Origin of the sequence: Pseudacidobacterium ailaaui (assembly GCF_000688455.1) — a bacterium.
Lineage (GTDB): Bacteria > Acidobacteriota > Terriglobia > Terriglobales > Acidobacteriaceae > Pseudacidobacterium > Pseudacidobacterium ailaaui.
Genome location: NZ_JIAL01000001.1, coordinates 1,121,029 through 1,178,699 on the forward strand (window position 1 = coordinate 1,121,029; position 57,671 = coordinate 1,178,699).

At 55.3% G+C, this 57,671-nt stretch carries 45 protein-coding genes, 1 tRNA gene and 1 pseudogene (2 of these 47 only partly in view); 18 read left to right on the plus strand and 29 right to left on the minus strand.

Annotation, left to right across the window (positions count from 1 at the left end; all coding sequences use genetic code 11):
* From N655_RS17390 to N655_RS19705, 7 genes are all read left to right on the plus strand, one after another.
* Positions 1-8, plus strand: partial view of a glycosyltransferase family 2 protein gene (locus tag N655_RS17390; RefSeq protein ID WP_049961258.1) — the end only. The gene continues 880 nt to the left of window position 1, outside the view; 8 of the gene's 888 nt are visible here — the last part of the coding sequence; the start codon falls outside the window, past its left edge; it ends in the stop codon at positions 6-8.
* The gene (gene asnB / locus N655_RS17395; RefSeq protein ID WP_044934008.1) at positions 8-1,915 is read left to right on the plus strand and encodes an asparagine synthase (glutamine-hydrolyzing); all 1,908 of its coding nucleotides are present in this window, start codon (positions 8-10) and stop codon (positions 1,913-1,915) included. Before N655_RS17390 ends, asnB begins: the two co-directional genes overlap by 1 nt.
* 8 nt (positions 1,916-1,923) lie before the next feature.
* The gene (locus tag N655_RS17400) at positions 1,924-2,904 is read left to right on the plus strand and encodes a glycosyltransferase family 2 protein (RefSeq protein WP_049961259.1); all 981 of its coding nucleotides are present in this window, start codon (positions 1,924-1,926) and stop codon (positions 2,902-2,904) included.
* Positions 2,905-2,936: 32 nt separating this feature from the next.
* Positions 2,937-4,253, plus strand: coding sequence for a hypothetical protein (locus tag N655_RS20675; protein ID WP_162173493.1), 1,317 nt, complete (start codon positions 2,937-2,939; stop codon positions 4,251-4,253).
* Entirely contained in the window at positions 4,250-4,909 is a 660-nt protein-coding gene (locus N655_RS19700; RefSeq protein ID WP_026442102.1) for a class I SAM-dependent methyltransferase, read from the plus strand. The genes N655_RS20675 and N655_RS19700 overlap by 4 nt, the downstream gene beginning before the upstream one ends.
* On the plus strand, positions 4,906-6,111 hold the full coding sequence (locus tag N655_RS0105010) for a glycosyltransferase family 4 protein (RefSeq protein ID WP_026442103.1): 1,206 nt from the start codon (positions 4,906-4,908) through the stop codon (positions 6,109-6,111). Before N655_RS19700 ends, N655_RS0105010 begins: the two co-directional genes overlap by 4 nt.
* Positions 6,112-6,200: 89 nt before the next feature.
* On the plus strand, positions 6,201-6,818 hold the full coding sequence (locus N655_RS19705; RefSeq protein WP_162173494.1) for an acyltransferase: 618 nt from the start codon (positions 6,201-6,203) through the stop codon (positions 6,816-6,818).
* 12 nt (positions 6,819-6,830) lie between these two features.
* Here the strand turns inward: N655_RS19705 and N655_RS0105020 are convergent, their stop codons facing one another.
* The 7 genes from N655_RS0105020 to ligA all read right to left on the minus strand — a co-directional run bounded on the left by N655_RS0105020 (position 6,831) and on the right by ligA (position 15,758).
* Positions 6,831-8,249, minus strand: a complete 1,419-nt coding sequence (locus N655_RS0105020; protein WP_026442104.1) for a hypothetical protein — start codon at positions 8,247-8,249, stop codon at positions 6,831-6,833.
* Positions 8,246-9,088: a CpsD/CapB family tyrosine-protein kinase gene (locus tag N655_RS17415; protein WP_081823577.1), complete on the minus strand. Its 843-nt coding sequence runs from the start codon at positions 9,086-9,088 to the stop codon at positions 8,246-8,248. The genes N655_RS0105020 and N655_RS17415 overlap by 4 nt, the downstream gene beginning before the upstream one ends.
* An 18-nt stretch (positions 9,089-9,106) precedes the next feature.
* Positions 9,107-9,895 carry an ExeA family protein gene (locus N655_RS17420; protein ID WP_162173495.1) on the minus strand — a complete coding sequence of 263 codons (789 nt, stop codon included), beginning with the start codon at positions 9,893-9,895 and terminating at the stop codon, positions 9,107-9,109.
* 65 nt (positions 9,896-9,960) lie between these two features.
* Positions 9,961-11,406: a GumC family protein gene (locus N655_RS17425; RefSeq protein WP_049961263.1), complete on the minus strand. Its 1,446-nt coding sequence runs from the start codon at positions 11,404-11,406 to the stop codon at positions 9,961-9,963.
* A 14-nt stretch (positions 11,407-11,420) separates the two neighbouring features.
* Complete coding sequence (locus N655_RS0105040) at positions 11,421-12,833, minus strand: hypothetical protein (protein ID WP_026442105.1); 1,413 nt, start codon at positions 12,831-12,833, stop codon at positions 11,421-11,423.
* A 7-nt stretch (positions 12,834-12,840) separates the two neighbouring features.
* Positions 12,841-13,446, minus strand: coding sequence for a polysaccharide biosynthesis/export family protein (locus N655_RS0105045; protein ID WP_026442106.1), 606 nt, complete (start codon positions 13,444-13,446; stop codon positions 12,841-12,843).
* A gap of 275 nt (positions 13,447-13,721) precedes the next feature.
* A complete protein-coding gene (gene ligA / locus N655_RS0105050) occupies positions 13,722-15,758 on the minus strand; it encodes an NAD-dependent DNA ligase LigA (protein ID WP_026442107.1) in 2,037 nt (678 codons plus the stop codon).
* A 45-nt stretch (positions 15,759-15,803) separates the two neighbouring features.
* Here ligA and N655_RS17430 point away from each other — a divergent pair, with 45 nt between their 5' ends.
* Entirely contained in the window at positions 15,804-16,880 is a 1,077-nt protein-coding gene (locus N655_RS17430; RefSeq protein ID WP_238324498.1) for a metal-dependent hydrolase, read from the plus strand.
* A 93-nt stretch (positions 16,881-16,973) separates the two neighbouring features.
* On the opposite strand, the gene N655_RS17435 is transcribed toward N655_RS17430, so the two are convergent.
* From N655_RS17435 to folK, 3 genes are all read right to left on the minus strand, one after another.
* A complete protein-coding gene (locus tag N655_RS17435) occupies positions 16,974-18,473 on the minus strand; it encodes an aldehyde dehydrogenase family protein (protein ID WP_044934014.1) in 1,500 nt (499 codons plus the stop codon).
* Between the two features lie 122 nt (positions 18,474-18,595).
* Positions 18,596-20,776 carry a TonB-dependent receptor gene (locus N655_RS0105065; protein WP_162173496.1) on the minus strand — a complete coding sequence of 727 codons (2,181 nt, stop codon included), beginning with the start codon at positions 20,774-20,776 and terminating at the stop codon, positions 18,596-18,598.
* A gap of 34 nt (positions 20,777-20,810) precedes the next feature.
* Complete coding sequence (folK, locus tag N655_RS0105070) at positions 20,811-21,308, minus strand: 2-amino-4-hydroxy-6-hydroxymethyldihydropteridine diphosphokinase (RefSeq protein WP_026442109.1); 498 nt, start codon at positions 21,306-21,308, stop codon at positions 20,811-20,813.
* A gap of 30 nt (positions 21,309-21,338) precedes the next feature.
* On the opposite strand from folK, the gene nadD reads away from it, so the two are divergent.
* The gene (nadD, locus tag N655_RS0105075; protein WP_026442110.1) at positions 21,339-22,010 is read left to right on the plus strand and encodes a nicotinate-nucleotide adenylyltransferase; all 672 of its coding nucleotides are present in this window, start codon (positions 21,339-21,341) and stop codon (positions 22,008-22,010) included.
* Between the two features lie 74 nt (positions 22,011-22,084).
* A complete protein-coding gene (rsfS, locus tag N655_RS0105080) occupies positions 22,085-22,612 on the plus strand; it encodes a ribosome silencing factor (RefSeq protein ID WP_026442111.1) in 528 nt (175 codons plus the stop codon).
* 68 nt (positions 22,613-22,680) lie between these two features.
* Here the strand turns inward: rsfS and N655_RS0105090 are convergent.
* Positions 22,681-26,154: pseudogene (locus N655_RS0105090) on the minus strand (TonB-dependent receptor).
* A gap of 261 nt (positions 26,155-26,415) precedes the next feature.
* On the opposite strand from N655_RS0105090, the gene N655_RS0105095 reads away from it, so the two are divergent.
* The 4 genes from N655_RS0105095 to N655_RS0105110 all read left to right on the plus strand — a co-directional run bounded on the left by N655_RS0105095 (position 26,416) and on the right by N655_RS0105110 (position 29,783).
* Positions 26,416-26,853, plus strand: a complete 438-nt coding sequence (locus N655_RS0105095; RefSeq protein WP_026442114.1) for a 23S rRNA (pseudouridine(1915)-N(3))-methyltransferase RlmH — start codon at positions 26,416-26,418, stop codon at positions 26,851-26,853.
* A 5-nt stretch (positions 26,854-26,858) separates the two neighbouring features.
* Positions 26,859-27,395, plus strand: a complete 537-nt coding sequence (gene cobO, locus N655_RS0105100; RefSeq protein WP_081823788.1) for a cob(I)yrinic acid a,c-diamide adenosyltransferase — start codon at positions 26,859-26,861, stop codon at positions 27,393-27,395.
* Between the two features lie 73 nt (positions 27,396-27,468).
* A complete protein-coding gene (gene accD, locus N655_RS0105105) occupies positions 27,469-28,329 on the plus strand; it encodes an acetyl-CoA carboxylase, carboxyltransferase subunit beta (protein WP_026442116.1) in 861 nt (286 codons plus the stop codon).
* A 386-nt stretch (positions 28,330-28,715) separates the two neighbouring features.
* Positions 28,716-29,783, plus strand: a complete 1,068-nt coding sequence (locus N655_RS0105110) for a UDP-glucose--hexose-1-phosphate uridylyltransferase (protein WP_026442117.1) — start codon at positions 28,716-28,718, stop codon at positions 29,781-29,783.
* A gap of 165 nt (positions 29,784-29,948) precedes the next feature.
* On the opposite strand, the gene N655_RS0105115 is transcribed toward N655_RS0105110, so the two are convergent.
* The 3 genes from N655_RS0105115 to N655_RS0105125 form a co-directional block, all read right to left on the minus strand.
* Positions 29,949-30,024 (minus strand) — tRNA-Lys (locus tag N655_RS0105115).
* Between the two features lie 137 nt (positions 30,025-30,161).
* Positions 30,162-31,247 carry a universal stress protein gene (locus N655_RS17440; protein WP_044934015.1) on the minus strand — a complete coding sequence of 362 codons (1,086 nt, stop codon included), beginning with the start codon at positions 31,245-31,247 and terminating at the stop codon, positions 30,162-30,164.
* Between the two features lie 2 nt (positions 31,248-31,249).
* A complete protein-coding gene (locus N655_RS0105125; protein WP_202900318.1) occupies positions 31,250-33,067 on the minus strand; it encodes a sensor histidine kinase in 1,818 nt (605 codons plus the stop codon).
* Positions 33,068-33,251: 184 nt separating this feature from the next.
* Here N655_RS0105125 and N655_RS0105130 point away from each other — a divergent pair, with 184 nt between their 5' ends.
* Both N655_RS0105130 and N655_RS0105135 read left to right on the plus strand, forming a co-directional pair.
* A complete protein-coding gene (locus N655_RS0105130; protein ID WP_026442119.1) occupies positions 33,252-33,680 on the plus strand; it encodes a gamma-butyrobetaine hydroxylase family protein in 429 nt (142 codons plus the stop codon).
* Between the two features lie 58 nt (positions 33,681-33,738).
* On the plus strand, positions 33,739-35,016 hold the full coding sequence (locus tag N655_RS0105135; RefSeq protein ID WP_026442120.1) for an ABC transporter permease: 1,278 nt from the start codon (positions 33,739-33,741) through the stop codon (positions 35,014-35,016).
* 52 nt (positions 35,017-35,068) lie between these two features.
* Here N655_RS0105135 and N655_RS0105140 read toward each other — a convergent pair whose 3' ends face one another.
* The 3 genes from N655_RS0105140 to N655_RS0105150 all read right to left on the minus strand — a co-directional run bounded on the left by N655_RS0105140 (position 35,069) and on the right by N655_RS0105150 (position 41,939).
* Positions 35,069-35,767, minus strand: a complete 699-nt coding sequence (locus N655_RS0105140) for a hypothetical protein (RefSeq protein WP_026442121.1) — start codon at positions 35,765-35,767, stop codon at positions 35,069-35,071.
* A 69-nt stretch (positions 35,768-35,836) separates the two neighbouring features.
* Positions 35,837-40,288, minus strand: coding sequence for a choice-of-anchor D domain-containing protein (locus tag N655_RS0105145; RefSeq protein ID WP_049961265.1), 4,452 nt, complete (start codon positions 40,286-40,288; stop codon positions 35,837-35,839).
* Between the two features lie 232 nt (positions 40,289-40,520).
* Positions 40,521-41,939: a deoxyribodipyrimidine photo-lyase gene (locus tag N655_RS0105150; protein WP_026442123.1), complete on the minus strand. Its 1,419-nt coding sequence runs from the start codon at positions 41,937-41,939 to the stop codon at positions 40,521-40,523.
* A 15-nt stretch (positions 41,940-41,954) separates the two neighbouring features.
* On the opposite strand from N655_RS0105150, the gene N655_RS0105155 reads away from it, so the two are divergent.
* Positions 41,955-42,539, plus strand: a complete 585-nt coding sequence (locus tag N655_RS0105155; RefSeq protein ID WP_238324503.1) for a DinB family protein — start codon at positions 41,955-41,957, stop codon at positions 42,537-42,539.
* 53 nt (positions 42,540-42,592) lie between these two features.
* Here the strand turns inward: N655_RS0105155 and N655_RS0105160 are convergent, their stop codons facing one another.
* The 12 genes from N655_RS0105160 to N655_RS0105215 are packed head-to-tail and all read right to left on the minus strand — an operon-like array spanning position 42,593 to position 56,141.
* Complete coding sequence (locus N655_RS0105160; protein ID WP_026442125.1) at positions 42,593-42,931, minus strand: cytochrome C oxidase subunit IV family protein; 339 nt, start codon at positions 42,929-42,931, stop codon at positions 42,593-42,595.
* A 10-nt stretch (positions 42,932-42,941) separates the two neighbouring features.
* The gene (locus N655_RS0105165) at positions 42,942-43,694 is read right to left on the minus strand and encodes a cytochrome c oxidase subunit 3 family protein (protein WP_026442126.1); all 753 of its coding nucleotides are present in this window, start codon (positions 43,692-43,694) and stop codon (positions 42,942-42,944) included.
* On the minus strand, positions 43,687-45,351 hold the full coding sequence (locus N655_RS0105170) for a cytochrome c oxidase subunit I (protein ID WP_026442127.1): 1,665 nt from the start codon (positions 45,349-45,351) through the stop codon (positions 43,687-43,689). The genes N655_RS0105165 and N655_RS0105170 overlap by 8 nt, the downstream gene beginning before the upstream one ends.
* Complete coding sequence (gene coxB / locus N655_RS17445; protein WP_349509467.1) at positions 45,348-46,406, minus strand: cytochrome c oxidase subunit II; 1,059 nt, start codon at positions 46,404-46,406, stop codon at positions 45,348-45,350. Before coxB ends, N655_RS0105170 begins: the two co-directional genes overlap by 4 nt.
* A 6-nt stretch (positions 46,407-46,412) precedes the next feature.
* On the minus strand, positions 46,413-47,327 hold the full coding sequence (locus N655_RS17450; RefSeq protein WP_044934017.1) for an SCO family protein: 915 nt from the start codon (positions 47,325-47,327) through the stop codon (positions 46,413-46,415).
* A 49-nt stretch (positions 47,328-47,376) separates the two neighbouring features.
* A complete protein-coding gene (locus tag N655_RS0105185; RefSeq protein WP_044934019.1) occupies positions 47,377-48,057 on the minus strand; it encodes a hypothetical protein in 681 nt (226 codons plus the stop codon).
* Positions 48,044-49,327 carry a hypothetical protein gene (locus N655_RS0105190; protein ID WP_044934021.1) on the minus strand — a complete coding sequence of 428 codons (1,284 nt, stop codon included), beginning with the start codon at positions 49,325-49,327 and terminating at the stop codon, positions 48,044-48,046. The genes N655_RS0105185 and N655_RS0105190 overlap by 14 nt, the downstream gene beginning before the upstream one ends.
* Positions 49,328-49,336: 9 nt before the next feature.
* Positions 49,337-50,143 (minus strand): c-type cytochrome, encoded by an 807-nt coding sequence (locus N655_RS17455; RefSeq protein ID WP_238324505.1) that lies wholly within the window; start codon positions 50,141-50,143, stop codon positions 49,337-49,339.
* A 4-nt stretch (positions 50,144-50,147) separates the two neighbouring features.
* Positions 50,148-50,693 carry a DUF3341 domain-containing protein gene (locus N655_RS0105200; RefSeq protein WP_044934023.1) on the minus strand — a complete coding sequence of 182 codons (546 nt, stop codon included), beginning with the start codon at positions 50,691-50,693 and terminating at the stop codon, positions 50,148-50,150.
* Entirely contained in the window at positions 50,693-52,114 is a 1,422-nt protein-coding gene (gene nrfD / locus N655_RS0105205; protein ID WP_044934025.1) for an NrfD/PsrC family molybdoenzyme membrane anchor subunit, read from the minus strand. Before nrfD ends, N655_RS0105200 begins: the two co-directional genes overlap by 1 nt.
* 14 nt (positions 52,115-52,128) lie before the next feature.
* Positions 52,129-55,272 carry a TAT-variant-translocated molybdopterin oxidoreductase gene (locus N655_RS0105210; protein ID WP_081823582.1) on the minus strand — a complete coding sequence of 1,048 codons (3,144 nt, stop codon included), beginning with the start codon at positions 55,270-55,272 and terminating at the stop codon, positions 52,129-52,131.
* Positions 55,269-56,141 (minus strand): cytochrome c3 family protein, encoded by an 873-nt coding sequence (locus N655_RS0105215; RefSeq protein ID WP_026442133.1) that lies wholly within the window; start codon positions 56,139-56,141, stop codon positions 55,269-55,271. The genes N655_RS0105210 and N655_RS0105215 overlap by 4 nt, the downstream gene beginning before the upstream one ends.
* A 282-nt stretch (positions 56,142-56,423) precedes the next feature.
* Between N655_RS0105215 and N655_RS17460 the strand changes: the two genes are divergently transcribed.
* Positions 56,424-57,671 carry the 5' portion of an ArnT family glycosyltransferase gene (locus N655_RS17460; protein ID WP_044934027.1) on the plus strand. It continues 462 nt past the right edge of the window, so the window shows 1,248 of its 1,710 coding nt (coding positions 1-1,248); its start codon is at positions 56,424-56,426; its stop codon lies beyond the right edge, outside the window.

A 57,671-nucleotide genomic window follows, 5' to 3' on the forward strand; every position in this document is an offset into this window, starting at 1 on the left:
CATACTGATGTGCGGAATCTGCGGAACGATGGAGATGTCTGGAAGACCCGTCCTCAAAAAGGACATTTCTGCCATGATGTCGGCCCTTGCGCATCGCGGACCGGATGGCGCAGGCAGCTATGTACAGGGAGAAGTAGGACTCGGTCATCGCCGTTTAAGCATCATCGATTTGAATGGAGGATCTCAGCCCATCTCAAATGAAGATGGGACCCTGCACATTATCTTCAATGGAGAAATTTATAACTACATCGAACTGAGAGAGGAACTTCTGACTTATGGTCATGTGTTCATTACTCAGTCGGATACAGAAGTGATCGTTCATGCATACGAACAGTGGGGCCCGGATTGCGTGACGCGCCTGAACGGCATTTTTGCTTTTGCAATCTGGGACCAGCGGGATCGCGAACTATTTCTGGCGCGCGATCATCTGGGCGTAAAACCACTCTACTTTACCCAGCGGGGCTCTCGCTTTTCTTTTGCCTCCGAGATCAAGGCCTTGCTTGTGGATTGCGATTGCGAGCGCGACGTGGACCTGACGGCACTGGCACAGCTTTTTACGCTGCGTTATGTTCCATCTCCCAGAACGCTGTTTCATGGCATCAGCAAATTGCCTCCTGCCTGCTGGATGCGCGTTTCTCATCTTGGCATTGAGCAGAAACATTACTGGAAGCCTGTTCCTGTAGTAAACCATGGGGCTTCCCCTGATACGTTGCTGGAACAATACCAGTCACTGGTTGAAAGCGCTGTGCGTCTGCAAATGCGTAGCGATGTTCCGGTTGGATTATTTTTAAGTTCCGGAGTGGATTCAAGCGCATTGCTCTCGCTGATGCATCAGCTCACCAATCATCCCGTGAAGACCTTCACCATCGGATTTGAGGAGGGCGAAAGCACCAATGAGACAAGCGAGGCCAGAGAAGTAGCCAGAATGTTTGGCGCTACGCACTCGGAAATGATGGTAAGTGCGCGCGATTACGAAGACTACTACGAACGTTATTTATGGGACATTGAGGAGCCAGTTGGAAATGAAAGCGCCGCTGCATTTTATTTTGTCAGCCTGATTGCAGGCCGCTCGGTCAAAGTAGCACTCACGGGCCAGGGAGCAGATGAGCCTTGGGGTGGTTATCACCGCTATATTGGTGTGCAGCTCTCAAAAACATACAGCCATCTGCCGCAAAACATTACGAACGGGATTGTCCGACCACTCGTCCTGTCTTTCGTCAGACAGGAAAGACTGCGTCGTGGAGTCATTTCCCTAACTGAGCCCGACATCTTAAAGCGCTTTACAAATATCTACTCTTTCTACGATTCGCACATGAAGGAGCATCTCTTTCAGCCTTGGCTGCGCGAAGCGATTGGGACCGACGGGGCACAGGCGCTGGGACCACTCGGGCTGCTACAAAAACAAGTTGCCCATCTCGATCCTGTTGCGCAGATGATGTATATCGATACCCGCACCAATCTGCCTGATGACCTTCTTATGGTTGGTGACAAAACGTCTATGGCCAATTCGCTTGAAGCACGAGTGCCTTTTTTGGATCCGCGCATCATTGAGTTCGTAGAATCACTGCCGCACAACCTGAAGCTACGTCGTTTTGAACGCAAATACCTCCATAAAAGAGCGATGGAAAAGTATCTTCCCCGCGAAATTGTGTACCGCAAAAAAAAGGGTTTTGCCAATCCTGTGGATAAATGGCTTCGTCACAGTCTTAAAAAATATATCGGAGACTGTCTGCTGTCTGAGACATCTTCCATCAATCAATACTTCAACCGCTCTTATGTAAAACAGCTAATTGCAGATCATGAAGCTGGCCGCCGTGAGCATCTGCGTCACATTTATCTTTTGATCTCCTTTGAGCTTTGGCATCGCACCTTTATGCGCACCGCCGCTCCAGTCTGTAGCGAGGCAGCATCATGAGATCAGGCATGGATTTATCGATCATTATCGTTAATTGGAAATCATCTGCTTTCGTCCGAAAGTGCATCCAGAGCATCTATGCCGATTCCGCTTGTCTGCGTTGCGAAATCCTTGTGGTGGATAATGCTTCCGGAGATGACTGCGGAAAAATGCTGGCTTCGGAATTTCCCGATGTGGTCTTTATTCCAAGCCGAAAAAATCTGGGCTTTGCAGGGGCCAACAATCTTGCTTTTGAGCGGTCCATCGCCAGAAATGTGCTTTTCCTCAACCCTGACACTGAACTCCTTCCCGGTGCAATACAGGAAATGCTAAAAGCACTCTATTCCGCTCCCGAGGTTGCTTTAGTTGGTGCGCAACTGCTGAACACAGACCTTAGCCTGCAAGACAGTTGTATTCAGCGCTTTCCTACGATACTGAACCAGTTGTTCGACTTTGATTACTTGCGAAAACGGTGCCCTCCATCTGACTTTTTTGCCACGCGCCCATTTCACGATCCACAGGCCGTGGTTACAGAGGTCGATTGCGTCTCTGGAGCGTGCATGCTGGTCAAGCGAGATATCTTCTCCGCAGTTGGCATGTTCAGCAACCGTTATTTCATGTACACAGAAGATGTAGATCTTTGTTACAAGATCAGGCTCGCCGGGAACAAAGTGTGCTATGCCTCGCTTGCCCGCGTGATACACCACGGAGGCCGTAGCAGCGCCCTCGAACCGCAAAGCCACTTTGCCACCATCGTCATGCGCGAGTCGCGCTGGCGGTTCATGACAGCATGGTACGGCGGCTCGTATGCGATGGCCTATCGCCTCACAACTGCTCTGAGTGCTATTGCAAGAATCCTGATGCTTGGCACGGCTATCGCTGTTGCCAGGAACACTGAGCGCCGCTCGCGCTTATTCGCCGCTGCCGGTAAATGGTTCAAGGTCCTGCGCTGGTCTCTTGGTATGGAAGCTTGGGCAGGGCAACTGGAAGCAAAGGTGCAAAACATATGAACCCGAACCAGTTTGCATGGGTCACAGATAACATGACTTTCGTCAGCCCTCTGGGACTTGGCTTTACGCTGGTGCTATGTCTTGCCCTGCTATTTCTTCCTCGCCGCTATGCCATCGTGCCAGTGCTGGCACTTACCTGTTTTATGACGATGGGGCAACGGGTCGTTCTGGGTGGCTTGAATTTCACCATGATCCGTATCCTGCTCCTTTTTGGTTGGGCGCGCCTTGCCTTTCATGGAGAGTTTCGCAGGCTGAAATGGAATGCGATTGACATTTGCCTGATTGCCTGGGCAATCTCCGGCTTTGTTGCCCATACGATTCTGGAGCCAAGTGACGCGGCATACAGACTTGGCGTGGCCTACAACTGCGTGGGCACATATTTTCTTTTGCGCTTTCTTCTGCGCGAGCGTCATGACGTCATCCATGTTATGCGCATGCTCGCCTGGTTTGTCGTCCCTTTGTCCATCCTGATGCTGTGGGAACACTTGAGTGGGCACAATCTCTTTGCCTTTCTTGGTGGAGTTCCTGCTATCAGTGAAATCCGTGAAGGCAGAATTCGCTCTCAGGGACCATTTGGACATTCCATTCTGGGGGGAACCTTTGGCGCTACCGTCTTTCCCTTCTTCTATGCTCTGCATTTTCGCAGCGGTACAGATCGAATCCTTGGCTATGCGGGCATGATGGCTTCTCTCATCATTGTTTTCAGTTCTGGATCCAGCGGTCCTGCCTTTGCATGGATCTTCAGTGTCCTCGCATTTTGCCTGTGGCCCCTGCGGCAGCATATGCGCGCACTGCGCTGGGGACTGCTGGGATTGACCGTTCTCCTCCACCTTGTGATGAAAGCACCCGTGTGGTTTCTGATTGGGCGTATTACTGTCTTTCAGGCGTCCACCGGATTCCATCGCGCAATGTTAATTGATGCGGCCATTCATAATTTTTCCGAGTGGTGGCTTGTCGGTACTCCTTCAACCGCGCATTGGGGCTACGAGTTGATGGATGTAACAAACTACTACATTCGGCAGGGCGTTGAAGGCGGATTTCTTACGCTGGTCCTGTTTCTGGCTGTTGTTTCCTATGCTTTTGGAGCAGTGGGACGTGCGCGGAAAGCCGCATCTCGGCAGCCCAAATGGGAACAAATGATGATCTGGTCTCTTGGCGCCGCTTTGCTCGCACACGCAGTATCTTTTATTTCTGTCTCCTATTTCGATCAAAACTTTGTTTCCTGGTATCTGTTGCTCGCCATGATTTCTCATGTATCCACAATGAAACCGTCAGAGCAGTTCCTCTCCGTACCGGTGAGAATTCGTCGCTCCTGGCGCGATCTGCAATGGGAAGGAGTTGCTCAATGATTGCCCATACCCTGATGACCGTGCCTGCACGTGCATTCCATGCTGTTCTCAAACGGTGGGGCGCGTCCGCAACGAAGCAGAAGATCTGGAATGCCGAATATCAATCCGGGAAATGGACAGCCATTGATCCGCAGGAAACAGAAGCCGTACCCCGAGATCTGATTTATCCCGTACTGGAGAAGTGGGGAGCAAAAGGTGACATCCTCGACCTGGGATGCGGCACAGGATCTACTGCGGTACAAATTGCGGACGTCTACCGCTCCTATCTGGGAATCGACATTTCACCGGTGGCAATTGAACGGGCAGAGAAAAACCTCGATCCAATAGTCGCAAAGAGGGATAAAACAGAGTTTGCCGTGGCGCCAATTGAATCATTCACTACACAGCGCCGATTTCACATCGTGCTGTATCGTGAATGTCTTTACTATTTTTCTCTTGGCCAAATTAAAACCATCCTGAACCGTCATGCGCTCTTTCTCCGGCCTGATGGAGTTTTTGTTGTTCGCCTATACGATCGCAACCGCTACGAAAAGATTGTGGATCACATTTTCGAGACTTATGAAGTAAAAGAAACTGTTGCTCCTGCTGACAACCCGACCATCATCCTTATCTTCAAACCACGAAATTTACCTTCCCGTTCAGAGGCCACCAAATGAAAGTCTGCATGATTACATATTCGTTTTATGAAGCAGACAACCGCGTCATGCGCTACGCAGAAACGCTGGCCGCACGTGGAGATACGGTCGACGTAATCTCCCTGCGTGTCCCCCAGCAAGAAAAAACAACCTGCTTGAATGGCGTGAATGTGTATCGTCTGCAAGAGCGCATCCGCAACGAGCGCGGAAAACTGTCTTATCTGATTCGCATCCTGCAATTCTTCTTACGGGCTGTGGCATGGTTGACATTTCGAAACCTGAAATACAGGTATGATGTTGTCCACGTTCATTCCGTTCCGGATTTTCTAGTGTTTGCCGCAGTGGTGCCGCGAATCACAGGAGCCAGGATTGTCCTCGATATTCACGATATCCTGCCTGAGCTTTATGCAAGCAAATTCAAACTCTCGGACAAAAGCCTCCTATTTCGTGTGCTGTTATGGATTGAACGTATTTCAACGGCATTCGCCGATCAGGTCATTATCGCAAACCATTTATGGCGCGAGCGCATCGTTGCGCGGTCTGTATCGGCACATAAGTGCACAGCATTGATGAATTATCCAGATCCGTCCATCTTTTTTCCACGAGAACGTACCCGCAATGATGGAAAGTTCCTGATTCTTTACCCGGGAACATTGCAAATCCATCAAGGCGTGGACCTGATGATTCGTGCGCTGTATCTCATTCAAGATGATTTACCGTCTGCTGAGCTCCATATCTATGGAGAAGGCGATGCCAAGCGGTCGCAGCAAGACCTTGTGTCGACTCTTGGGCTTCAGGGCCGAGTCATCTTTCACGCCGCCCGCCCTATTCGAGAAATTGCTGAGATCATGGCTGAAGCAGACCTGGGGATCGTTGCCAAACGGCAGGACTCCTTTGGCAATGAGGCGCAGAGCACGAAGATTCTTGAGTTTATGTCCGTTGGAATCCCCATGATTGTCGCAGAAACAAAAATTGACCGCTGCTATTACGACGACTCTCTCGTGGAATTCTTTAAAAGTGGTGACGAGCATGATCTGGCACGTGCCATTCTCCGCATGGCGACTGATCCAGAACTGCGCAATACTCGCGTTAGGAATGCTTTACAGTTTGCGTCGGAAAATTCCTGGGCACATGCAAAGCATACATACCTGGACATGCTTGACAATCTCGTCTGCAAAACACCGCCACAGAAGATTTTGCCGCAAGCAGCTCCCCAATCATGAGGCTGGAAATGAACCCTTCGATTTCGACCATTTCGCAAGACCTGCCCCTAGAGACGCAAGAGAGTCCGAACGTGTTAGCTCCGGAAACCATGGACGATCCACTGTATCTCTTTGAGAGAGTCGTTTCAAAGCTGTATACCTTGTGGGCCAGGACCACTTATCCTTTTGCCTCAATCGGGCACGATGTGGCATTTCATTACTCCGTAGATGTTCGTCGCAGCAAAGCGAATCGTATCGCGATTGGAAATGGCGTTTATCTCGGCAAGGACGTCTGGTTAAATGTGACTTTGACCAATAACAGCGATGACCATGTCATCGCGCTGGGAGACCGCTGTGTCCTCGGGCGGCGTACGATGCTTTCGGCCAAAAATCAGATTCTTCTGGAAAACGATGTCACGACCGGCCCAGGAGTACTGATTATGGACCACAATCATGCCTATGAGGACATTACCAGGCCGGTTGAGCAACAGGGCGTTACCGAAGGTGGGACCGTCCGGATTGGCGAAGGCTCATTTCTCGGCTTTGGCTGCGCGATTGTGTGTTCGAAAGGCGATTTGACCCTTGGCAAACACTGCGTTGTAGCAGCCAATTCAGTAGTCACGCGGAGCTTCCCTGATTACTGTGTAATTAGCGGGAACCCAGCACGGGTCATCAGTCAATTTGACCATGACAAAAAGATGTGGGTGCTGGGAGGAATCGCCAGATAAGCCGGCGTGGCTTTACTTGTTCGGGGCCTCAAACGCTCCGATGGTCCAGGGCCCGTCCTGCGGACGCGGTGCTCCTGTAAAGTCTGCGGTGAAATAAGCACTTAAATTGACGCCATGGCCTATTAAAGAAGATCCGGGCCGAGGAACAAACTCCTGATTTATCTTCGGGTCCCCTGTAATTTTGTGCGGATCATTTCCTGGTACTGTATGCCAATACGCGTTGTAATCCACCATGCCATAAGAGGAACCGTCATTTTCTGCCAACGGCACACCAACCCCATCAAAAAGATTGTTTTCTACGTCGATATATCGGGATGAAGTCGACCTGTCTCCAAACGTACTTCCTTCAAGATGAATTGCATTTCCAGGGCACGCAAACACGTTATTGAAAATACGCACATGCTCTGCAAACTTGAGGGCGATGGCTCCATTTGTAAATCCAGATCGAGTTGAAACAATGTTGTTAAAGATGAAGGCCGGGCAATCATTTTCGGGTCCCCGGCATTCCAGGTAAATTGCGCCCGTTGTATTATCTCCCCAGTCTCCCGTAATGCGATTGTTGTAGATTTTCAGCTCTACAAAACGTGTGTTACTGCTTGTCGTCCAAATATGAAAAGGATCATTGTGAAAATGTCCGTCGCCGGTGGAAATGTGCCCCGACCAGACATATCCATCCGAAAGATTGTTGCCATAAAACTGCAAGCGCACGTCGCCCCCGCCCCCGAAAGCAAAACCCCAGGACACGCGGCTCATAGAATTATTGCGGATAATTAGAGTGCCTCCCAGCGTGCTATCGGTATTCCACTGCACACCACAGTTCGCGTCTTCGATGACGTTATTTTCAAAAACATTGGTTCCGGTCATGGAACTGCCCCACGTCCCACACCCATATTTGTTTGCATCCTGTGAGTTAGGGACCCGCCGATACATGCCTCGGATAGTCAGATTACGAACTACAATATCGCCTGCGTGGTCTGTATGGATTCCGGAAATGTCCTCGCTATGTTGGTAGCTACCAGGAGTTCCATTGCTCGTAGCTTCGATGGTGCCATTTTCTCCGCCATCCACAATATAGAAGTGTCTTCCTTCAAGGTTGATTCCTGCTCCGAAATGCCTGGCTTCTATCCAGAACGTTGGAGCAGAGATCTTCGCATTCTTTTCAAAGATGATGCGTATGGGGTCGTCAGGGGAGCCATCACCTTTTGGTTCCAGCATCGAGGTAATGACATCGCAAATGTGGATTTTATCTCCGCCAACAAGCGTGGTTGACTCTTGATTCAGCCACATGACTGGTTGTGCGTTTGCACAAGATGATCCGTCCTGCAATCCGCTCCCGGATTGGGAGAGATAGACCTCTTTTGCTTCTGCGGGGCAGACTACGGAAAATACCAGCAGAACAACAAAAATATGCATCAGGCGGGACACGATCATTCCTGCGCTTCCGCACTTGCATAAGCATAATAGGAAGCATCCTGAAGCACATCTGCAGACTGGTTCAGAACAACACCGAGCAGGCTCTTCTTTTTGAACTCCAGGCTCGCGATTTTTGCCTGACGAATAGGCGTGGCCCCTGATTTCACTACAAAAAGCACGCCATCACAAAGATCTGCCAGCACACTTGCATCGGAAAATAAGGCGGCTGGTGGGGTGTCCACAATGATCCAGTCAAAGCGCGCACGCAGCTGCTCAAGAAGCCTCCCCATGCGCGAGCTGGAGATCAATTCGCCCGGCTGCTGGATCCGGGTTCCGCAAGGAATGAAAAAGAAGTTCTCAGGACCGCCGGACTGCAGAATCTCTTCGTGAGAAACTTCACCGTTGAGATATTCAGAAAGTCCCGGAGTATGCGGAGCACCAAAAAACGATGCCAAAGTCCCTCTGCGAAGGTCGCAGTCGACAAGCACAACACGACGCTCACGCTGCAAGGCAAAGACATGGGCCAGATTTGCGGCCGTGAAACTCTTTCCTTCTCCGGCCATCGCACTGGAGATGAGCAGCGCCGACAGTCTGCGCTGCTCTCGTAGCTGATATAAACGCGAGCGGAGCGTTCGTAATTGTTCCTTCCCAAGGGAATCCGCAGTGTCAAAAAACGGCATCTTTGCCTTATCAGGTGACCACACATGCTGCACAGGAACTGCAAGTGCAGCCGGTGGTTCTACAGGTTCTTCGGCCCGGCGAGGACCGACCATCTCTTCCAGCATCGATATGCCTGTTCGCCCACTGCTCTGCTTTTCCTTCTGCGCCTTCTGTAGTGCTTCATATATCCGGCTCATTTCAGATCCTCTTCCCTCTCATACACTGGCCAGGTTCTGGGCAGCATAGTGATACTCCCGTGCAATGACTTCGATTGTTTCCGGAGCAATGGTCGTCTTGTTTTCACAAAACGCGTGAATCAGCGCCTGTTCACAGAGCACATTGATGACTCGCGCAATGCCTCCCGAGATTTCGTGAATGCAGGCAATGGCCTCCGCAGAGAAGATATCTCGACGTTCGGCCCCGGCAATATGAAGCCGTTGTTCAATGTATTCCTTCGTCTGCTCCGCAGAAAACGCTCCTGTCCGGCAACGCAGGGTAATCCGCTGCCGAAGCTGGCGCAACGAGGGTTGTGCTAGCAAAGCATCGAGCTCCGGTTGCCCACTGAGAACAATCTGCAACAACTTTTCGGTGGGAGTTTCCAGGTTTGTAAGCAGACGAAGTTCTTCAAGCACATCCGCGGAAAGCTGTTGTGCTTCGTCAACAACAAGCACTACAGGTTGTCCTTCGCGGTGCTTCTCCAGCAGCCAATCAGTCAGCCGCAACAGACGACGGCTCTTGATCGTCGACGGGCAGCGCACGTGAAAATCCGCAAGAATAAAATCCAAAAGCTCTTCCGGGCGCAGGCGCGGGTTATAGACAAAAGCTGTCGCAGCATTCTGTGCTCGCAGCCATTGCATGAAAATGTTCAGAATCGTGGTCTTCCCTGTTCCCACGTCTCCAGTGAGGACAATGAAACCTTTGCGATGGTTGACACCATACGACAGTGTCGCGAGAGCCTCAAGAACCTGGTTCGTTGTATACAGAAAGCTTGGATCGGGGCTCACGCTGAAAGGCGCCGTCTTCAACTTGAAATGTTTTTCATACATAAATATTCAGTCGCCTTTGTCTGCTACCTTTCAGAAAAGTCCGGCAAGCTTACAAGAGTCATCAGATCAAGGTGCTTGTGGATGTCCTCTTCTGTCCGGAGAAAGCGCTCTTTCATTTCCAGCATCGCCGCCAACGCCGCCCCCAAGAAGAACCCGGCTGCAAGACCTGCCAGAGAGCACTTCAAACGATTGGGCGAACTCGGACTGGCCGGGAGATCCGGGGGATCCATCACGCGGAATTGTTCTCCTTCTCTGCGAAGCTCCAGATCTGTTGCCATTTCAGCCTGTGTCTTTTTGTTCAGTAGTTCGTTGTAAAACTGCAATGCGCTTTCATAATCACGTGTAAGTGATTTGTATTGCTCTTCCACCACAGGACTCAACTGCACGCGCGACTGCATATTGCGGATCTCGCTTTCCAACCTGGCCTGTTCGGCCCGCTTCAATCGCACAGCTTCATCCATTCCCCGCAGCGCGACGCGCATCTGTGCCACTTCGGGCGTATCCGGGACACTAGGCGCCTTGGTGGAATCATTGCCTGCATTTTTCCGTGCCGCAGCCAGTTGCTGCGTCAACGTCTGGATCTGCGCTTTGGTCCGGACCACGTCGGGATATTCCGGCGTATAACGCGCTTCAAGAGTGGCGAGCTGCATCCGCAGATTACTCAGCTCCCGCTCTAGATCCACTGGGCTGTCGGCACCTTTCTGGGACGCCTGCAAACTCGTCAAAGCCTGCGAGAGCAATGCTTCCTGAGACGCTTTTTGCTGCTGCGCCTGAGCCAGCTCCTGATTGACCGCATCCAGTTGTGAGCTCAAGGTGGAAAGCATCTGAAGGTTCCGGTCTTCGTCCGTGGGCAGCTGTCCTAGATATCTGCTTTTGAATGCGGCCAGCTTTGCATCATAGTCGTCCAGCTTGTGTTTTGCGTCATCAAGCTGGCCGGCAAGAAATGTGGTCGTATCCTCAGCACGCTGTGCGCGCACTTTCAGGTTTTCCGCCATAAACATAGAGAGAATTTCAGCACAGACTGCGCGTGCCACTGCTGGATGATCTGCACTGACGTCAATATAGAACCCTCGCAACACACTCGACCCATCCGGACGAAGCGGTGTAACGCTGATGGCTTTCCGCAGACGTTCTACCAGCTCTTCCATGGGGACGCGGCTCTCATCTGCCTTATACAGACCAAAACGACGGATAATCGGCTCCAGATTCGAGCGGCTCAGAATCTGGTCGCGCATCGTCATCAGCCGCATCTCAAGCTGGTCTGTCACCACAGGAGCCACAATGGTATCTGGTACCTTCTGCTGCTCAACCAGAACAAAAGTCTGAGAGGTATAAACAGGCTTGATGCCAAAGGAAACCAGAAATCCGATGATGGGACCAAACACCAGAGGGACCAGCACCCACCACAGCCTTCGTTTTAAAATGGCCAGAACGTCCTGAAAAGTAAACTGTGCGCCTTGTTCTTCCATTTCCTTGTCCTGCCTTAATAAATTCCAATCGGATCGTGGCTCCAGACAAACCCAATTCCAAAAACATGCCGAATACCGCTTACGGCGCAGGTTGTGGCCGCGCATCCGGACGAGGTCTGGTTCTGAAGGTTATAGCTGAAGAAGATATCCCGGTTGCGGCCCGCATGTCGCGTTGCAGTCACACCAAGATACTGCGCGTCGTAGCGCTGCGCAGAGATGATCGCGGTGTTCCGCGCGTAGCCAAAGATCATGTTCGCATCCCAGTTACGCCAGAAACCATAATCCAACCCGCCCTGCACACTGTTGGTATAGGCCCCAAAGAGCACTCCCGACCCACCCGTCAGGCTACGGATGACCGAAGCATGGAGTCCAACCTGCTTCATCTGCCAATCCAGGGTTCCCCGTGCCTGCCATCCCAGCTGGTTATTGTTGTCCGCAGGCCGTCCATCAGAAATGTATTGAGGTCCCGCCCCAACCGAGGCTGCAATCCGTCCTGTAATCCTGCGGCCATACAACACTCCGAAGTAGTTGTTCGTTAGCGATTGGCTGGTCCCGGAAAAGGTGAAGTTGGAATAGCCATACTCCAGTGCGATCGAGTCATAAGGCGTGAGCGCCCGGTTTACACCAAAAACAAGTCCTTCCTGTGCCGTGTCAATCAGCCCGCTTTGCGTAAAATGAAGCAGTCCATAAAAGCCGGTCATGGTGAAGGTGTAAAGCCCATCCGGCCGGTAATCTGCCTCGCCTAAGATCGTATTGCTGATGCGACCAGAGCGCAGTGTGAGAATGCTTTGATTGGGCACCAGGTCTGGCTGCAATGCTGTCGACTCAAGCTGAATATTGCCAATTCCGCCCCACGCGCTCGTGGTTGTAATCACTGAGCCGAGCCCTTCCATTCCGGTTGCGCCAAAATTGGCCCCCTGCGAATATTGCGTCTCATTGTCCATCAGCAGGTCCCACGCGTGCGACCGGAACTGCTTGGAAATCGAAAGTGCATGAGCATTGGTAAACTGCTGCAGCCCTTGGATCTGTGCCTGTGTATCAAAACGCACGGCTCCCGCGTAACGAATGCTTGCATCTCTGCCCAGATACTGAATCAATTGCAGGTCGCCATTCAGGCTTGTGTATCCGCGGTAATGACTTTGCGGTGTCATGTATGGATTGGAATCGAGAATCTGTGCGACACGAAAATCGGGGACCCAGAAGCTATGTTGCGGACCACGCACTCCGATCCCCATGACCTGTCCACTGGTCAAAGGATGATCATCGGGAGTCATGTCCGCAGGCTCTTCATCTGCGTTTTGCTGCACCGTCAGCACGCTGCCGTCCTCCTGCCCTGACGTCGGCTCTTCCTGCACCTGGGCCACCAGAGCAGTCGCAATCAGGAACAACCAAAGCACGAAAGGAACCCTGTAAAGAAAGTTCTTCATAGTAGCCTCACGGAACGACGACTGTGTCCCCCGGCTTCAGCAATACATTCTGTTCCACATTCTTGCCTTTGATGACCGAGTCGTAGTTGAATGGCAGTTTCTGCTCCTGTCCGTTTTCGCTGCGCAGGACATAGATTTTTTTGCGATTGGCAAATGGCGCCAGCCCACCCGCGGCGGAAAGGGCCTGAAGCACTGTCATGTTGGCCTGAAGGCGAACCATGCCTTGGTGATTGACCAGACCCATAATGTAGGCCTTACGGCTGTTCATTTGTGTAACAATGACGGTAACACTTGGATCTGTAATAAACTTCTTGACCTTTTCACTTACATCCGCAGCTAACTGGGACGGAGTCAACCCCGCCGCCTGAACATCATTCAACAGGGGCAGCGATATTTTTCCGTCCGAGCGCACCGGGACTGTCGCGGAGAGTTCAGGCTCCTTCCACACCGTCACGGCAAGTACATCATCGGCACCAATGACATAGGCCGGATCTGCAGCATCGTTCACAACCTTGTGTGCGCCAGCCTGCACATCCGGCGCGGCTTTGTTTACAAACGTCTGTGCTGGCGCCGTCCCTATCAAAATCAACAAAAGCGCAGCATATGGTTTCATGATGACCTCCCCCGACAACCGTACAGACACGCGGGCCCGCACACCATAGACCTTGCAAAAGGCGTGCCATCTTGTGCTGCGCTCATCAAAACCTTTACTTTTTAAGGTTTTGCGACCAAATTTCCATCCTTAGAACAAGATAGGAGCGTTTTCTCACCGGGTGCGGGGCCGGCACCTGCACGCACATTGTGGCCTTTGTGCGCTTACAAAGACAAGCTGCCTCTTGCGGAAAGCAGAAAAGGAAATCTTTTTCCCACCTTCCGGCAGGACATTTCCTATCCCAGCATCTCCAGCAGTTTTAGCTCATCAATCACAGGGACTTTCAACTCATGGGCTTTGTCCAGTTTTGATCCCGCATCCTCACCAGCGACGACATAGCTCGTTTTTTTGCTGACTGAGCCGGAGACACGCCCACCCGCAGCTTCGATCTTCGCTTTTGCTTCTTCCCGGGTCAGATGAGGAAGTGTCCCGGTCAAAACAAAGGTCAGGCCTTCCAGTTGGGAGGTCTTTTTGCGTTTTTCAGCGGTAAGCGTGAGTCCTGCCTGACGCAGGTGCTCCACCAGTTCACGGTTCTTTTCCTCACGAAAAAACTCGTGGATGGCTTGGGACACCTTCGGCCCCACTTCATTCACGCGCTCCAGGTCCTCCTGTGATGCGGACAAAATCGCATCCATAGAACCAAACTCTTCAGCCAGCAGTTGCGCGGTCCGTTCCCCAACAAAGCGAATCCCAAGTCCGTAGAGCACGCGGTCCAGACGGGCCTTTTTTGATTGCTCAATTTCCCGCAGCAGAGACCGGGCAGTCTTTTCGCCAATCCGATCCAGGGAAAGCAGCGCTGACTCATCAAGTTTGTACAAGTCAGCAATGCTGCGCACCAGCTTACGCTCCAGCAACTGATTCACGACTGCCTCTCCCAGTCCTTCGATATTCATCACGCCGCGGGAAGCATAATGCAGAAGGCTTTCCCGTAACCGCGCCGGACAGTCTGCGTTCACACACCGATAATCGGCTTCACCCTCCGTGCGTACAATCTCACTGCCGCATTCTGGACAAAGCGAGGGGAACTGAAATTTTCTTTTGCCGCGCGGATGGTCTTTGTCCTCAATGACTTCCACCACTTTCGGGATTACGTCGCCTCCCCGCTCCACACGCACCCAGTCTCCAATGAGCAGACCCAGGCGATCAATCTCATCAGCGTTATGCAGGGTGGCGCGGCTTACTGTTGTCCCTCCGATCAATACCGGTGTCAGCACGGCAACGGGGGTAAGTTTTCCCGTGCGCCCTACTTGCACGCGAATGTCCTCTACCTGGGTAATCCCTGCGCGGGCAGTAAATTTATAAGCAATGGCCCAACGCGGAGCACGACCTGTGTATCCAAGCCGTTGCTGTAGTTCCGTAGAGCTCACCTTAATGACCACGCCATCAATCTCATAGCCCAGCGTCGCCCGATGTTGCTCGGCCCGTTGGATGAAATCCATGATCTTCTCAAACGAGTCAATTGCTTCCCGATGCGGATTTACACGAAAGCCTGCTGCCGCCAGCGCATCCAGTGCCTGACTCTGTTCTTGAAACAGGTCCTCTCCAGCCGGTGTCAGTGCAAAATACGCATAAAAGTCCAGCCGCCGCTGCGCCACAATATTTGGTTCCAATGTGCGGATGGTTCCTGCAGCAAAATTGCGTGGATTCGCAGCTGGTGCCAGTCCCTGCGCCTCTCGTTCTTCATTCGCTTTCTCAAAAGCTGCCAAAGGCATTACAACTTCTCCCCGCACCTCAAAATCTGCGGGCAGTTTTGCCTTCATCAGCTTCGCAGCCGGAATGGACAACGGGACCGAACGTATCGTGCGCACATTGGTTGTTACATCTTCGCCAATCAGACCATCTCCTCTGGTCAGGCCCAACTTCAGATGCGCGGCACCATCTTCAGACTGCTGATATCGCAGCGCCATGGAGAGGCCATCCAGCTTGTATTCACATACATAGCTGATCTGCTGGCCCGGTCCAGCAAGCTGCCGTACGCGACGATCCCAGTCCCGCAACTCTTCTTCGCTCATCGCATTGTCCAGTGAAAGCATGGGGCGGGAATGCGGCACTTTGGCAAAACCTTCTTTCGGCTTGCCTCCGACCCTTTGTGTCGGCGAATCCGACGTAATCAGCTCAGGATGCTCTTTCTCCAGCGACTGCAACTCGCGCATGAGCTTGTCATAATCAGCATCGGAAATTTCCGGGGAATCCAGGACGTAATAAAGGTATTCATGGTGCCGGATAGTTTCGCGCAATTCTTCAATACGTTCTCTGGCAGTCTTCTGGACCATGAGGAAGATTATAAGAATTCATCCTGCGTCACGGGAGGAGCTGACTTGCTATCATCCTTCCAGATGGATCCCGTCACCCACTTGCTTACTGGTGCTGTTCTCGGTCGTGCAGGATTGAACCGCAAGGCCGCCTATACCACTTTGGCCATGACACTTGCCGCTGAAGCCCCGGATCTCGATGTGCTGTGGGGCCTCCGAGGTCCTGTGGCCGGCTTTGAACATCATCGAGGCATCACGCACACTCTGCTGGCTGCGCCTTTCATTGCACTGGTCACCGTGGCCGTGGTCTGGCTTGTCCACCGCTGTCGGAAAAAGCCGCCGCTCGCTCCCGTACGCTGGGCCCTTTTGTGGTTTTTTGCTTTTCTTGCCGACCTCAGCCACTTGTTGCTCGATTTCACCAACAACTACGGTCTGCGCCCCTTTTTCCCCTTTTCGCCACGCTGGTATTCATGGGACATCGTCTTCATCGTCGAACCGCTGATGCTGGCTGTGCTGGTCCTCGCCCTCCTCATGCCATGGATCTTCGGCCTGACCGATCGTGAGATTGGTGCCAGACGCAATCCCTTCCGCGGACGAGGATGGGCCATTACAGCTCTGTTGTTGATCGCATTCCTCTACGGATTACGCCACGTCGAGCACCAGCGTGCCATGGACCTGGCCCGCAGTGCAGAAATAAACGCCGGTCCTCTCCTTCGCGTCGCCGCTGAACCTTATCCTGTCAATCCCTTTCATTGGTATGCCATTCTCGAAACAAAAACTACATACCAAACCATAATAGTAGATACGCATCTTGATGATGCAGATGCAGATTCCGGACAGACCATCTACAAACCAGCGGTCACCCCGTTGATTACCGCAGCAAAACAGTCGTGGCTTGGCCAGGTTTATCTTGATTGGTCAAAGTTTCCAGTGATTGAAGACAAAGGTCCCATCACGCCGCCCGGATACGACGTAGACCCAGCACAGCCCGATTGGCACACCGTGCAGTTTCGCGATCTGCGCTTCGGCTATCCTGTGCTGTCTTTCAAAGCCAATGACTCTGTTCTTTCCGGATGGGTCTATGTTGGCCCTCAGATGGAAATTGAAGGTATGTTCATGAGTGGAAAAGAACAAAAGAATTGAACCGACTCTCGAAAGTCCGCATACCTTTCACATGGCCCGCCTGGAGACAATGCTCTGGCAAGCAATCCCTCTTGCCAGAGCATTGAAAGTCAATTACAGTGCCGTCACCACAGACTTTACTTCGGTATAGTTGTTCAGCACTTCGGCACCCATCTCACGTCCCCATCCGGATTGCTTGTACCCGCCAAAAGGCAAGGCTGCGTCAAAGACATTATGACAATTGATCCAGACCGTTCCTGAACGGATTCGCTTTGCCATTTTATTCGCTATTGAAATGTCGCGCGTCCATACACTCGCAGCGAGTCCATATATCGAATCGTTGGCCTCACGTGCGATGCGGTCCAGGTCTGCATCGGAAAAGGGCACTGCGCAAACGACCGGCCCAAAGATCTCTTCACGTACGACTTTCATTTCCGGCGTGGTGCGCGTCAATACAGTAGGCTGCACAAAATACCCGCGGTCAGCGGCCTTCTTTCCGCCTACCTCCACCTTTGCGCCCTCCTTCACTCCGGATTCGATATATCCGGTCACACGCTGGAACTGTTCTTCTGAAACCAGAGGTCCCATCTCCGTCTGCGGATCAAGACCGCTGCCTACACGGATTTTGGCAGCTATATTTGATACACCTTCCACCACCTTTTCAAAAACATCCTTGTGGGCAAACAGGCGTGACCCGGCACAGCAGCATTGTCCATGATTAAAGAAGATGGCCGATGCCGTCCCGGGAATCGCCCGGTCCAGGTCCGCATCTGGAAAAACAATGGCGGGAGACTTTCCTCCCAGCTCCAGCGTGACCTTCTTCAGATTGCCAGCTGCTGCCTTCACAATAAGCTTTCCGACCTCTGTCGATCCGGTAAAGGCCACCTTGTCTACAAGCGGATGTGCCGCAAGAGGGGCGCCCGCACCCTCTCCGAAACCCGTAAGCACATTCACGACTCCTTCCGGAAAACCTGCTTCATGAATCAGCTCGGCCAGACGCAAACCGGAAAGCGGCGTCTGCTCGGCCAGCTTTAACACGATCGTACATCCGGCTGCCAGCGCCGGACCGAGTTTCCAGGCTGCCATCAGCAGGGGAAAGTTCCAGGGAATGATCTGCGCAACTACCCCAATTGGCTCCCGAAGGGTGTATGCCAGAAATTCTCCAGGAAAGGAAATCGGAAAAGTATGCCCCATGATTTTTGTGGCCCAACCTGCCATATAACGGAAAAGGTCCACCGCCAGGGGCACGTCTGCAGCGCGTGCCACAGAAAGCGGCTTGCCGTTGTCCATGGATTCAATTTCCGCAAATTCTTCAAGGTTTTGTTCGAGCAGGTCCGCCAGCTTCCAGATGAGACGCCCGCGCTCGGAGGCCGACATCCTGGCCCAGGGCCCTTCATCAAAAGCGCGGCGCGCTGCATGCACCGCTTGGTCTACATCTTGACTTTCCGCTTCCGGGACATGCGCAATGATTTCTCCCGTTGCCGGGTTGTAGACAGGAAAAGTCTTACCAGACGCGGCTTGAACAAACTTTCCGTCTACATACATACGGTGTTTTTGTGCAATGAAGTCAGCAGCTTTCTTATCGAGACGAGGATCGAGAGCGATGGTTGCCATAAGAATGCTCCTTAGAGCGGTCGGCCGGGATTCTGGCTTGCTGTTTGAGAGAGAATTTTGGGGCCGAAACCGCACCGCGCAACACAATACACCCGCACACTGAGAATAGGAAAGAGCGCAGCCTATTCTCCGAACCTTAGCAGCAGACCTGCCCGTGCTGTTCGTGGAGCAGCCAGCGTGAGCACTGGCGTTTTGCCCACCTCAATCGAACGGTCCAGTAGGTTTTCCCCTGCTGCAAACACCGCCATGTGATGCCCGAATTCGTGAGACGCATACATATCAAACCTGAAGTAGCCGTGCAGCAGATAGCGGTTCGCGTCATCATCAAACTGGCGGCCGCTGATGCGGCCCTGAAAGCTCAAAACGCCAAGATGGATGCTGGTCAATCGCAGCTGTGCTGTCGCCATATTGCGCGCAACCTGCGGGATCCATTTGCCAATCAGCTGGGGCTGCTGGTCAAAGCGGGTCACCGTTGCATCTGCATATTGGTATCCACCAGTCAGAGAAGCCCAATGGAGAGGGTGCAGCTCATAATCTACAGAAACGCCGCGGCTTTCAATCTGACCCAGATTTTCCCGACGCAGCAGTGCTGATACAGATGTTACCTGAAGCGTAAGCGCCGTAATTGGGCGGTTGACCTGGGTCCAGAAATAGCTGACACGAAGCATGGAGTTCCAGTGTTGCAGGTTCGTCTGCAATCCGGCCTCCCACCCCGTGGCCCGCTCAGAGCGCAGGTTGGGATTCGGAAGCGTGGTCTGCTGGCCGACCTGTCCTGTGCGGTAGAGCTCATTTTCAGTAGGAGCACGGTAAGCGCGGAATGCCAAAGCGTGCAGAGCAAGACCCGGCGTGATTCGCCACGAAATTCCCAGACGCGGATTCAAAACCGTCTCGTCAAACGACGGCAGAGAGGCCCCGCCGGACGATGTCCATTGCATGGCATCGAAATTCGAGAAGTGGTCAACGCGCGCGGAAGCACTCAACGTCCAGTTTGCCGGAGTGGCCAGTGCTTCTCCGTACAAACCCGTCTGGCGCTGTCTTGCCGTTGTACTTTGAAAACTCCTGGATGCAAAAGTCAGCTCATTGTCAGACGCCCGAACATCATGAGTATCGGCACCAGCCATCAATATGGCTGAAGACCCTGCCGGTTGCCTCCAACGGAGTGAAGCACCCAGCTCATCTGCAGGATCTTCTGCATAACGAGTCAGGGTCTCCGACATCCGGTCTGGATGGACGGAGGAAAATGTCTGACGATAATGTTCCGTGCTTCCATAAAAGCGCAGTGTCCACCGCTGCGTATCCGCACCGGCCGAATATCGCCACAAACGTGTCCCATTCTTTTGCAGAGGAGTTCCATTGTCACGGGCCTCATTCATTCCGCTCCCACGCAAAAAAACAGTACCATTGTCAGCTACCGTCCGTTCGATCTCTATCAGCCCGTTCTGCACATGTACATTGGAGGGCCGATCTATAGGACCGCGCAGGGCCGGAGCTACCAAAATGTAGCCATCCGTGCCGATCATTCCTGCGGCCACCAATGCGGCCCAGGGCCCTCGTTTTGCCGATGCCAACGCGCCATGGTCGGCAGTCCCTTCTGAACCATAGCTTGTGCTGAGCGAGAACATGTCTTGTCTGGGTCGCTCCGTGACTACATCCATGACACCACCGATTGCGCTGGAGCCATATAAGTCCGAGGCGCCGCCACGGACCACCTCCACCGAATGGACTGCGATCTCCGGAAGTTCCTCCCAATGGATCCATCCGCCATAAGGATCATTCAGTGGCACATCATTGGAAAGAACAAGAGTGCGGCTTGCCGCCGTTGAACCCAGCCCGCGCAGGGAGATGCCCTGCGATGTGGGATTGGCCACCAGTTCGCTCGATCTGCGAAACAATTCCAGGCCAGGTACCTGCCGCAGCTTGCCTGCAAGTCCTGGTGCAGCTCCTTCCCTCAGTTGCTGCTGGTCAAGGACGCGCTCGCTTGCCGGGCTGTCCAGTGTTTCCATCGGCGTCCGATAGGCCGTCACCACAATCTGCTCGATTTGCCGCATGAGAACAATCTTTGCCACAGACCCTGCTCTGATTGAGACTGTCTCCGTCTCGTAGCCCGGAGCTTTTACCTGCACCCGCACCTGGGATTGTGGACCCAGAGAAAAGGAAAACCCTCCCTGCTTGCCGGTCACGGCCAGCGCAGTCCCTTGCATGTCTGTGACTACTGCATCACTGACAGGCTGGTCCTCAGGATTCACAATGCTCCCTGAAAATACCTGCGCTTTCGTCAGACTGCAAAAGAACAGCAGGACCATCAGGAACACTTTCTTGGCATGACTCTTCATCACTTCAACGGCCCAGCAGCCGTACCCCTTCTTCTTCCGGCAATTCCTGCAAGAGCTCTCGTATGGTTTTCTTCAAAATCGGGTGCCGCAGTTCCGGGGCAATTTCTGCCAGTGGAACCAGGACAAACCTGCGTTTCTCCAGTGCAGGATGCGGCAACGTAAGCATGGGTGTCTTCAGGATCCAATCTCCTGCCAGCAACAGGTCTAAGTCCAGCGTGCGCGGGCCTTTTGGGATGCCGGCATTGCGGTCACGCCCGAACCGTCGTTCAAGAGACAGCAGATTTTCAAGCAGTTCTTCCGGTGAAAGCTCGCTTTCCAGCGCAGCCACAGCATTCATAAATAAAGGCTGGTCCTGATAACCCACAGGTTCCGTCTCATACAAAGAAGACCGCGCTACGACCGTGCCTAGTTGACTCAACGCAACAATCGCAGCCTCGATCGTCTCTGCTGGAAGGCCTGCCTGTGATGGCAGATTCGAACCGATCCCGATATATGCCTTCATAAAGACAGATTACGTTACGATCATCAAAGGATGAGAATTGCTTTCTTTGGCGGCACCTTCGATCCTCCCCATTGTGGACACCTGAAAATTGCACAGGCCGCTACCCAGCGACTGCATCTGGACAGAGTACTGTTCGCACCCGTTGGGCATCAGCCACTGAAACTTCATGGATCGAGCGCCAGCTTTGAGGACCGTATGGCAATGGTAAAACTGGCCATTGCTCCCTTTCCGGCTTTCGAGGCATCAGAACTCGACGCTCCGCTGCCAGGCCGCCGCCCCAATTACACCATAGATACTCTGCTCAGGCTGAAAGCTTCTCTGCACCCTCATGACGACCTCTTTTGCCTCATAGGGGCGGACTCTTTCCTGACATTGAAGGATTGGCAGCGTGCCGCTGAATTAATTTTTGTTTGCAACTTCATCGTTGCCGCCAGGCCAGGGTTCACCCTGGATCAAATGGACCGTGCACTGCCATGCAATATACAAAGACAAACCATTCTCCAGCAGTCCAAAGAGCTTATCCGGTTTTGCCTGCGAAATCCTCAGGGAAAACAAACGGAGCTGAATCTTCTGCCTGACATCCATGAGGAGATTTCCGCTACCGCGATTCGTGCGGCGATTGCCGCAGGCCAGCCGACCTCTCCGCTCCTTCCGCAGAGCGTGCTTGCTTATATCTATCAGCGCGGTCTTTATCAAAGCTGACGAGTTCCCAGGCTTCATGCTGGCTTTTCCCCGCTCTCCACGCTACGATGGAGCGTTGGAGTACCTGCTACCGAATGGCATCGACTGAAACTCGTCAAATGGTGCTGGCCGCCGCTTCGGCCTGCGAAGAGAAAAAGGCAGAAAACACCCGTATCCTCGAACTGGACCCGGCTGACTCCGGCTTTACGGACTTCTTCCTCATTACCAGCGCAGCCAACGACCGGCAGGCTGTGGCCATCAGCGACGAAATCGAATTGCGCCTGAAACGCGATTTCCACACCTTGCCTCATTCCGTGGAGGGCCGTCGCGTAGGCGAATGGATCCTGATGGATTATGTAGACTTCGTCGCCCATATCTTTCTGCATGAAAAACGCGCATTTTATGACTTGGAAAGATTATGGAAATCCGCCACTCCTGTAGACCTGGAAGAACTGAAGGCCACTCTCAAGAAGAAGACCGCTGCTGTAAGAAAAAAGGCAGTTCGCAAAAAGTCTGCACCGATGAAGACCTCGGTTAAGAAGGCCGCGAAAAAGAAGTCCACCTCAAAAAAGACTGCATCCAAAAAAGCGAAGCCCTCTGGTCAGTCACGCAAAAAACAATAAGCTGCTCGTAAGGAGTAAGAAAATGGGGCTGCCCAGTTGGCAGCCCCCTGATTTTTTCTAGCGGGACTTCAGAATTCGAAACGCAGTGCTAATTGAATCGCACGACGCTCATCTCCTGAACTGGGTACACCTCCAGGTGAACCCTTTACAGCCTGAACAGAAGTTCCTTCAGCATAATCCGCCGTTCCTACTACAGGATAAAAGTTATGATGGTTCAGCGCATCGTAGAATTCCGAGCGGAACTGAATGTTCATCTGTTCCCTGATGTGGAAGTTCTTATACACTCCCAAGTCAAGGTTATATCTGCCCGGAGACCACCAGGAATTCCGTCCTAGCCCCGGATTCTGATAGCAGCCGTTGCTGGTGCAGGTTGGAATATCCGAACCTCCCAGTATTGGATCCGTATAAGGATTCTTTGAATCGGCCGGAATGTTGATATAGGTGTAGCTGTTGACCCCACCATTGTTGACTGGAGTTCCGTGGAATTTCAATCCCGGTGCATTCACAATCCGTGGGCAGGCATTAATACCATTCGTGCAGTCATAAATGGTAAAGGGTGTTCCTGTCTCCGCATAAAAGATGGGGGCAAACTGCCAACCACCAAGTACGGTTTGCACAAACGCAGACTGTCCGCGGAACCTCAACCAGGTTGGCTCATAGGTTCCGCCAACAGTGACCCGTTGACGAATATCAAAATCCGCATTTCCCCTGTCCAGTGCCGGATTGAACGGGTTCAGAAATCCCAGGTTGAAATTGTTACTGGACTGGCTGAAAGTCGAGCTTAGATTGTCCATTGCATGTGCGAAAGTGTAATTCGCAACCACCTGGAAGCCTTCTGAGGCAAACCGACTGCTGTTCAACCGGATATTCAGGGCATTATACTAGCTATCACCATTGGCGCCACGAACATTGATGTTGGAGTATTGGTAATTCAGGCGGTTGCCCACATGAGCGTCGCCCATGTACGCATTGCCACTCCCGATAAAGTTCCAGTTTGCGATTGAGTACTGATGAATCCCTCTGCTTCCTGAATACTCAATTCCTACCGTTGTGTTGGCTGCAACTTCGTGCTCCACACCAAGGCTGTAGATATGAGCATAGGAAACAGGGATGTTCTGCACTGGCGCGCGCAAACTGGTCTTGGGCAACGCTTTGGTACCAGATCCAGCCAGGGGACCAGCGTTGTCCGTGTAAACCGGCATCGACGGAACGTCGACTCCGGCGACCAGTGAAATGACCGCATAGTTGGGCGGGTTTTGGATGACATTATAGGTCACATTGCCGAAGTCACGTTCGTATGCAATTCCATAACCACCGCGAATGGCCCACTTCCCATCGCCTTTTACGTCCCAGGCAAAACCAACACGAGGGGCAAAGTTATGAAACTGTTGTTTGTAAAGACCGCCTACGGGGCTGTTGGGCGTCGTCAACACTTGCCCATTGCGGATCTGCTGGAACAGATTGCTTCCAGAGCCAAGGAAGAAGTTTGATTCAAGATTCGGATTGGAATTGTGCTGGACGCCATAGTATTCCCACCGAATTCCCAGATTCAACGTAAAGTTCGGGAATACTTTCCAGGAATCTTGGCCAAAGACATTCCCGTCGTTAAAGGTGTTTTCGCGCTTAAAGCTCGGTGGCCCTGCGGGAAGATTGACTGTGCATGCCGGAGTTACAATCGTGTTTCCCGAAGCATCTGTTGCACATGGGAATTTTCCCTGAGGATTAATTGCACCCTGGAAGCTGTAAATGGACCCGGCCTGTAAGGCCTGTAGTGCGCTTGTTTCGGCCGTGCCATTCTTTGCAACCTGCTGCACAGAGTTCTCATAGGCACCAAAGATACGATTGTCGCGTATCTGAATAAACTGGCCACCAAAACGGAAAGTATGTTGTTTTACACTCCAGGTAAGGTCGGGGCTGATTTCATATACATTCTGCGGGCCGCCAAACGGAATTGCATTGCCCGGGCTGAATGGCAGGTAACCTGGCAACGCAATCTGCCTTCCTGTCATGCCATCCACACTGGCTGTATTGCCCTGGTTCAAATAGAGTGTCGGGCCAACCGGAGCAGAGGCCAGCGGCTGATTGTTATTCAGACGGTTATAAGCAAGACGTAAACCGGATACAATCGACGGATTGAATGTATGCGTAACATTGATCAGAATGTTCTGGTTGTAGTTGTTGTATCCCGTGTCATAACCGGCATACGGACTGAATGCGTTTGTGCCCGGGAGCGCGTCTTGATTAAAAACGCCATAGCGTCCATAAATTAAGGTTTTGTCGGAGACATTCCAGTCAATACGATTCAGAATGGAGTACGCCGATTGCGGATCTCCTGCGCCCGCGTTTGAAGGCACAGAGTAGGACACCAGCTCCAATGGAGCCGCTCCCGTCCATCCGGACGGGGTAATGGTTTGAAGAACAGTTGCATTCGAGCGCAGCTTCCCATACTTAGCAAAAAAGGCCTGGGTTGCGGCTGCCGAGGAAGAAATAAATGAATCAGTTGGCACCACTGTCTCTTGCTGCCCAGCACTGGCGACACGGGTCCATTCAGTGTTTGAAAAGAAAAACAGCTTATCCTTCTTGATAGGGCCGCCTACGGAATATCCAAACTGATTTCGCGCGAACCGGTCGTGCGGAAGCCGCGGAATTCCGTTCGCCAGGTTATAGGCATTCGTCGAAGACTCATTGAAGGTATTGGCCGAGAGTGCAGAGATTCGATTGTACTCGTAAAGAGAACCATGAAAATTGTTCGTTCCTGATTTGGTCGTTACGTTCACCACCCCACCGGAAGCACGGCCCATCTCGGCAGTGAAGCCATTCGTTACGATACTGTATTCCTGCACAGAATCCAGAGGAATGCTCTGGCCTACACTGGCGCTGAATGTATCCACGTTTTCCGCACCATCCAGCAGGATCCCGGTACTTGCTGAGCGCAGACCGTCAATCGCAACTCCAACACCGTTTGGCCCAGTTGAACCATTGGGATCCGCGCTTACGTTGCCGGAAAGCTGCACAAAGTCATATGGATTTCTTGTCAGACTGGGCAAGGACTGCATCTCACGCGGAGTAATGACCTGCGCGACCTGCTGATCAGTCGTATTCACTGCCGCGGCTGCATCCAGTTCACTTACCTGCACCGTAGTCTGAGCACTGGAAACACTAAGCCGGATCTCCTGGTTGATGCGCCCACCCACTGTAAGAGTCAAATTTTGGCTGTAGGCGCTAAAACCTGATGCCGACACCGACAATTGATAGGGCCCAGGAACCAAAGAGGCAAACTGGAATTCCCCTGACGCTCCCGAAGTTGCTTCGCGGGTCAGGCCTGTATCTGTTTTTTTGAGTGTTACCTGGGCTCCTGCTACGGCAGCTCCGCTGGAATCCAAGACTGTTCCAGAGATTGTGCCGGACTCAGCCTGACCGAAGCTAAACTTCGCACCGGCAAACCATAGCACTAACCCCAAGGCCAGTAAAAAGGCTCTTCTGAAATATGGTGTGCAATTCATACATCCCCCTGCAGGAAATTTTGAGAAGCAAAATTTCATGTTTGTTACTAATTACTAAGCAAACCAGATTCCAGAAACCGCAGGTTCGAACGGAAAGTACCCCCGATGCAAAATCTGACCCTAATTTTCAAGGATTTAACGAATTTTCTGTTTACCTTTAAACAAATATATATTCGATTTTGTTTACGCATTGAGAAATCAATCCGTTTTGTGTGTCTCCGATTTTTAGGAAACAGACTGCATATGTTATGAAAATTCATATTTGCTGCGCATACACTGGAATTGCGGCATGAAATCGACATGAAACTTTTGTTGGCATGGATTGGTTCACGGAACGTGCGTGATTCGCGCGAAGCGGAGTACCTCCGCCTGATCCAACCTTTCGCATCGATAGATTCGGCTGTCTTCCGCTCTGAAAAGGACTTTTTTGACAAAGCTGCCGCGCTAAAGGGGCGGACGGCACCCGTCCTGGTCCTTTTGGACAGTCGAGGAAAGCAATGGACTTCAGAAACATTTGCTGCATGGCTTGGCCGCCAGCGTGATGATGGGTGTCAACGAATCATTTTTGCGATAGGGCCGGCTGATGGATGGTCGGAAGAGGCGCGCGGGCGCGCAGATCTGCTGCTTTCTCTCTCCATGATGACGCTGCCGCACGAACTGGCGCGGGTCATGCTCTGCGAACAGGTCTATCGGGCATTTACAATCCTCTCTGGGCATCCCTATCACACGGGACACTGATGGACATGGTTGATTCTCGTAAAGGACTGGTCCTCATTCACACGGGCCCAGGCAAGGGCAAGACCACTGCCGCCATGGGCACGGCCCTGCGCGCAGTCGGCAACGGCATGAAGGTGCTCATGCTCCAGTTTCTGAAAGGATCCTGGCATTACGGCGAGCTGGACGCGGTCAAGGTCTTTGACGGCAACTTCGTCATGCGGCAGATGGGCCGCGGCTTCGTGAAAATCGGTGGGGCCGAGACGGACCCGGAAGACATTCGCCTGGTCGAGGAAGCCTGGGAGGAAGCCAGCAAGGCCATCCTCTCCGGGGAGTGGGACATGGTGGTGCTGGACGAGATCAACTATGCTATCAGCTATCGGATGCTGGACCCGGCCAAAGTAGTTGAGGTCCTCCAAGCGCGCCCAGAAATGGTGCACGTGATCCTGACGGGGAGAAATGCGCATCCTTCCCTGGTTGAGATCGCAGATACAGTCACCGAAATGCGCGAGGTGAAACATGCTTACCAGAAAGGTATTCTGGCCCAACGAGGAATAGAGTATTAGGTAAGACCATGCAGGGTCGCTTCGCTATGCGCTCGCGCGTTTTGGCGGAGAACAAGATTGAGAGAGAGGTGGCATGTCCTGGTTTAAAAGACAGGAGAACCGGATTGAGAACGCTGGGGAAAAAAGCGTTCGCACGGAAGGGCTGTGGATAAAATGCGAAAAGTGCAGCCAGATCATCTTCAAGGCCGACGTCGAGGCCAATCTGCAAGTTTGCCCGAAATGCGGGCACCACTTCCGGATGGGGGCAAGGGCGCGGATTGAAAGCCTGCTTGAGCCGGGATATGAGATTGTGGATACGGAGCTGAAGTCTACAGATCCCCTCCATTTTACTGACCTGAAGCCCTATCAGTCCCGCCTGAAGAAGGCCCAGCAGGAGACCGGACTGAATGATGCCATCGTGAATGCGGTAGGGAAAATGGGACCGCATTCGGTTGTCCTGTCGGTGCTCGAATACTCCTTTATTGGCGGCAGTATGGGCGCGGTGATGGGAGAGACCATTGCCCGCGCTGCCGACCGGGCCTATACGTCGCACCATCCGCTGATCGTCGTCTCAGCTTCCGGAGGAGCGCGCATGATGGAAGGGATTGTCAGCCTGATGCAGATGGCCAAAATCTCTGCGGCCCTGGCGCGGCTGGACGATGCACGGATTCCCTATATTTCGGTTCTTACAGATCCCACTACAGGCGGTGTGACGGCCAGCTTTGCCATGCTGGGAGATCTCAACATCGCTGAACCCGGAGCGCTGATTGGCTTTGCCGGCCCCCGGGTCATCGAACAGACCATCCGGCAGAAGCTGCCAGATGGTTTTCAGCGCTCGGAGTTTCTACTGGAACACGGATTTCTGGATGCCGTTGTGCCGCGCAAGGAACTCAAGCCGTATCTGATACGGGCCCTCGATTTCATGAGTCCCACTCAAGCCGCTTCGACTGCCTGAGTCGCTCCCGCTGGACGTATGATTTTTTAAATTCTTGAAAAAGAATGACTTAAGCTATCAGCGCGCACCAGCGATGAGGAACCGCGTAAGAGCGGGGACTCGGCCAATTTTTTTGTAAATTCTTCATAACAAAAGACTTATAAGTAAATTATTGAAAACGAAGAAGATACAATCAAACCCTGCTGGGCCGGAACCAGAGTTTGTGCCGGATGTTTTTCTACTCCTCTTTCTATTTTAGCGAAATCAGGCAAAATATCCGGCACCTGAGGGAACGAAACCGCCGCTATTGCACCTCGGCATTTTTGATCCCCGATTTCAAGTGCTCCCGGTCCGGGATGTACATATATCGTAGAGTTATCCATGATCCATGTGAAAGGAACCAAGCCTTGAGTCAGTCTGCTTTTCAGTTTCCTCACCGCCGCTACAATCCGCTGCGTCGCCAGTGGGTGCTGATTTCTCCTCACCGTACGCAGCGGCCGTGGCAGGGGGAAGTGAATCCGTCTTCAGGTTTTTCCGAGGTGCATTATGATCCGGCGTGCTATCTCTGCCCAGGAAATGAGCGGGCAGGGGGGCATCGTAATCCTCATTATGAAAACGTGTTCATTTTCGACAACGACTATGCCGCCCTGCTGCCCGACTCACCGGCGCCGGAGACAGAAGACATGCCCGAGCTTTTGCGGGCCGAACAGGAGCGGGGCCGCTGCCGCGTCTTGTGCTTCCATCCAGACCACAGCCTGACGCTTGCCTTGATGCAAGAGAAAGACATTCGGGGCGTGGTGGACGCATGGACGGAACAATACAAGGAGCTGGCAGGAAATCCATCGATTCGTTATGTACAGATTTTTGAGAACCGCGGCGCGATGATGGGCGCGAGCAATCCGCACCCGCATTGCCAGATCTGGGCAACCGAGCATGTTCCTGATGAGCCTGCAACGGAAACTGAATCGCTCCGAAGCTATCAGGCCGAACACGGATCCTGTCTGCTTTGCGATTATCTGAAGATCGAAAGTGAAAAACAGACCCGCGTGGTCTGCGAAAATGACGAATTTCTGGTAGTCGTACCCTGGTGGGCAGTGTGGCCGTTTGAAACGCTGGTGCTGGCCAAAAAGCACGTAGGCTCGCTGGCTGAGTTTACAGACCGGCAGAAAACGGCATTTGCAAACATTCTGAAGCAGACAACCATCCGCTATGACAACCTGTTTCAGACCAGTTTTCCCTATACGATGGGCCTTCATCAGACCCCTTGCGACGGGGAGAGCCATGGCGAATGGCATTTTCATGCGCACTACTATCCGCCCTTGCTGCGGTCGGCGACGGTAAGAAAATTTATGGTAGGGTTCGAGATGCTCGGGATGCCGCAACGGGACATCACGCCGGAGAGCGCGGCAGAGCGGCTGCGGGCCTTGTCCGGGGTGCATTTTACCCAGGAGCATGGAAGCGGGGCAGCGGATTAAAGGCCACCGGCAGGGCCGGGAACGCTGTTCCCTGTCAGGTCGCTGGGCAAATATGTGTTGCAGCGGCCAACCCGCGGAAGATCCGGGGCCTATGCCGAGCAAGACGGTGGGAAGGAAGCCACAGAGGACTGCGCGAAAAAGACCATAAATGGGTGGCAGAAATTATGGTGAGCCCGCTGGGATTCGAACCCAGGACCCACGCCTTAAAAGGGCGTTGCTCTACCAGCTGAGCTACGAGCTCGCGCAGTACCGCTTCTACAAAGGTACCATATTTTGCCAGTAGTCCGGGCCGGTGAAACGGCCGGTTTCCCACAACAGAAGTGCGCGGAAAGATCCAAGGAACGGCAATTCCAGGCCGTGACTGAGGATGTCCCGGACCTATCGCTTTTCGCGGTTCATGGGAACTACTTGTACGGTCGTATCTCGCACTTCAGCCAGAAAGCGGTTGATGACGGAGCCGCGCAGCAGGATGTCAAAGCGCGAGCGGGCGGACTGTCCGAACACGACATGGGAGATGTTCTCTTTTTTTGTAAAGTTGATGAGAGCATCGGCCACGTTCTTGTCATGCAGGACGCTGACCTTGGCGCCAAGGTCCCGTGCCAGCCGCTGGTATTCCTCCAGGCGGTGCTGTGCTTCAGGAGATTTGTGGTGGTCCTTGCCTGCATCCACATAGACGGCATACCAGTTCGTGGCAAGTCGCCCTGCGATCCGCGCGCCGGTGCGAATGAGCCTCTCGGTACCGGGATGGGGCGAGATACAGACCATGACCTTCTCCGGAATGGGGGCCTGCTCAAGCCCCTGCACACGCCGATATTCTGAGGCGGCGCTGCTGACCTGTTCGGCCGTGGTGCGCAGGGCCAGCTCGCGCAGCAGGTTGAGATTGCCCTTGCGGAAGAAGTTGGCCAGCGCCTGCTCGACTTTTTCCGGAGCATAAATTTTGCCTTCCCGCAGGCGGGCGCGTAACTCCTCGATGGTGATGTCCACATTGACGACTTCGTCGGCACGCTTCAGGAAACTGTCCGGAATGGTTTCCTTGATCTGTGTGCTGGCGGAGCGGGAGACAGCATCGTTGAGTGTTTCAAGATGCTGGATGTTGACGGCGGTCATCACGTGGATGCCCGCGTCGAGCAGCTCCAGCACATCCTCGTATCTTTTGCGATGGCGCGACCCCGGAACATTGGTGTGCGCCAGCTCATCGACGATGCAGGTGTGGGGACGGCGGGCCAGTACAGCATCCAGGTCCATTTCGTGCAGGGTCACGGAGCGGTAGGGGACCTGTTTCAGGGGAACAATTTCAAGATCGCCGAGGAGCGCCTCGGTCTCCTTGCGGCCATGCGTTTCAATCAGGCCGATGACGATGTCCACGCCTTGCTGTTTGAGCAGGTGGGCATCTTCAAGCATCCGGTAGGTCTTGCCGACTCCGGGAGCAGCGCCGAGGTAGATGCGCAGTTTTCCGTGACTCATCGTCAGCCCACCTCCACTTCATGCCGCGTGGGAGTGGGAGCAGCGACGGGAAGGGTAAAGCTGAAGGACGTTCCCTGGCCGAGACGGCTTTCAACAGCGACCTGTCCGCCGAGGCTCTCCACCAGGCGGCGGACCAGGGCCAGGCCGAGACCGGTGCCATCACTGGAGCTGCCGCCTGCAAAGCGGCCGAAGATATTGGGCAGCCGTTCGGCCTCAATGCCACAGCCGGTGTCCTGCACTACAAACTGGATGCGGTCCTTCATCTCAGAGGCTTTGAGGCGAATTTCACCACCGGGAGGTGTGTAGCGCACCGCGTTGGCAAGAAGATTGTCCAGGATGCTGCGCAGAGCGCGGCGATCAGCGCTGACATAGGACAGGTCTTCGAAGGCCTCAATGTGGATTTCAATGTTTTTTGCACGCGCCTGTTCACGAAAACGATGACTGGCATCCTCAAGAACATCAAACGGACGGAGCCGTTCAATCTTCATCTGGCGGCGGCCGGTGTCCAGCTCAGCGACTTCAATGAGGTCTGCCATGAGTTCGTCCAGACGCTCTGCCTCCTGCGTGGCGTCTTCAAGGATTTCAAACTGTAGCGGGCGCAGCTCACCGGCATGACCGCGAGTGAGGGCATAGAGGGCGAGACGGAGGCGCTCAAGAGGACCCCGCAGCTTCTGGGAGGCAACGGTAAGAAAGCGCGTCTTGAAGCGGTCAATGTCACGCATTTCGGTCACGTCTTCCAATACCGTGACCGCCCCAAGGAGCTTGCCATCGGCATCACGCATGGGGGCGGTGCGCAAACGGTAGCTGCGCTCGGCGCTGCCGATGCGCATGGGCAGCAGGGCCGCTTCACCCTCTCCAGCCGTGGCCTGCTGCATGGAAACAGCATTGCGGACAGCATTGAGGATTTTTTCTCCACCCGGGGTATTGGTCAGGGCCATGCGGTCAGTTTTGCCGAGGAGTTCGGTGGCTGCCTGGTTGAGCTTGAGGACGTGGCCCTTGGCGTCCGTAACAATGACCGGTTCGAAGATGGAATTGATGATGGCGTCACTTAGCTGCTGCTCCATCTGGCGACGGCCGGACTCGGTTTCCCGCAGGTCGCGCAGGCGAATGGCCATGCGATTGATCTCTGTGGCCAGCCGCCCGAGGTCATCGTCCATTGTCCACTCGATGCGTCGGTGGAGATCCCCCTGACCGATCTGCTGTGCGGTGCGGGTGGTAGCGCGAATGGGCCGGATGACCAGGAAGGCAGTAATCGAAGAAATGGCGAGCGCCACGAAAAGGCTGAATCCAGAGATGGCAATCAGGCGGGCACGCAGCATCGAGCGCTCGTGGTCCAGACCAGCCATGAGCGAGGCGCGGCGGACAAAGAGGGCACTGAGACGGTCTGAGAGGCCCTCGTCAATGCTGTCAAGCTGAGGACGAAAGACGTTCGCCGCCAGATCGCGCCAGGCCTCCGGGTGATCAAGGCCGAGGTGCAACCGCTCGACAATCTGCCGGTGCTTCTGCTCCAGAACATCCACGGAGAGCGCCGAGTTGCGGCTGGCGGCCAGAAAACGCTGTTCGGTGACCTCTGCCTGGGCCAGCAGATGTTCGTAGATCGGACGGTCCGGATGGGAAACCAGGCGGCCAGCCAGTACCTGCTCTCGGGCCAGCGATGCCTGGATCTGGGAAATGGCGCTGACAGCGGCATCTTCGGCCTGCTGCTGCTCGTCGAGGGCAGACAAATGCACAAAGGAATGGCGCACGAGCATTCCCAGGCCGCCAACCAGCGCAATCAGGAACAGAAAGCCAAGGATGAGTCTTTGATAAAGGCCCAGCATGAAAAGTGGCTACTGATACAGCGTACAGCGAGCATGGTGCAACGTACAGGGTGCATTTCCCACACAGGGAAAGGTTTTTTGCCACGGTGGCGGGAAACCTGAACCGTTCTGCGAAAAAACGAGGTTGTCGGGCACGCTGCAGCAGACATCTGTTGAGAACCGGCTGGCGGACTAAACTAGAAACATGGGGCACGAAGGCATTCGGTTTGTTTCCGAAGCAGAGGCGCGAAGGGCAGAACGCTCCGAGCAGGACCTGCCGCAGGAAGCAAAGACACCGGTGAAGGTACGCGTCTTCAAGACTGAAGGCACCGGACTGGAGATCGTATGGAAAGATGGCCATACCAGCCGGTGGAGTTTTCTCTGGCTGCGAAATGCCTGCCCTTGTGCGACTTGCCATGATGAGCGAGAAAGGGCAGGGCGCAGACCGGGTGAGTCGAAACCTAAACCACAAACTTTGCTACCGATGTATGAAGCGCCTCCTCGGCCGGAAAGCGTAACCCAGGTGGGACATTATGCCATCAGCTTCCATTGGAACGACGGCCATCAGAGCGGGATCTACTCCTGGGACTACCTGCGTCGGCACTGCCAGTGCGGGGAATGCGCCGCAGCCTGACACGCCGTCGGCTTTGAGGACAGCAGGAACGCGTACCATAAAGAGGTTGGACTGAGGCATGAATCCCGTCACCACACGCATCTCGACACGGGCCTCCTTTGAAAAGACCCTGGCCAGCGCCAAGCGGACGATGGTGCTGAGCGAAATTGTGCACCTGGCCCTGGACAGCTTCCGTGCCAGCAAAGTGCGGTTTGCGCTGACGGCGCTGGGCATGGTGATCGGTTCGGCATCGCTGATTCTGGTAGTGACGATCGGGCTGACCGGAAAACAGTACATTCTGAACCTTTTGCAGAGCATCGGCACCAACATGGTGGAACTGGAGTATTCCGGAGGCGGCACAGGATCGATCAACAATTTCCAGAACGACTACCTGACACGCGACGATGAACGCGCGGTCCGGGAACAGGTTCCCTCTGTCATGTACTCTTCGCCGATGCTGGAGATGCATGACCGCATCAGCTTTGGGCAGGGCCGGGTCAAAGATGTGCTGGTGCTTGGCGTAAGCCCTGAGTATCGCATGGTGCGCAATCTGAAGGTACTGTCAGGGCGCTTTTTTGACGACCAGGATGAGGAGACCCATACCAAGGTCGCGGTCGTCACCCAGGACTTTGCTGTGGCCATGTTCGGCAGCGCGGAGTCGGCCGTCAACCAGAGCTTTCAGATCAGCGGTATCCCGTTCACCATTATTGGCACCTTCCGCGAAAGTGTGGACACCTTCGGACAATCGGAAATTGCGGACCAGACCATCCTGATTCCTTATTCGGTGGCGCGGTACTTTACCGGGACCGACAATGTAAAGCAGATTTTCTTTTCCATCCGCGACCAGAGCGACGTGGAGACCGCTGCCCAGGAAATTGTGCGGGTCGTGAGCGCGCGCCATCAGAAGAACTCCGTGTATAAGGCAAACACACTTACGGCGCTCCTGACGACGGCGGCCAAAATCGCCAACGGACTTACGATTGTGCTGCTGCTCATCACGACGGTGACCCTGGCCGTGGGCGGAGTAGGCATTATGAATATCATGCTGGCCACGGTCCGCTCGCGCATCAGGGAAATTGGTATCCGCAAGGCGCTGGGCGCCACAGCCAGAGAGATCAAACTGCAATTCCTGATTGAAGCTGTCTTTATCTCGCTGGCAGGAGGAATCGTCGGGATCGTGGTTGGCCTGGCGCTTCCCTTTTCCGTCCGCTTCCTGACCGACTACCGTATTCCCATCTCAGGATGGTCTGTCATCATTGCGCTGCTTACTTCCACTCTGGTGGGTGTCGTGTTCGGAACTCTGCCGGCCACGCGCGCAGCGCAACTTGACCCGGTGGAGTCCCTGAAATACGAGTAAGGTTGCGAGAGGGATTCCGGCCTGCTGTATCCCTGGCAGGCCGGAGTGGTTTTTATTTCACCTGTACATTGGGGGGAATGACCGCAACAGCCATCTGCATTTGCATTCCCTCAGGCAGATGCACGTTCTTTCCCTTGGCCGTGAAAGTGGCTGAATCCTGCTCATGAATGTCGCTTTTCAGCTCAACGCCAGGAATTCCCTGCGGCTGCTGTTGTGCCTGAGGCTGATCGGGCATGGAGGCACTGGGCATGGGTGGCGGTGCAGTGGTCTGGGCGCCACCCGGGGCGGTCCCACCGGAGGGAGCGGAAGACATTGCAGGGCTGGCCATGGGTGCTGCGGGAGCTCCAGCTGCCTGCTGGTCCATCATCATGGCATTCATCGGAGGGGCCACCTGCATGACGGTCGCCTTGATGGGAAGCTGCTGCCCATTCTTCAACTGCGCCTTATCAAAAGTGATCTGTAGGAGAGAGTCACTCTTGTGCTCGGAGGGCTGCACCTGATCTACATGCCCCATGAGCACAGTATTTTTGGGTAGCTCCGGGGCGTCCGGGATTTTCACGTCCTGCTGTAACTTTGCCGTCACCGCATCCCCCTGCTTGAGCTTTTTGGCATCCAGGCCATGGTCCAGGACAGCGCGTGCCGGGGCCATCTGGATGGTCTTCGCGGGAGAAGCGGATTGCTGCGGGGCCGGCTGCTGCGCGTCAAGAGAGCAGGCGACGCACAAAATCCAAACACATGCACTCAGCTTCATAAAAATCTCCTCTTCCCTCAGTGGGAAGAGGAGAGAGGGAGATTCTGTTGCCTTTTGTCCGGGAGTTTTCTATTCGACTGTAAGGGTGGCTGCGACACTTTTTGTTAATCCATCGAGGGCCGCATTGATCTGAATGGTGTAAGTATTTGATGGCGTGGAACCTGGCTGGTTACCGGGAGTAGAACCTGAACCTCCGCTGGCGCTGGTGCCGCAGGCAGTAAACAGGAACAAGAGGCACGATACCGCACCCCCAAGCCAGAGTTTGCGCACAGGTCTATTCTTGGGCAACAGTACAAAAATATAGGGAAGGAAAGCGAATGCAGTTGTCATCCTCTGCCAGAGCAGGGCCGCGCTGGGCCCGACCCCGGTGACAACAGTAATGGTGGCCGTGAGTGTACTTCCAGAGGAAAGCGTTGCTCCCGCAGCAAGGCTGGAGGTGCAGGACGCATTTTGGGGCAGATTGGAGCAGCTGATCTGGATAGGCCCGCTGGAACCATCGACCGAAGTAAGCTGCACCTGATAGCTCGCCTGCTGTCCACTCACAATGATCCAGGACGTCTGCCCGGTAAGGGCCAAGTTAAAGTCCTCTCCAATGCCGGAAAGGGGGAGAGTGTAGGGCGCGGAAAGTTCAACCGCACCGATGGTCAGAGTTCCCTTACGGGACTGGGTCTGGGTGGGAGTAAATGTGATGCTGATGGCGCAGGTACCGCCGACAGGAAGTGTTCCGCCGGACTGGCATGTGTTGCCTGCAAGGGCAAAGTCACCACTGACGGCAAAGCTTAATCCTGTAAGGGCGACCCCGCCATTGTTTGTAAGGGAAACGGTCTGCTGCTGGCTGGTGGTATTGATGCCCTGCCCACCAAAGTTGACCGAGGAGGGCAAGAGAGAGAGACCTGCGGGCGCGGTCCCTGTACCGGAGAGGGCGACGGTCTGTATTCCAAGCGCCGTGCTGACCCGCAGTGTCCCGGTCTCCACCCCGACCTGCTGGGGGGCGAAGCTCACACCAATGACGCAGGAAGAATGGCCGGGAAGCAGCGCAGAGCAGTTGTTCTGGAGCAGAAAATCGCCACTGACTGATACCTGGATCTGGGCCAGCGCGGCATCGCCGGTATTCGTGAGAGTGACAGATTGAGGCTGACTGACAGTTCCTGCCGTGACGGGTGTGGAGAAATTCAGGCTCGATGGAGAAAGCTGTGCCGTGGCCTGCGTTTGACCATTGCCAGAAAGCTGGACCATCTGGGTGCTGGAGCCGCTGCTGATGGTAAATGCGCCGCTGCGCAGGCCCGAGGCCGTGGGGGAAAAAACAATGCTGACGGTGCAGCCGCTATTGGGCGGCAGGGAGGTACCACAGGTGTTGGCAGCAATTTGAAAGTCTCCGCTGATCACGGGTGGTTGCAGGCTGAGTGTGCCGCTTCCTGTATTGGAAACGGTGATGTTCTGGGCCGGGCTGGTAGCGCCAATGAGAGTATTTCCGAAGTTGAGACTGCCGGGCATGACCAGCAGAGTGCCTGCGGGGAGTCCCGTACCGGAAAGTGAAGCCGTCATCTGACCGCCAGGAAGGTTCCCGAAGATGGTAAGCGTGCCCTGGATGGGACCGGTCACCAGCGGGGCGAAGCTGACCTCGATCGTACAGCTCTGGCCGGTAGCAACAGGCTGTGAGCAGGTGTTCCCTTCAGTAAAACTCTGGCTGACTGCGATACTCGTGACAGAAAGAGAAACAGGCCCGGTATTCGTAACGGTGACGGTCTGCGCCGCGCTGACGCTGTTGACCGCCTGTCCGCTGAATGTAAGAGCAGAAGGTGTAAGAACAGCATTTGTGGACTGCGTGCCGGATGTAAGCAAAGGGACCTGCCAGATTCCACGTCCATAGGTGGAGGCCAGCAGCAATTGTGTGCTGCCGTTGCTGATTGAGTGGAGCTGGGTAACAGGAGTATAAGGAAGTCCTGACCCGAGCCTGCTCCAGCAAGGATAACTAGTGTCTGTGCAGGCGATGATGTTGCGCGTCGCATAGACGCCTGTATCCAAAGCCACATACACAGTGTTGGCGTCCTGCGGGTCCACGAGGACACTGTTCGCAGGAGCATTCGGGAGATTGCTGGCGATGGAAATCCAATGCGCGCCGCCATCCACGCTGCGATAGACCAGCGCACCATTGACTCCGGGCGTAAGAAAGCCCTGTCGCGTTACATACACAGTGTTGCCCGTGGGATCATGCGGGTCTACTTCGATCGAGGAGATATCAAAACCTCCTGCATTGAAAACGGCGCCAGCCGCGTTGATGATGGGGGATTGGGTCAGATCGTTCCAGGCAGCCAGACCACCGGAGGCGGGCACCGTCGCGGAATAGAGATGCCCGGCAATGGATGCGCCGCCATCGGCCCAGCCCGCCATGCCAGCATAGAGGACCTCCGTGTTACCACTGCCTCCGGAGGCAGCCAGGGAGCGAACCAGGGCATTGCCGTTGCAGTTGCTGGTCTGCTGGTCCTTATCCAGAGGGTTGCTGAGGAGATTGTTCAGCGTCCAGCCCTGACCACTGGCGGGACCGCGCCACACGCGGCAGGTGCCCAGAATGATGTTGGAGGTGTCCTGCGGGTCGAGGATCCAGGGAATGATCGGGCCGGTTACATCATTTCCGATCTGTGCACTGCCGAGGGCCGCCGTCCAAGGGCCGGAAGAAGCGCAGGCGCTTCCGGACAAACAGCTTTCAAGAAAGGGACTGGCACCGGACGGGGCCACGGTGGCATACCAGTTTTGTGGATTTTGCGGATCGATCGCGCTGTTGTCGCCTTCCCCGGAGAGGGCAAGTGTCCATGCACCTGGGGTACCAGAAAGGGCCGCGGTCCCGAATGCGCCGAGTGAAGCCATCATGAGGGCGGGATTCTGCGGATGCACGGAAAAGGCCGCAACTTCGCTGATGGGACCGAGTGCACCGTTCAGGTCTTCAAAATGGGCCGCATCATCGGAAGAGCAAACGGGCTGCTGCTGATTGACTGCGTCGCTGGTGCGCCAGAGTCCTCCGTCTGTGCCGAAAAACATCCAACCGTTCGCGCCAAATGTGGCCTCAATGGCGTGCTGGGAAGGCGCGACCCTTGCCGCCGCGCAACTGCTGGTGTTGGTCGTGTTCCGCCAGACACAGCCATTCAGAAGGCTGCATCGGAAAAGGTCTTTTGTGCCGACGAACAATAGCGTGTCCTGCTGCGCGGGCACGGCAGCAAGAGACAGGTCATAATCGCCCTGGGGGACCTTCCCGCCCTGCTGGAGAGGGGTGTCAGCAATCTGCTGCGAGAAAGTGACCGTAGAAGAGGCACAGCCGCTGCTGCTGGCATTGCATACGTCCCGCCACAGGCCCTGGTCCTGATTGCTGTTGTCCACAGTCATTGCAAAGAGGTCGCCAGTGACAGGTTGAGACACAATGGTTCCGCGGAAGATGGGACACTGTTCTGAACCAATGGCATTGGGGTTGGCCGGACACTGCGCCGCATTCAGTCCCGCGCCGGGCTGGTTCTGGAGCCGGGTCCAGGTCATGCCGTCTGTGGACTCGTAGTAACCGTGGTATCGCACAGCGGCATAGAAGCGTTTGCGCACAGGGTTCCAGGTGACGGAAGTGGCGGCGTTTCCGGAAGCGCCCAAAGGCGACTGGTCGGGAGACTGAACCACCATTCCGGGGCCGTCCTGGATTTTGGCCAGGTGCCATGTCAATCCGGCGTCCTGCGAATAGTAAAGGCCGGCAAAGCTGTTCGCTGCGGAGGATTCTGCATCGACCACAACGCCTTCTGCAGCGTCCGCCACTGCCGCCACCACCAGCTGGGGATTGGCGCTGCCCCAGGCGAAACCGGAGAACCCCTCACCGATGAAAGAATAGGTGCGGAGAAGGTGATCCGCAGCGCCGGAGATGAGGCACCAGGATTGGCCTCCATCTGCGGAGCGCAGAATGCCTTCCCCATAGTAGGAGTCCAGCGCATCGTTTGGATCCCCTGTACCGGCCAGCACGATACCGCCTGGCAGCACTGCAAGAGCACCAATGCTGAGCGAGGGAACAACTGGAGTCTGGCAGTTGGAGGCAGGCTGGAGGGTATCCGTAAGGGGAGTGAAGAGGACCGAGGCAGAGGGGGCCGCGGCATTCGTGGACTTCCACACACCTCCTCCTGTTGTGCCCACATATAAAGTGTTGCCGCTGGGGTCGGAGGCATCGGCAGCAAGACTGGTAATCCGCCCGCTTATCAGACCAAACTGCGGGGTAAGGACAGCGCCGGGGCCTATGGAAGTCCATACCGCATCTGTTCCAGAGAGGGCCTCAGCATGGAGCCTCTGGTCCTGAAGACGGGCCTGCATCCGCATCTGTGCGGGAAGCAGGCGATGGCCCGGAATGGTGCGTGGAGCAAGAAATTTGCGGGAGTTTTGCTGCATCCGCTGCTGGCTGCCGCTGCGCAGAGAGAGCGCCTGCTGCCCGACCGCGAAGCTGCAAAGATGTCCCACAACCGAAGCCCAGAGGGCCAGCCTCCACCATCGAATCGTTGCCATGGACCTCTCACACAGGCAGAAAATTCGCTTCCACGCATCGAACCCGTGGAAGCGGTCCAGTCAAATCAGCTACGTTGCGAAAAGTGGCTTTATTATGCGCGATGCCTCTCTGAGCGCAAAGTTACTTCGGTTTTACGCGACAGAAGCGTACATGCCTGACTGCGCTGCAGGGGCACACGATATGGATGGTTGTGGCTTTTGTCAGAACGCAGACCTGCAAGAGCGGGCAACGTCAAAGCTGCCTGCCCGAGACCACGTTGTTGATATATTGCCGGGAATTGAACTTTCTTCCTGTTGATCCGCCGGACATGTACCGGATGGTGCCAAAAACTGGCCGCTCAAACCAGGGGCGGTCATGAACCCCGGCAATGGCCCAGGCGATGCCCGCATATCCATTGGGATCGCGGCCGTCCAGCTCATATTTGTCATTCAAAAGGACAGCATATTCATACGCCAGCTCGGGAGAGGGCGACCACTCAAGAATCTTCTTGGCCCAGTACATGCGCATGTAGTTGTGCATCCATCCGTGCCGGACCATCTGCATCTGTGCTGCATTCCAGAGCTCATCGTGCGTCTGCGCCTGCTCCATCTCTTCCAGAGAGTACACATACGGGCGTTTGTCGCGGGCATGCTCACGCAGGGTCTTCCTGGCCCAGTCCGGAGCACAATCGAAGGAATCATAGGCGGAAACATGTCTTACGAAGTTCACGGAAAGCTCGCGCCAGCCTATCAGCTCATTGATGAACACATCGTAGGCCTGCTGCGGGGCCTTGCCGTCCGTGACCGCCTGCTGTGCGGCCAGCGCAATCGTGACAGGGCTGATGTGACCGAAGTGCAGGTAGGGGGAAAGACGGCTGGTGCCGTCCCACTCGGGATGATTGCGCAGCTTTGGGTAATCGCGCAGTCCTTCGGATACAAACTGGTGCAGGCGGCGGAGGGCCGCGTGTGTGCCTCCGGTAAATGTATCTACTGGAGTTACAGAACGATCGAAGTCCTTCCATCCTTCAGTAATGTCACCGCGGAGGTCCCACGATGAGAATCCTGAGGGGCGCTTCCATTCGTGAAGGGCCTTTTCCTGGGACGGCCTGACCAGATAACGAGGGAGCTCGGCATAAAGATGCGGCCGGAAAATGTGCAGCGCGTAGAAGTGCTTTTCAAAGAGGCGGGAAGGCACTACAACATCAGCGTCTACGGTAAGAAAAGGCAGATGCAGCCGACGCGACAGCACCTGCCGCCAGCGTTCGGGTCCACGGCAGGGGTTTTCATCGCCCACGAGCACGGCAGCCCCCAGCTCATGAAGCAGCTTCTCCAGTTGGTTTTCCGGCGGCCGACGTACGACAAAGGCCACGTTACGCTGGGCCAGGTCTTCGGCAATATCTGACAGGCCCTGGGCCAGAAACGTGTAATGGCGCAGGTTGGCATGAGGATAGTTGGAGATGATCGAAAGAAAGACGATGACGGGCAGCCCCAGATCATTGCCGAGGGCGATGGCAAGATCGAGTGCAGGATTGTCCACTCCCCGCTGCGCACGCTGCATCCAGTAGACGACACACCTGGCGCCCGGTACGAGTGGTCCTCCTCTGCGCACGGTAACGCGGGGACCTTTGGCCCAGGGCCTTAGCCATTCTGGTAGCTTCTCCTTTTTTTCCATCTCTGGAGATGGTAGATGATTTTTTCGAAGCCGTGGTCGGATGAAGCTCATCCCATCAGGATGGACGAACTGCAGAACTCATTTTTGCTTCTTTCCCGGACGCCCGCAGTCCTGGACGCTTTCTTGCGCGGGCTTCCTGATGCGTGGTTGCGGCAGAACGAAGGCGAAAACACGATGTCCTGTTTTGATGTGGTGGGACATTTGATTCATGGCGAGAAAACAAACTGGATGCCGCGCCTCAGGACAATCCTGGAATCGGGAGAAACAAAACCTCTGCCTGCCTTTGACCGCTGGGGCCATGTTCGGGAATGTGAGGGCAGGACGATGGAAGAGCTTCTGGATGAGTTTGCCCGGCTCCGCAGAGGAAACCTTGACGATCTGCGCTTGCTGCATTTACGCAAAGAGGACCTCGCGCTCTGTGGACACCATCCGGCCCTGGGCCGGATCACTCTGGGCCAACTGCTGGCCACCTGGACCGCCCATGACCTGACGCATCTTCATCAACTGTCTCGGATCCTGGCCCATTCTCTGCGAGATGATGTTGGTCCGTTTCTTAATTTTCTGGGTGTACTGCAATGCAACGGACACAGTTCCTCCTGATGCAAGGACAGCGGCCCGGAGGCCGCTGTGCTGCATTTCGGACGATGGCCGGCTTACCAGAGCCCCCAGGCACGGCTGATATAGTCGCTCAGCGTAAGCGTAATGAGAATGAGGAAGGTGAAGATGCCGGAGGCCACCGTGAGCTTCAGCAGTCGTGAACTGTAGCGGATGTGCATGAAGAAAAGAATGACCAGTACGGCCTTGGTGACAGCAATGGCCAGCGCAACAACAGCATTGAAGACACCCAGTTCCGCATAGGAAGCAGCCACTGTGAGCGCAGTAAATGCCAGCAGGGCGGTAAAGACGCCGAGGTATACTTTGGGGCCGACCGTGTGATGTTCATGCCGGGTCGGCTCAAGATCTAACTGGTCATGAAGGGTTGGTTCTGCCATGTTTTTATCCTCATTGATGCCGGCTAATCAGATACAGCAAAGGAAAGAGAAAGATCCAGACAATATCTACAAAATGCCAATACAGCCCGAAGTTTTCGATGGTGGTCATGTGTCCGGTTGTATACATCCCGCGCCACGCCTGAAAGATCAGCACCAGCAGGATGGAGATGCCCACCAGCATATGAAGAGCATGGACCCCGGTCAGCATGAAATACAGCGAGAAGTAGGTCTGGGTCTTTTCCGCCATGTCCACGGGCAAGGGTTTGTCCTGGGAATAATTCGGGTCTACATGGGTGAAGTCATTGATGCTGAAGTTCAGCCCGGGGACGTGATGGCGCTCCCACTTTTCGTGATATTCGATGGCTTTAATGCCCAGAAAGACGAGGCCGAGGCACAGGGTGGCCACCAGCCAGCCAAGAAGGGCCTTGCGCCGCTTCATTTCTGCGCTGTAGACACCCATGGCCATCGTAAAGCTGGAGCAGATGAGGACCGTCGTATTAATGGTCCCAAGAAGGATGGAAAGCTGATGGCTGCCAGCAACGAAAGCGGGGTAGTACCAGTTACGGTAGATGAGATAGGCGGTAAACATGCCGCCGAAAAACATGATTTCGGTCAGCAGAAAGAGCCACATGCCAAAGCTCGCGGCCTCGCGCTGCTGGTCGACCGTGGCAAAGTGATGGCGCAGGTGCGGCGAGTGCTGCTCATGCTCGCCGTGCGCTCCGGGAAAGGACGTGGGCTGGGTTGCGATGGCCTGGCTATCCAACGGTCTGCACCTCGCTGCTTGTCTTTTTCGCCAGCCAGTCGAAATCATATGCTTCAAAGTCCACGACTGGCGTTTCAGTAAAGTTCTCTTCCAGTGGCGGCGACTGGACCTGCCATTCCAGTCCGGGAGCGCGCCATGGGTTTGATCCTGCTACTTTTCCAAACTTGAGCGACCACAGGAAATAGACGGCCGGCAGGATGTAGCCAATGGCCAGAATGGAGGCCCCGGCGGTCGAAAGTACGTTGAGCACCTGGAACTCCGGCGGATAGGAGTGATAGCGGCGCGGCATCCCCAAGTATCCAAGAATGAACTGGGGGAAGAAGGTCAGATTAAACCCGATGAACAGAATGCTGGCAGCCAGCCTTCCCAACATCTCCGGATACATGCGCCCGGTGATCTTGGGCCACCAGAAGTGGAGCCCGGCCATCAGTGCGCTGACCATTCCGCCGACCATGACGTAGTGGAAGTGGGCAACGATAAAGTACGTTTCGGTCAGATGAATGTCCATGCCGAGGGCGGCCAGATAGACACCGGTCAACCCGCCAATGGTGAACAGCCCGATAAAGCTGAAGGCATAGAGAATGGGCGTGTCAAAGCTGATGGAGCCTTTATAGAGCGTCGAGGACCAGTTGAAGATTTTGATCGCCGAGGGCACCGCCACCAGCATGGTCATCAGGGAGAAGACCAGTGCCGAGTAGTTTGAAATGCCCATGATGAACATGTGGTGTGCCCAGACGAAGAAGCTGAAGACGGCAATGGCCACAGAAGAGAAGGCGACCGCAGTGTATCCAAAGACGCGCTTGCGGCTGAAACAGGCCACTACTTCGGACATGATACCCATGCCGGGAAGGATCATGACATACACGGCAGGGTGCGAATAGAACCAGAAGAGGTGCTGGAAGAGCAATGGGTCTCCGCCTTTGGCGGGATCAAAGATGCCGATGCCAGTGAAGCGCTCCAGCGCAACGAGCGCGAGGGCGATGGCGATGACCGGAGTGGCCAGTACAAAGATGATCGATGTGGCGTAATAAGACCAAATGAACAGCGGCAGGCGGAACCAGGTCATCCCCGGAGCACGCAGGCGGTGGATGGTGACGATGAAGTTGACGCCGGTGAGGATGGAGGAAAAGCCGGCCACGAAGATGCCCATGGTTGCGGCGATGACGTGCGTATTCACGTAATGCGTACTGAGGGGGGTGGTGAAGGTCCAGCCCGTATCAATCCCGCCCCAGATGATGGCGTAGAGTTCGATCATGCCGCCGGCAGTAAACAAATACCAGCTCATCAGGTTGAGTCGTGGAAAGGCGACGTCCTTGGCGCCAATCATGAGCGGAATGCAGAAGTTGCCCAGCACGGCCGGGGCAATCGGCACCAGAAAGAAGAAGACCATGATGATGCCGTGGATGGAAAACACCTTGTTGTAGGTGTCGGCCGCCATCAGTTCGCCGCCGGGGGTGAGCAGGTTCAGGCGGATAAACGCAGCCGCTGTTCCTCCGATGGTGAAGAAAAAACAAGTGGTAATGAGGTACAGGATGGCGATGCGCTTATGGTCCAGCGTCAGAAGCCAGCTCTTCAGGCCATAGGCGCTGTTCAGGTAAGACCGCCGGGGCATGGCCGCGGTCTGCTGATCGGGAAGAACAATACTTGTGCTGCTCATGGCTTCACCGCTCCTTGTCCGGATGCAGCTGCGGGCGCTGCGGTCTGGACCTGGCTGGTATTCAGCGTCTGCTGAATACGGTAATTCGAATTGAGGTTTTTAATGAATTCGACAAGAGAGATCAGACCTTCTTCACTGACCTGCCCCTGATAGGTGGGCATGATCGGGGCATATCCGGCAACCTGATGCAGTGTAGGGTTCAGGATGACATCGCGCAGGAAGGCCTCGTCGGCAGTGACGACTGATCCGTTGGACATCTGGATCTTCGCTCCATATACTCCGGCAAGATTTGGCCCGCGCGCTTCCGGACTTCCCGAATGGCACTGATTGCAACCGAGGCTGGCAAAGAGACGCTCTCCGTTCTGCGCCAGCGAGGAACCGCTGGTGGAGCTGGCCGTCCAGGCCTGGTAGTCCTCCGGAGACATGGCCACGACCTCCCCGATCATCTGGGAATGCAGGGTACCGCAATACTGGGTACAGAATAGATGATACGTCCCCGGCTTTGTGGCTTCAAACCAGACGGTAGTGTAACGTCCTGGAATGACCTCACGTTTGACGCGGAAGGCCGGAATGGAAAAGCTGTGAAAGACGTCCTGAGAGACCATGGTGAGCTGCACCGGGCGGTTGATGGGTACGTGCAGCGCATTAATCTCATGTTGGCCACCCGGGTGTTCGGCCTTCCACATCCACTGCTTGCCAACGATGTAGATGTTCATGGCGTTGGTAGGCGGGTTATAGATGCGGAAGTACAGGAGCGCACCCCATACGAAGGCGATCAGGAAGAGGCCCAGAGGGACGATGGTCCAAGTGGCTTCCAGCAGAGTGTTGCCCTCAATCTGTACGGCCTCCGGATGCCTTTCCTTGCGGTAAAGGATGGAGAAGCCGATGACCATGGCGACCACAATGCCAGTCCCGACAAACGAGATCAGAAGCAGATAAAAGTAGAACTCGTCCGTGTAAGGCGCGATGCTTGACGCCTCGGGCGGAAACAGCGGGAGCCGATGGAGCCACTTGAGTAAAAACTGCCAAAGTACGGGGCTAATGTAATGCATCATCCCTTTTTATCCGATCACGTTTTTCCAGCTTGAAACCTGTGGGCGCTGCTTTTGTTTTGCTTCGCGCCGGAACATGATTGCTAAATACAAACCGAGACAGAACAAGGTCACCAGGCAGGCCAACTGCACCACGCGCGCAATGATCAGACTGTGCCTGTTCAGCGTGGGATCGTAGTGATAGCAATAGGTGAGAATGTTGTCCACCGGAGAGCCGATTTTGTGCTGCGAGGCCTCGACCAGCCCCAACATCAGGTCTTTCGGTGAATATTCAACGCCGAGATAGTACTGTGCGATGCGCCCATCCGGCGTTACCAACTGGATGGCGCTGGCATGGGCGAACTGGGTCAACCTGCCGTCCGGCCCAGGGACACGGGTGTAGCCAAAACCAGTGGCCTCGGCCAGAGCATGGATGGCCGGCTCCTGCCCGGTGAGAAAGTGCCAGCCTGCTGCGGTTTCCGGATGTCCGTAACGCTTGACGTAGTAGGCCTTCTTTTGCGCCGCCAGGCTGTAGGTCTCGGTGGGATCAATACTGACGACTACGACGTCGAAGTCTTTGCCAGGCCGGAACTTGACCATCTCCAGCGCGCCGACCAGGCCGTTAAGCTCTTCGGAGCAGAGCATGGGGCAGTTGTAATAGACCAGGGCGAGAATGACCGGGCGGGTGCCGAAGTAGTCTCCCAGATGCACAGTTTTGCCGGTTTCATCGTGGAACTCAGCCTCCAGCGGGAGGCGGGTATTGAGCTTCTGCACGATGTTGACCCGGTTCAGCGCAGAGGGCACCTGTGCACTGTTGTCACCCATCTGTTTGTCGCCGTAGGCGGAGACCTGGGCACGGGCCGCGCAGGCGGAAAAGCCCAGTAGCAGCGCAAGTCCCCACACCAGGGTGCGCTGAACATTCCGGATTGTGGTCTGTGCCTGCATGTAACCTTCTATGCTAGTCCGTTTCCTGCTCCGATTTCGCTTTTGCCTTTCACTCGTGGTTCGTGTGACTGGAAGCCTGCTCCTCCGATGCCATCGTTGCACTGCGCAATTCCTGCTCGTAGGCTGTGCGTGCAAAGCCATCCGTGAGCGGGGCGGTCACCTCGACCGGATGGTCTCCTGCCATGAGCGGCGCTGCCTGCTCCTGTTTTGACTCGACGGGAAGCCCGCGCTGTGCAATCAGCTGCATGGCACGCTCAATGGGGATGCGGACAGTGCCTTTGGAGCGGTCCACCCAGCTGTAGTTTTCCAGCAGCAGGTCTTCGCGGGCGTGGAGATCGGCCGTGTCCCGGTCGCCGTCATCGCCCTGGAGCCGCGGCGTCGGAAACGACTGGGTCAACTGCCGGAGCTGCTGCTGCTCAATGGCCGGGTTGGACTCCATATTGCGTCCTTTGCCTGTTACATAACCGGCACGGTTCCATTGGTTGGGGGGGCCATCGTGTTTCATCAGCGCATTGTTGATGACCTTGCCCATACCGAAGCAGAAGACAAAAAAGACCCCCAGGGAAATGGCCATGGCCAGCAAGAAGACCAAGACCCCCTGCACGCTGACATCAGTGAGCTCGTAGCCTTCCCGGACAGAGTTCTCCATGTCCCGCGACTGATTGCCATGATGGGTCTCCGGGGTGGTGCTGTGCTGGTGCTTCCGCAGATCATCGTTATGCATGGGCATGTTCAGGCTCCAGGATTTCCTCAAGGTGCGGGTCGTTGGTTGCCACCAGCGGACGGCCCTTGAGGTTGGTGAAGTAGTACGCCATCCAGAAGGCGATCATCGCCACTGGCACGGTTGCGTATTCCAGAATGCCGACACTGAAGTGCAGGTTCCGCGCCGCATCTTTGAAGTTCGGCTCAATCAGCCAGAACATGTCCCAGCAGCGGGCGAAGATCATGATGCAGCAGCAGACGACGAGCCGCGACTTGATCCGCTTGAGGTCGCGCGAAAGCAGCAAGGTAAAGGGAATGAGCCAATGAAAGACCACATCGAGTGTGGCAATGACTCCCCAGTTGCCGCGAATGCGGTCCAGATACCAGGGGATCTCTTCCGGCGAGTTTCCAGACCAGATAATCAGAAAGGAGGCAAAGGCGAGGTAAATATTCAGCATGACGAAGGCAAAGCAAAGCTTGCCCAGGTCGTGCTGTTCGGTCACGCGCATGACGGTGCGGATCGGCTCGGCCTTTGACAGCCCCACCAGGGTAAGGATGACCAGCGCAAGCACTCCATAGGCCTGCCCTACCAGGAACTGCAGGCCATAGACCGTCGAATACCATGTGACGTCGAGCGAGAGGACCCAGTAGATGGAAACGGCCGTGAGGGTGAGGGCATAGAGCACAACACCAAAGCCGCTGAGGTTTTCAAATTTGGTCTGCCAGTAAGGGACGTTTGGCGCCGTATCTGCATCACGCTGGAGCGACCATTTATTCAACAGATGGGTATAAAACCACCAGCTCGCAAAGCAGAACAGCGAAACGGCCCAGAACGTGGCAGGGTTCAGCAATGGATGCTTGTAATAAATACTGTGGGCCTGGGCCGTAGTGATCAGGTGCTGCTTCCAGGCACCCCAGGGATCGTCATTATATTGCGCCCAGAGGTAAAGCTTCTTGAACGACATGCCAAAGATGCCGATGGGGAGGAAATAGAGGAAGACCAGAGGGAGGGTGCGCGTCATCGCCTCCAGCGGACGCCGCACCAGAAGCCCCCACTTGCCGCCGGAGAGGTACTGCGTCATCAGCAGCGCCATTCCGCCGCAGCAGAAGCCGAAGGAGATCATTGTCCCGTGCAGCCACGCGCGCAGGAAATGGTTCCATCCGTCGCCGGCAAGAAAGCCGAGCAGGATCCCGAGGACGCCGAAAATCGCGCCAATCCCCAGCGCCCGTGCGCGCCAGCGGTCCACAAATTCCGGAGCGCCCAGTTCGTGCGGCAATGTTTTTGCGTGTTGCGCCATCTTCATTCCTTATTGCTTTGGCCCAGATGATGTGGTTTGCATGGCATGGCTCCTGGCAGAATCTTGAGCGTTGCCCTCTGTTTTTCCTGTCAGGTTGACCGAATTCGCATTCTCAGCAGGTGCGCCAGCCACGATGCCCTGCGCCGGAAGCGCCTGCGCATCGGTGTCCTGCGCGATGGGCCACGGTCCGGCGAAGCTGGCGGGAAGCCCCTCGCGCTCGGCAATCTGGCCCAGATCGTGCACCTGCTCTCCCTGCGGAACATCGGAGAGCCTGGCATTCTGGCTCAATTGCAGCGCCCGGATATAGGCAGCCACGGCCCAGCGGTCCTCCGGAGAAAGCTGTGCGGCATAGTCTGGCATGGCCCCATAGCCATGGGTCATCACATAAAAATAGTGGCTGAGCGGCTCAGCCAGACGCCGCGCATCATGAAAGTTGCCGGCCGGCTTATAGCCGCGCTGCACAATCATGCCGTCGCCATTGCCTACGCGCGAGTGGCAGGGAGTGCAGTAGATATTAAAACGTTCCTGACCGCGTTCGAGCACGGTCATGGTGACCGGAAAGGGCATCATGTCCTGCTCTTTGCCATTCAGCAGTCCGGTATAGAAATATTCATCCTGCTGCAACTGGCCACGCGCGACTGTATGGACGACCTGTGGACGCACCGAGCGACCGTCGGCGAAAAATTCCGAGCCGCGCTGCGGAATCTCTTTGGGCTGGTTGTGCATGTCCTGACGGCAGCCACCGAGCACGACCAGCAGCGTCATCACGCCTGCGGCCAGAAGCCCCTTCCGTCTGTTGCTGCGGATCTGTCTCATGGTTTTAATACTCCACCTCCACGACGGAGACGGGGCTGAAGCTTTCCAGAAACGCCCGGGACTGGTCGGCTTCAAACTTCGGGTCCGTGGCCTCCAGGCAGAGGAAAAACTTGTCCGATGTGGCGCCGCCGCGGAAATTCGGGGCATTGAACAGCGGATGATAGGGTTGCGGCAGGCCACAGAGAGCAAAGAGCCCGAAAAAGGCCGAGAGGCCTGCCCACAGGATCGTCCACTCATAGGCAGGCACGATAAATGCCGGCCAGGAATAGTAGGGCCGTCCGGCAATATTTAACGGATAGGCCCAGACGGAGATCCAGGTTTCCATCAAAAACATGGCGGTGATGCCCATCAGACCGCCCAGCAAACAGACCAAGGAGACCTCATCGCGATGGAATCCAATGGCGGCAGCAGCCTCTTCCACCGGATATGGCGTATAGCAGTCCATGCGGCGGTATCCGGAATCGTAAGCAGCCTGCGCCGCGCGCACGAGCTCAGTGGGCGAATCAAACTCCGCCAGCAGTCCGTAAGTCCCTTCACGTACAGAAGACATCAGTCACCTGCCTCCGGCAGTGGTTCGGCCCCTGCCTTGATTTTTGCCTGAGGCAGCAGGATACGCAGCTCAGACATGGGAATCATGGGCAGGAAGCGGATAAACAGGAAGAACAGGAAGGTAAACAGCCCGAGGGTCCCGGCAAAGGTCGCATAGTCCCAGCGCGTGGCCTTGTAGGTCCCCCAGGAAGAAGGCAGATAGTCCCGGTACAGGCTGGTGACGACAATCACAAAACGTTCAAACCACATTCCTGTATTCACAATCAGCGACATGATGAACATGAGCGACGGATTGCGCCGGAACTTGCGCAGCCACATCAGTTGCGGCAGCGCAATATTGCAGGTAATCAGCACCCAATACGACCAGCCCATCGGCCCGAACATCCGGTTCCACATCATGAAATATTCCCACCGGCTGGCCGAGTACCAGTAGGCCATGAAGACCTCCATCCAGTAGCCGTAGGCGACGATGAGGCCCGTGACAAGCATGACCTTGCCCATGTTGTCCAGGTGGCGGATCGTGATGAGATCTTCAAGATGGTAGAACTTGCGGATGGGCACGGCCAGGGTAATCACCATGGCAAAGCCGGAGTAGACGGCACCGGCCACGAAGTAGGGCGGGAAGATCGTGGTATGCCAGCCCGGAAGCAGCGCCACTGCGAAGTCAAAGCTGATGACGCTGTGCACGGAAAGCACGAGCGGCGTAGATAGACCTGCCAGCAGCAACGAAGCCGTCTCGTAGCGCGTCCAGTGGCGGACCGAGCCGCGCCAGCCGAGCGAGAGCAGACCATACACAAACTGCGCAAATTTCGATTGGGCGCGGTCGCGCAGCGTGCCAAGGTCTGGCACCATACCCAGATACCAGAAGACCACGGAAATGGTAGCGTAGGTCGAGACCGCAAAGACGTCCCACAGCAGGGGCGAGCGGAACTGCGGCCAGACGTTCATGGTGTTGGGATACGGAAAGAGCCAGTATCCAAGCCAAGGACGACCGGTATGGATAAGAGGAAACATACCGGCGCAGACCACAGCAAAAATGGTCATGGCCTCGGCGAAGCGGTTGATGGAATTGCGCCAGCTCTGTTTGAACAGAAGCAGGATGGCCGAAATCAGGGTCCCCGCATGGCCGATACCGATCCACCACACAAAGTTGATAATGGCAAAGCCCCAGGCCACCGGAATCGTAATGCCCCAGATGCCGGTGCCTTTCAGAAAGAGCCAGGAGACGGCGATGAGCAGCAGCGCTACGCCGCCGCCGGCAATCATCAGACCGCCAAACCATCCCAGCGGAGTGTGGCTGGTAAGAACGATGCGCGAGACTTTCTCAGTAACCGACTTGAATGTGTGCCCGGGAGCAATGACCCGGATCTCTCCGGTGACCGGGTCCAGCATGGGATCGTTGATGGGTTCCTTGATAGCCATTTCTGTCCAGCCCTTTAAGCTTCCAGCCCGTCGGCCAGTTCAGGATTGATGTTGAGTACCTCTGCCAGGTATGTGGTGCGGGGACGCGTATTGTTGCCGGCCAGCACCCCGTAGCTGCGCAGCTGCTCCTTGAGCTTGCGCACCTTGCTGTTACGGTCATTGATATTTCCAAAGACAATCGCGTTTGTGGGGCAGGCCTGCTGGCATGCCGTGATAATTTCGCCGTCACGGATTTCCCGGTTCTGCTTGTCGGCTTCAATCTTTGCCGCATTGATGCGCTGCACGCAGTAGTTGCACTTCTCCATCACGCCGCGACTGCGGACCGTCACGTCCGGATTGCGCATTAGTTTCAGGCTCTCCGTCTCATAATCAGAAAAGAGCAGGAAATTGAAGCGGCGGACCTTGTACGGACAGTTGTTGGAGCAATAGCGCGTCCCCACGCAGCGGTTGTAGACCATCATGTTCAGGCCCTCCGGCGTGTGGACCGTCGCACCCACCGGACAGACCTGCTCGCAGGGAGCATTTTCACACTGCTGACAGGCCATGGGCTGGAAATGTCCTCGCGGGGCCGCGAGATCACCTTCAAAATAAGTATCGATCCGGATCCACTGCATAATCCGGCCGACGCTGACCTGGTGCTTGCCGACCACGGCGTTGTTGTTTTCCGCATAGCAGCTTACAACGCATGCATTGCAGCCGATGCAGGCATTCATGTCCACGGACATGCCCCAGGCATTTTTGTCATACCGGTAGGCCGGGAACATGCTCTCGTCCGGCTCAGGGTCTTCCTTACCCTCGCCCTCATGTGCGAAGTTGGGGTTCTTTTTGAACTCTTCAAGAGTGGCGTAACGGACGATGGCGCGGTCAATTGCCTCGTTCCCTTCAAGCGAGTGCGTACCGCTGCCGTCTCCACCCACAAAGACTGCACGATGGTCGGTGTAATGGCTTTTGGTGACCGCGAACTCGTATGTATCTCCCGTCTTGCGCAGGTCTGCACCGGTGCTAAACAGCGGCGAGGTCGAGGTCCGGACGGCATAAGCGTTAAAGCCAAAGCCGCTGCCCACTCGCCCGGCGCGGCTGCGTCCCTGTCCGAGGGTCAGCGTGATCGAATGGTCGGGGTGTCCGGGAACCGCCAAGACTGGCGCCTTCACCATCAGACCGTCCACGCTGATTTCCACGACATCATGTTCCGCCAGGCCAAGTTTGCCGAGTGTACCGTAGCTCATCAGGGCAGCGTTGTCCCAGGAAAGGTTGGTCACCGGACGCGGAATCTCCTGCAGCCACCCCAAGTTGGCATAACGCCCGTCGTAGAGGTGGTAATCGGGCCGGAAGACCAGCTCCAGCGCATCGGACGGCGCAGGAAGGCCCTGCGCCAAGCCCTCCACCTTTGCTGCCACGTTCCTGGGCGGGAAGGCCGTGTCGGCAATCCATCCGTCATGCAAGGCTTTGCGCCAGTTAAACTCAAAATCGCCGCGGGCAGAAAGTACCGGACGCCAGTTCTCGCGCACCGCGTCGTAAGGCGACAGGTCCGGATTGTCCAGCATTGCCTGGACAATTTCATGCGCGGTATGGCCTCCATAAAGAGGATCAATCAGAGGCTGCACAATGGAGACGGTGCCATCATAAGCGCGGGCATCGGACCAACTCTCCAGATAATGCGCGCTGTTGATGTGCCAATGGGCGAGCACGGCGGTCTCATTCACATGAGAGCCGAGATGGACGATGGTACCGGCCCGTGTGATCGCTTCTTCAAACTTCAGGTCGGCGGGCGCCGTGTAAACAGGGTTGGCGTCCAGGATGACGAGCCATTCCACCTTGCCTGCATTCAGGTCGGCCACCAGAGACTTCAGGTCTTCATTCTGGATTGATGGCAGCGGATTGACCGTCTCTGTATAGACGACTGTCTTGCTGACGTTCCCCAGCGCCTGGTTCATGGCCATTGCGGCCAGGTGCACGGAGGCAGGCTGATGCTCGCCAGGAATGACGACGCATCTGCCGGCATTGGCCTTCAAGTCCCGGGCCACGGCAGCAAGAAATTTCCTGGCGTCGTCAGAACCGTTGAATTCCGTCTGGCTTCCTGCACCCACAGCGCCGGCAAGCGCAGCAGCAAATGCGGGCACGTCGCTGGCCCGCAGGGCCAGACGATGCTCGGCCTTGAGCCCGGTGGTCGTCGTCCAGCTTTCGACCACATACAGACGGTTCATCTGCGTGGTGCCATCCAGACGGCGCTTATTCGCATAGTCCTTGGCCAGCTTATGAAATCCAGGGAAGGTCGCCCCGGAGAGAAAATCTGCATCGAGCGAGAGGATGACATCTGCCGCATCGAGCCTGTACTGCGCATCGTAGTAGTCCCCAAAGGCAGCCTTCGATGCAGCATAAGCGGCGTCGCGGTTCACAGGATCATACTGGACCAGCCGGGCGTTGGGATAGGCCGCCTGCGCTTTCTTCCACTGCGCCGCCAATGTAGGTGAAGTAATCGTGCTGCTCAGCAGATAGATGCCCTGGCCCCCGGAGGACTTCTTGTCCGCAAGAAAGGCGCGCCATGCCGCCTGGAAAGCACCCCAGGTGCGCGTCTCTCCACGATAGGTGACATGCTGCGAGCGGTCCGGATCATACAGGTCGAGCAGCGTGGCCTGCGTCATGGGGTCTGAACCACCCTGCACGTAAGGATGCTCCGGATTGCCGTCAATCTTGATCGGCCGAAAGGCATCGCTTTTCACCAGCACGGGGACTGCACCGGTGGAAAACGGAAAGGCCGTGGCAAAGTACATGGGTTTGCCCAGAATCAGATCTTCCGGCGCTTTCACATAGGGATAAATCGGCTCATCCGGCTGCTTGGTGCATCCAGCCAGGCCGGCCAGGGCCAGCGAGGCACCCGCCATTTTGAGAAAGCCGCGGCGCGAGACCGAATCAATCCACTCGGAGGCCTGCTTTGGAAACTCGCGCTCCAGCATCTGGTGGAATTCCGGAGTGTCGGCCAACTCTTCCAGACTGCGCCAATACTTCCGGCCAGTCTTTCCGTTGAGCCTGGCGCGGACTTCTTCCAGCGTCAGCCCCTTACTGGTTGGCACCACTCCCTCTTGATGTTTTCCGTTCTGGCTCATTTGTGGCTCGCGTTTCTGGTCTTCAAAAGCGGGAATGAACTGCGGGTCCTTCATCGATGGCAAACCTCACAGCTCGACAGCTCACGCGGATTGCGAATGTGGTATTGCGCAATCAGGAACTTACCCAGCTCTTCCTGACTGGTGAACTTCTTGTAATTCAGGGTGGCGGGAACTCCCATAGCAGCCGCATCACTGACGGCCGTCTGGGCATGAAGCCCAGCGGGCATCTGAAGAGAGGCCACCTCTGCGCCATTGCCGCGGCCCGGGTCCGTCTCCGTACATGTCACGTCCTGGCCCGTGGGCACACCGGTCTGCGCCTGCTGCCTGACTGCGCACCATACCGGCTTGAGACTACTGGGACCCGTCCAGGCCATGTTGTAAATCTCACTGGTCGGCCGCAGGTTGGCCGCTGGATTGCGGTGGCAGTTCAGGCACCACTCCATTTGCAGGGTGTTCTGCTGATACATAATCGGCATTTCATCCACTCTGCCGTGACAGGTGGAGCAGCCGATGCCTTTGTTCACATGGATTTCGTGATTGAAGTAGACAAAATCGGGAAGGTCGTGCACTTTCGTCCAGACAATTGACTCCTGCGTGGCCCAGCTCTGCCGCACTGGTTCCAGCAACTCAGCATTGGTCCAGATCTGGGCGTGACAATTGATGCAGGTCTTGGTTGGAGGAATGCCGGCGTAGCTGGAGTTTTCTACCGACGTGTGACAGTACTGGCACTGCAGCCCAAGTCCCTGCACATGATGCTTGTGGCTAAAAGGCACAGGCTGGTCGGCCCTCTGTCCCTGACGGGTCCACCATGGTGATCTTTGCCATTCATCCAGCGTGATACCCAAAGCGATGACAATCAGTCCCGTTAAGACCAGGCTCATGCGCGCCAGTGCGTTTGAGCTGCGGTCAAAAATCTGCGCCATGTATGTTCCTGTTTCCTCGTCAGTCCCTGATGGATGGCAGGGGTTAAGCGTTTATGCCCGTAAATTTTCGTGCATCGAATTGTGTCTAAATTTTTTGAAGCAACACTATAGTGTCGGCAGGGCACTCTTCGCAAGTCTCTTTGGAGTCAACCAGTGTATTCTGCAGCAAAAAATTTTTATGAATGCTTAATTCAGGCAAGAGTTCTCTATTCGCGAGAAAAGAAATTGTGATTGTGTCTGCTGTGCAGGGCGGCCTCATCCGCTGTACTCTGAACGCTGAAGATGAAACGCTTCCTTTTTCCCATTGCCGGGTTGTGGCTTCTGCTCTATGGCTCTTTCACGCTCGTGCGGCCGCCGCTTTTTGATGGCGTGGATGCCACCCATGCAGAAATTGCCAGGGAAATCCTCGTCTCCCATGACTGGACCACGTTTCATCTGAATGGAGCACCCTGCAATGAAGTGCCGCCGCTGCTTCCGTGGAGCATCGCCCTCAGTTTCCGCTTCTTTGGCGTCTCGACCTGGGCCGCCCGTGTGCCCCTTGCTTTTTTTGCACTGGCCTTGTTTCTTGCAGAATTCTCTCTGGGACGCAGCCTGTTTGGGATCTCCAAGGCAGGCGCTTATGCGGCCATATGCCTGCTGACCGCTAGCGGAATCTTTGGGTTTGCACACATGCTGCTGCCGGAGACCCCGCTGTGTCTATGGCTGACACTCAGCATCTCTTTTTTCTGGAAGTCGCTCCAAGAAGACCGTCCCTCACTGGTCTCTGCCGGCGGCTTTGCTCTTTGCTGCGCGCTGGGCGTGCTGACCATGGGCCTTCCGGGTGTGATTTTCCCGGTCGTCATCGTCCTCGTATTTCTGGGGGCGACAAAAAATATGCGCCATCTACGGCGCTGGCATCCGCTGGCCGGAACATTGATTTTTCTTCTCGCAGCGTTGCCTTGGCACGTGCTAGCGGCAAGGAGAAACTCTACTTTTCTGCGCGACTACTTTGTTCACGGACACTTCCTGCTCTATCTGGGTCGCAATCATCCTTCCTCAGGACATGACAGTGTCCCCTTATGGATTTTCTGGCTGCTCCTGCTGCTCTTTCTTGCTCCGTGGTGCATCTTCGCCCTCAAGATGCTGGCACGTCTGCGCTCTGCGCGGCAGAATGCGCTTCTGTTGCTGGCGATTTGGGTGGCAGTCGTGATGCTCTTTTTCAGCTTTTCCTTCCGGCAGGAATACTACCTTCTTCCAGCACTGCCTCCGTTGGCGCTGCTCGCCGGAGGCTGGCTGGCAGAGGATGAGGCTGCTCCTTCCCGGGCAGCGGAGATTACGGCCTGGGCCCTGTTTTTCGTTGGCGTGTTGGCAGCCATTGCCTCAGCCATCTTTGCTGCTACCTTTCCACCTCTGCCGGTTGGTACCGATGTTTCTGCATTTCTGCAGCAGGTTTCGCGCAGTCATCGTCTTTTTTTCGGACACTTCTTTGACCTGACCCTGCGTGCACTGGGTGCCTTCCGAGTACCGTTCACCATCACGACCGCTGCTCTG

What these genes read in the sequence shown, in the direction of transcription:
- asnB (WP_044934008.1), top strand. Translation starts at nt 8, where the DNA reads ATGTGCGGAATCTGCGGAACGATGGAGATGTCTGGAAGACCCGTCCTC.
- N655_RS17400 (WP_049961259.1), top strand. Translation starts at nt 1,924, where the DNA reads ATGGATTTATCGATCATTATCGTTAATTGGAAATCATCTGCTTTCGTC.
- N655_RS20675 (WP_162173493.1), top strand. Translation starts at nt 2,937, where the DNA reads ATGACTTTCGTCAGCCCTCTGGGACTTGGCTTTACGCTGGTGCTATGT.
- N655_RS19700 (WP_026442102.1), top strand. Translation starts at nt 4,250, where the DNA reads ATGATTGCCCATACCCTGATGACCGTGCCTGCACGTGCATTCCATGCT.
- N655_RS0105010 (WP_026442103.1), top strand. Translation starts at nt 4,906, where the DNA reads ATGAAAGTCTGCATGATTACATATTCGTTTTATGAAGCAGACAACCGC.
- N655_RS19705 (WP_162173494.1), top strand. Translation starts at nt 6,201, where the DNA reads ATGGACGATCCACTGTATCTCTTTGAGAGAGTCGTTTCAAAGCTGTAT.
- N655_RS0105020 (WP_026442104.1), bottom strand. Translation starts at nt 8,249, where the DNA reads ATGATCGTGTCCCGCCTGATGCATATTTTTGTTGTTCTGCTGGTATTT.
- N655_RS17415 (WP_081823577.1), bottom strand. Translation starts at nt 9,088, where the DNA reads ATGAGCCGGATATATGAAGCACTACAGAAGGCGCAGAAGGAAAAGCAG.
- N655_RS17425 (WP_049961263.1), bottom strand. Translation starts at nt 11,406, where the DNA reads ATGGAAGAACAAGGCGCACAGTTTACTTTTCAGGACGTTCTGGCCATT.
- N655_RS0105040 (WP_026442105.1), bottom strand. Translation starts at nt 12,833, where the DNA reads ATGAAGAACTTTCTTTACAGGGTTCCTTTCGTGCTTTGGTTGTTCCTG.
- N655_RS0105045 (WP_026442106.1), bottom strand. Translation starts at nt 13,446, where the DNA reads ATGAAACCATATGCTGCGCTTTTGTTGATTTTGATAGGGACGGCGCCA.
- ligA (WP_026442107.1), bottom strand. Translation starts at nt 15,758, where the DNA reads ATGGTCCAGAAGACTGCCAGAGAACGTATTGAAGAATTGCGCGAAACT.
- N655_RS17435 (WP_044934014.1), bottom strand. Translation starts at nt 18,473, where the DNA reads ATGGCAACCATCGCTCTCGATCCTCGTCTCGATAAGAAAGCTGCTGAC.
- N655_RS0105065 (WP_162173496.1), bottom strand. Translation starts at nt 20,776, where the DNA reads ATGGTCCTGCTGTTCTTTTGCAGTCTGACGAAAGCGCAGGTATTTTCA.
- folK (WP_026442109.1), bottom strand. Translation starts at nt 21,308, where the DNA reads ATGAAGGCATATATCGGGATCGGTTCGAATCTGCCATCACAGGCAGGC.
- nadD (WP_026442110.1), top strand. Translation starts at nt 21,339, where the DNA reads ATGAGAATTGCTTTCTTTGGCGGCACCTTCGATCCTCCCCATTGTGGA.
- rsfS (WP_026442111.1), top strand. Translation starts at nt 22,085, where the DNA reads ATGGCATCGACTGAAACTCGTCAAATGGTGCTGGCCGCCGCTTCGGCC.
- N655_RS0105095 (WP_026442114.1), top strand. Translation starts at nt 26,416, where the DNA reads ATGAAACTTTTGTTGGCATGGATTGGTTCACGGAACGTGCGTGATTCG.
- cobO (WP_081823788.1), top strand. Translation starts at nt 26,859, where the DNA reads ATGGTTGATTCTCGTAAAGGACTGGTCCTCATTCACACGGGCCCAGGC.
- accD (WP_026442116.1), top strand. Translation starts at nt 27,469, where the DNA reads ATGTCCTGGTTTAAAAGACAGGAGAACCGGATTGAGAACGCTGGGGAA.
- N655_RS17440 (WP_044934015.1), bottom strand. Translation starts at nt 31,247, where the DNA reads ATGAGTCACGGAAAACTGCGCATCTACCTCGGCGCTGCTCCCGGAGTC.
- N655_RS0105125 (WP_202900318.1), bottom strand. Translation starts at nt 33,067, where the DNA reads ATGCTGGGCCTTTATCAAAGACTCATCCTTGGCTTTCTGTTCCTGATT.
- N655_RS0105130 (WP_026442119.1), top strand. Translation starts at nt 33,252, where the DNA reads ATGGGGCACGAAGGCATTCGGTTTGTTTCCGAAGCAGAGGCGCGAAGG.
- N655_RS0105135 (WP_026442120.1), top strand. Translation starts at nt 33,739, where the DNA reads ATGAATCCCGTCACCACACGCATCTCGACACGGGCCTCCTTTGAAAAG.
- N655_RS0105140 (WP_026442121.1), bottom strand. Translation starts at nt 35,767, where the DNA reads ATGAAGCTGAGTGCATGTGTTTGGATTTTGTGCGTCGCCTGCTCTCTT.
- N655_RS0105145 (WP_049961265.1), bottom strand. Translation starts at nt 40,288, where the DNA reads ATGGCAACGATTCGATGGTGGAGGCTGGCCCTCTGGGCTTCGGTTGTG.
- N655_RS0105150 (WP_026442123.1), bottom strand. Translation starts at nt 41,939, where the DNA reads ATGGAAAAAAAGGAGAAGCTACCAGAATGGCTAAGGCCCTGGGCCAAA.
- N655_RS0105155 (WP_238324503.1), top strand. Translation starts at nt 41,955, where the DNA reads ATGATTTTTTCGAAGCCGTGGTCGGATGAAGCTCATCCCATCAGGATG.
- N655_RS0105160 (WP_026442125.1), bottom strand. Translation starts at nt 42,931, where the DNA reads ATGGCAGAACCAACCCTTCATGACCAGTTAGATCTTGAGCCGACCCGG.
- N655_RS0105170 (WP_026442127.1), bottom strand. Translation starts at nt 45,351, where the DNA reads ATGAGCAGCACAAGTATTGTTCTTCCCGATCAGCAGACCGCGGCCATG.
- coxB (WP_349509467.1), bottom strand. Translation starts at nt 46,406, where the DNA reads ATGATGCATTACATTAGCCCCGTACTTTGGCAGTTTTTACTCAAGTGG.
- N655_RS17450 (WP_044934017.1), bottom strand. Translation starts at nt 47,327, where the DNA reads ATGCAGGCACAGACCACAATCCGGAATGTTCAGCGCACCCTGGTGTGG.
- N655_RS0105185 (WP_044934019.1), bottom strand. Translation starts at nt 48,057, where the DNA reads ATGCCCATGCATAACGATGATCTGCGGAAGCACCAGCACAGCACCACC.
- N655_RS0105190 (WP_044934021.1), bottom strand. Translation starts at nt 49,327, where the DNA reads ATGGCGCAACACGCAAAAACATTGCCGCACGAACTGGGCGCTCCGGAA.
- N655_RS17455 (WP_238324505.1), bottom strand. Translation starts at nt 50,143, where the DNA reads ATGAGACAGATCCGCAGCAACAGACGGAAGGGGCTTCTGGCCGCAGGC.
- N655_RS0105200 (WP_044934023.1), bottom strand. Translation starts at nt 50,693, where the DNA reads ATGTCTTCTGTACGTGAAGGGACTTACGGACTGCTGGCGGAGTTTGAT.
- nrfD (WP_044934025.1), bottom strand. Translation starts at nt 52,114, where the DNA reads ATGGCTATCAAGGAACCCATCAACGATCCCATGCTGGACCCGGTCACC.
- N655_RS0105210 (WP_081823582.1), bottom strand. Translation starts at nt 55,272, where the DNA reads ATGAAGGACCCGCAGTTCATTCCCGCTTTTGAAGACCAGAAACGCGAG.
- N655_RS0105215 (WP_026442133.1), bottom strand. Translation starts at nt 56,141, where the DNA reads ATGGCGCAGATTTTTGACCGCAGCTCAAACGCACTGGCGCGCATGAGC.